The organism is Achromobacter sp. (assembly GCF_050285565.1).
Classification (GTDB): domain Bacteria; phylum Pseudomonadota; class Gammaproteobacteria; order Burkholderiales; family Burkholderiaceae_B; genus Achromobacter.
Genome location: NZ_JBLZXG010000010.1, coordinates 224823 through 270206 on the forward strand (window position 1 = coordinate 224823; position 45384 = coordinate 270206).

General features: G+C 67.0%; 46 protein-coding genes (1 of these 46 cut by a window edge). 30 read left to right on the forward strand and 16 right to left on the reverse strand.

Going from position 1 to position 45384, the window contains the following annotated elements; translation table 11 throughout:
• The 9 genes from bamA to rpsB all read right to left on the reverse strand — a co-directional run.
• A protein-coding gene (bamA, locus tag ACN6O8_RS21490) for an outer membrane protein assembly factor BamA (RefSeq protein ID WP_427993014.1) crosses the window boundary here: on the reverse strand, positions 1–1865 show its 5' portion. It extends 481 nt beyond the left edge of the window; the window shows 1865 of its 2346 coding nt (coding positions 1–1865); the start codon lies at positions 1863–1865; its stop codon lies beyond the left edge, outside the window.
• 53 nt (positions 1866–1918) lie between these two features.
• The gene (gene rseP / locus ACN6O8_RS21495) at positions 1919–3250 is read right to left on the reverse strand and encodes an RIP metalloprotease RseP (protein ID WP_427993015.1); all 1332 of its coding nucleotides are present in this window, start codon (positions 3248–3250) and stop codon (positions 1919–1921) included.
• A gap of 66 nt (positions 3251–3316) precedes the next feature.
• Complete coding sequence (locus tag ACN6O8_RS21500; protein ID WP_427993016.1) at positions 3317–4516, reverse strand: 1-deoxy-D-xylulose-5-phosphate reductoisomerase; 1200 nt, start codon at positions 4514–4516, stop codon at positions 3317–3319.
• Complete coding sequence (locus tag ACN6O8_RS21505; RefSeq protein WP_427993017.1) at positions 4513–5370, reverse strand: phosphatidate cytidylyltransferase; 858 nt, start codon at positions 5368–5370, stop codon at positions 4513–4515. The genes ACN6O8_RS21500 and ACN6O8_RS21505 overlap by 4 nt, the downstream gene beginning before the upstream one ends.
• A gap of 65 nt (positions 5371–5435) precedes the next feature.
• Complete coding sequence (uppS, locus tag ACN6O8_RS21510; RefSeq protein WP_427993018.1) at positions 5436–6200, reverse strand: polyprenyl diphosphate synthase; 765 nt, start codon at positions 6198–6200, stop codon at positions 5436–5438.
• A 167-nt stretch (positions 6201–6367) separates the two neighbouring features.
• Positions 6368–6928, reverse strand: coding sequence for a ribosome recycling factor (gene frr, locus ACN6O8_RS21515; RefSeq protein WP_427993019.1), 561 nt, complete (start codon positions 6926–6928; stop codon positions 6368–6370).
• 15 nt (positions 6929–6943) lie between these two features.
• Complete coding sequence (gene pyrH, locus ACN6O8_RS21520; RefSeq protein WP_427993020.1) at positions 6944–7660, reverse strand: UMP kinase; 717 nt, start codon at positions 7658–7660, stop codon at positions 6944–6946.
• Positions 7661–7757: 97 nt separating this feature from the next.
• On the reverse strand, positions 7758–8636 hold the full coding sequence (tsf, locus tag ACN6O8_RS21525) for a translation elongation factor Ts (RefSeq protein WP_427993021.1): 879 nt from the start codon (positions 8634–8636) through the stop codon (positions 7758–7760).
• Positions 8637–8817: 181 nt separating this feature from the next.
• On the reverse strand, positions 8818–9567 hold the full coding sequence (gene rpsB / locus ACN6O8_RS21530; protein WP_427993022.1) for a 30S ribosomal protein S2: 750 nt from the start codon (positions 9565–9567) through the stop codon (positions 8818–8820).
• Positions 9568–9791: 224 nt separating this feature from the next.
• Between rpsB and ACN6O8_RS21535 the strand changes: the two genes are divergently transcribed.
• From ACN6O8_RS21535 to ACN6O8_RS21560, 6 genes are all read left to right on the forward strand, one after another.
• A complete protein-coding gene (locus ACN6O8_RS21535; RefSeq protein WP_427993023.1) occupies positions 9792–10052 on the forward strand; it encodes a hypothetical protein in 261 nt (86 codons plus the stop codon).
• 361 nt (positions 10053–10413) lie between these two features.
• Positions 10414–11235 carry a type I methionyl aminopeptidase gene (map, locus tag ACN6O8_RS21540; RefSeq protein ID WP_427993024.1) on the forward strand — a complete coding sequence of 274 codons (822 nt, stop codon included), beginning with the start codon at positions 10414–10416 and terminating at the stop codon, positions 11233–11235.
• Positions 11236–11254: 19 nt separating this feature from the next.
• Positions 11255–13861 (forward strand): [protein-PII] uridylyltransferase, encoded by a 2607-nt coding sequence (locus tag ACN6O8_RS21545; protein ID WP_427993025.1) that lies wholly within the window; start codon positions 11255–11257, stop codon positions 13859–13861.
• A gap of 71 nt (positions 13862–13932) precedes the next feature.
• Complete coding sequence (locus ACN6O8_RS21550; protein ID WP_427993026.1) at positions 13933–14646, forward strand: MarC family protein; 714 nt, start codon at positions 13933–13935, stop codon at positions 14644–14646.
• A gap of 66 nt (positions 14647–14712) precedes the next feature.
• The gene (locus ACN6O8_RS21555) at positions 14713–15198 is read left to right on the forward strand and encodes a disulfide bond formation protein B (protein ID WP_427993027.1); all 486 of its coding nucleotides are present in this window, start codon (positions 14713–14715) and stop codon (positions 15196–15198) included.
• Positions 15199–15264: 66 nt separating this feature from the next.
• Complete coding sequence (locus ACN6O8_RS21560) at positions 15265–15765, forward strand: M48 metallopeptidase family protein (protein WP_427993028.1); 501 nt, start codon at positions 15265–15267, stop codon at positions 15763–15765.
• Between the two features lie 64 nt (positions 15766–15829).
• Here ACN6O8_RS21560 and purF read toward each other — a convergent pair whose 3' ends face one another.
• The 4 genes from purF to folC all read right to left on the reverse strand — a co-directional run bounded on the left by purF (position 15830) and on the right by folC (position 20111).
• Positions 15830–17350 carry an amidophosphoribosyltransferase gene (purF, locus tag ACN6O8_RS21565; protein ID WP_427993029.1) on the reverse strand — a complete coding sequence of 507 codons (1521 nt, stop codon included), beginning with the start codon at positions 17348–17350 and terminating at the stop codon, positions 15830–15832.
• 30 nt (positions 17351–17380) lie between these two features.
• Positions 17381–17869 carry a CvpA family protein gene (locus ACN6O8_RS21570; protein WP_427993030.1) on the reverse strand — a complete coding sequence of 163 codons (489 nt, stop codon included), beginning with the start codon at positions 17867–17869 and terminating at the stop codon, positions 17381–17383.
• Positions 17869–18702: an SPOR domain-containing protein gene (locus ACN6O8_RS21575; protein ID WP_427993031.1), complete on the reverse strand. Its 834-nt coding sequence runs from the start codon at positions 18700–18702 to the stop codon at positions 17869–17871. Before ACN6O8_RS21575 ends, ACN6O8_RS21570 begins: the two co-directional genes overlap by 1 nt.
• 98 nt (positions 18703–18800) lie before the next feature.
• A complete protein-coding gene (folC, locus tag ACN6O8_RS21580; RefSeq protein WP_427993032.1) occupies positions 18801–20111 on the reverse strand; it encodes a bifunctional tetrahydrofolate synthase/dihydrofolate synthase in 1311 nt (436 codons plus the stop codon).
• A gap of 162 nt (positions 20112–20273) precedes the next feature.
• Here folC and ACN6O8_RS21585 point away from each other — a divergent pair, with 162 nt between their 5' ends.
• From ACN6O8_RS21585 to ACN6O8_RS21600, 4 genes are all read left to right on the forward strand, one after another.
• Complete coding sequence (locus ACN6O8_RS21585; protein ID WP_427993033.1) at positions 20274–20690, forward strand: cupin domain-containing protein; 417 nt, start codon at positions 20274–20276, stop codon at positions 20688–20690.
• Between the two features lie 78 nt (positions 20691–20768).
• On the forward strand, positions 20769–21740 hold the full coding sequence (locus tag ACN6O8_RS21590; protein ID WP_427993034.1) for a Bug family tripartite tricarboxylate transporter substrate binding protein: 972 nt from the start codon (positions 20769–20771) through the stop codon (positions 21738–21740).
• Complete coding sequence (locus tag ACN6O8_RS21595) at positions 21737–22969, forward strand: CaiB/BaiF CoA transferase family protein (RefSeq protein ID WP_427993035.1); 1233 nt, start codon at positions 21737–21739, stop codon at positions 22967–22969. The genes ACN6O8_RS21590 and ACN6O8_RS21595 overlap by 4 nt, the downstream gene beginning before the upstream one ends.
• Positions 22969–24135, forward strand: coding sequence for an acyl-CoA dehydrogenase family protein (locus ACN6O8_RS21600; protein WP_427993036.1), 1167 nt, complete (start codon positions 22969–22971; stop codon positions 24133–24135). The genes ACN6O8_RS21595 and ACN6O8_RS21600 overlap by 1 nt, the downstream gene beginning before the upstream one ends.
• A 34-nt stretch (positions 24136–24169) precedes the next feature.
• Here the strand turns inward: ACN6O8_RS21600 and ACN6O8_RS21605 are convergent, their stop codons facing one another.
• Positions 24170–24907, reverse strand: a complete 738-nt coding sequence (locus ACN6O8_RS21605) for an IclR family transcriptional regulator (RefSeq protein ID WP_427993037.1) — start codon at positions 24905–24907, stop codon at positions 24170–24172.
• A gap of 143 nt (positions 24908–25050) precedes the next feature.
• Here ACN6O8_RS21605 and ACN6O8_RS21610 point away from each other — a divergent pair, with 143 nt between their 5' ends.
• From ACN6O8_RS21610 to ACN6O8_RS21640, 7 genes are all read left to right on the forward strand, one after another.
• Positions 25051–25428, forward strand: a complete 378-nt coding sequence (locus tag ACN6O8_RS21610; RefSeq protein ID WP_427993038.1) for a flagellar protein FlaG — start codon at positions 25051–25053, stop codon at positions 25426–25428.
• Positions 25429–25572: 144 nt separating this feature from the next.
• On the forward strand, positions 25573–26967 hold the full coding sequence (fliD, locus tag ACN6O8_RS21615) for a flagellar filament capping protein FliD (protein WP_427993039.1): 1395 nt from the start codon (positions 25573–25575) through the stop codon (positions 26965–26967).
• 18 nt (positions 26968–26985) lie between these two features.
• Complete coding sequence (gene fliS, locus ACN6O8_RS21620) at positions 26986–27414, forward strand: flagellar export chaperone FliS (RefSeq protein WP_427993040.1); 429 nt, start codon at positions 26986–26988, stop codon at positions 27412–27414.
• 48 nt (positions 27415–27462) lie between these two features.
• Positions 27463–27816 carry a flagellar protein FliT gene (locus tag ACN6O8_RS21625; RefSeq protein WP_006385218.1) on the forward strand — a complete coding sequence of 118 codons (354 nt, stop codon included), beginning with the start codon at positions 27463–27465 and terminating at the stop codon, positions 27814–27816.
• A complete protein-coding gene (locus ACN6O8_RS21630) occupies positions 27813–29165 on the forward strand; it encodes a flagellar hook-length control protein FliK (protein WP_427993041.1) in 1353 nt (450 codons plus the stop codon). The genes ACN6O8_RS21625 and ACN6O8_RS21630 overlap by 4 nt, the downstream gene beginning before the upstream one ends.
• Entirely contained in the window at positions 29165–29479 is a 315-nt protein-coding gene (locus ACN6O8_RS21635) for an EscU/YscU/HrcU family type III secretion system export apparatus switch protein (RefSeq protein WP_427993042.1), read from the forward strand. The genes ACN6O8_RS21630 and ACN6O8_RS21635 overlap by 1 nt, the downstream gene beginning before the upstream one ends.
• 24 nt (positions 29480–29503) lie before the next feature.
• A complete protein-coding gene (locus ACN6O8_RS21640; RefSeq protein ID WP_427993043.1) occupies positions 29504–30301 on the forward strand; it encodes a flagellar brake protein in 798 nt (265 codons plus the stop codon).
• Positions 30302–30379: 78 nt separating this feature from the next.
• Here the strand turns inward: ACN6O8_RS21640 and fliE are convergent, their stop codons facing one another.
• Positions 30380–30712, reverse strand: coding sequence for a flagellar hook-basal body complex protein FliE (gene fliE, locus ACN6O8_RS21645; protein WP_427993044.1), 333 nt, complete (start codon positions 30710–30712; stop codon positions 30380–30382).
• Between the two features lie 1275 nt (positions 30713–31987).
• Between fliE and fliF the strand changes: the two genes are divergently transcribed.
• The 13 genes from fliF to fliR all read left to right on the forward strand — a co-directional run bounded on the left by fliF (position 31988) and on the right by fliR (position 43283).
• Complete coding sequence (fliF, locus tag ACN6O8_RS21650) at positions 31988–33664, forward strand: flagellar basal-body MS-ring/collar protein FliF (protein WP_427993045.1); 1677 nt, start codon at positions 31988–31990, stop codon at positions 33662–33664.
• Positions 33654–34664, forward strand: a complete 1011-nt coding sequence (gene fliG, locus ACN6O8_RS21655; RefSeq protein WP_427993046.1) for a flagellar motor switch protein FliG — start codon at positions 33654–33656, stop codon at positions 34662–34664. The genes fliF and fliG overlap by 11 nt, the downstream gene beginning before the upstream one ends.
• Entirely contained in the window at positions 34657–35400 is a 744-nt protein-coding gene (gene fliH / locus ACN6O8_RS21660) for a flagellar assembly protein FliH (RefSeq protein WP_427993047.1), read from the forward strand. The genes fliG and fliH overlap by 8 nt, the downstream gene beginning before the upstream one ends.
• The gene (gene fliI / locus ACN6O8_RS21665) at positions 35397–36872 is read left to right on the forward strand and encodes a flagellar protein export ATPase FliI (RefSeq protein ID WP_427993048.1); all 1476 of its coding nucleotides are present in this window, start codon (positions 35397–35399) and stop codon (positions 36870–36872) included. The genes fliH and fliI overlap by 4 nt, the downstream gene beginning before the upstream one ends.
• Positions 36865–37314 (forward strand): flagellar export protein FliJ, encoded by a 450-nt coding sequence (gene fliJ, locus ACN6O8_RS21670; RefSeq protein WP_427993049.1) that lies wholly within the window; start codon positions 36865–36867, stop codon positions 37312–37314. The genes fliI and fliJ overlap by 8 nt, the downstream gene beginning before the upstream one ends.
• A gap of 20 nt (positions 37315–37334) precedes the next feature.
• Positions 37335–38705, forward strand: a complete 1371-nt coding sequence (locus ACN6O8_RS21675; protein WP_427993050.1) for a flagellar hook-length control protein FliK — start codon at positions 37335–37337, stop codon at positions 38703–38705.
• 170 nt (positions 38706–38875) lie between these two features.
• A complete protein-coding gene (locus tag ACN6O8_RS21680) occupies positions 38876–39484 on the forward strand; it encodes a flagellar basal body-associated FliL family protein (protein WP_427993051.1) in 609 nt (202 codons plus the stop codon).
• Between the two features lie 2 nt (positions 39485–39486).
• Entirely contained in the window at positions 39487–40494 is a 1008-nt protein-coding gene (gene fliM, locus ACN6O8_RS21685) for a flagellar motor switch protein FliM (RefSeq protein WP_427993052.1), read from the forward strand.
• Positions 40487–41041, forward strand: coding sequence for a flagellar motor switch protein FliN (gene fliN, locus ACN6O8_RS21690; protein WP_427993053.1), 555 nt, complete (start codon positions 40487–40489; stop codon positions 41039–41041). Before fliM ends, fliN begins: the two co-directional genes overlap by 8 nt.
• Positions 41042–41054: 13 nt before the next feature.
• Positions 41055–41378: a flagellar biosynthetic protein FliO gene (gene fliO / locus ACN6O8_RS21695; RefSeq protein ID WP_427993054.1), complete on the forward strand. Its 324-nt coding sequence runs from the start codon at positions 41055–41057 to the stop codon at positions 41376–41378.
• Positions 41379–41398: 20 nt separating this feature from the next.
• Complete coding sequence (gene fliP / locus ACN6O8_RS21700; protein WP_427993055.1) at positions 41399–42181, forward strand: flagellar type III secretion system pore protein FliP; 783 nt, start codon at positions 41399–41401, stop codon at positions 42179–42181.
• Between the two features lie 9 nt (positions 42182–42190).
• Complete coding sequence (gene fliQ / locus ACN6O8_RS21705) at positions 42191–42460, forward strand: flagellar biosynthesis protein FliQ (RefSeq protein WP_025138879.1); 270 nt, start codon at positions 42191–42193, stop codon at positions 42458–42460.
• Between the two features lie 34 nt (positions 42461–42494).
• A complete protein-coding gene (fliR, locus tag ACN6O8_RS21710; protein WP_427993056.1) occupies positions 42495–43283 on the forward strand; it encodes a flagellar biosynthetic protein FliR in 789 nt (262 codons plus the stop codon).
• Positions 43284–43345: 62 nt separating this feature from the next.
• Here fliR and ACN6O8_RS21715 read toward each other — a convergent pair whose 3' ends face one another.
• Entirely contained in the window at positions 43346–44941 is a 1596-nt protein-coding gene (locus ACN6O8_RS21715) for a methyl-accepting chemotaxis protein (RefSeq protein ID WP_427993057.1), read from the reverse strand.
• Positions 44942–45384: the final 443 nt, after the last annotated feature.

Sequence of the window (45384 nt, forward strand, 5' to 3'; positions counted from 1 at the left end):
AGCGGGATGAAGTACTGCTGCTGGCCGGTGAGCATGTAGTACTTCAGGTCAACCGTCGAGAAGTCGCTCTTGAGGCGGGTGTACGAACCTTTGGTCGGCGCCAGGGCGCTGTCGCGGGTATCGTTGGACCAGCCGGCGGTGAAGATCACCGAGTTGGTCGAATCGCCGTACTGATTGACGAAGTTGCGGTAGGCCAGCGGCGAATTCGAGAACAGGTCGATCTGGTTGCGCTCGAGGTTGGCGCCCAGGAAGATCCGGTCGTACTCGGAGATCGGCACCCCGAAGTTCATGCCCAGGCCCATGGACTTGACGCGGTAGTCGCCGTCGTTGTTGTTCCAGGGTTCGGTCACGCGATAGTAGGCCGACGTGGTGCGGCTGATGCCGTCCTTGGTCCAGTACGGGTCGGTATGCGACAGCACCACCGCGCGGTTGCTCTTGCTGGTGTTCAGCTGCAGCGTCAGGTTGGTGCCGCTGCCGAACACGTTGTCTTCGCTGATACCGGCCGACAGAATCGCTTTTTCAGACGAACCGTAGCCCACGCCCAGGTTGATCATGCCGGTGGGCTTTTCCTTCACGTCGACGTTGACGTCGACCTGGTCGGGCGAGCCCGGCACCGGATCGGTCTTGACGTTGACGTCGCTGAAATAGCCCAGGCGGTCGACGCGGTCGCGCGAGGTCTTGATGTCCTTGGCGTCGTACCAGGCGGCTTCCTGCTGGCGCATTTCGCGGCGCACGACTTCGTCGCGGGTGCGGGTATTGCCGCCGATCTGGATGCGGCGCACGTACACCCGGCGGCTCGGATCGACGTAGAACGTCAGGTCGGCCTCGTGCTTGGCGCGGTCGAGCTGCGGGTTCGGGTTGACGTTGGCGAACGCGTACCCCAACTCGCCCAGGTAGTCGGTGATGGCCTTGGCCGAGGCGTTGGCCTTGGCGGCCGAGAACGTCTCGTCCGGCTTGACCTGGACCAGGGCGTTGATTTCCTTGTCCAGGCCGAGCAGGTTACCGGCCAGCTTGACGCTGCGCACCTTGTACGGCTCGCCTTCGTGGACGGTGATGGTGATGCGGATGTCCTTGCGGTCCGGCGAGATCGTGACCTGGGGCGGCTCGACCGAGAACTCGAGGTAGCCGCGGTCGAGGTAGAAAGAGCGCAGGCGTTCGAGATCGCCCTCGAGCTTTTCACGCGAGTACTTGTCGGTATCGGTGTACCAGGTCAGCCAGCCGGGCGTGGTCAGCTTGAATTCGTCGAGCAGGTCGCTTTCCGAGAAGGCCTTGTTGCCGACGAAGCGGATTTCCTGGATGCGGGCGACCGAGCCTTCGAACACGTCGAAGCTGACGCCCACGCGGTTACGCGGCAGCGGCGTCACGGTGGAGGTCACTTCGACCCCGTACTTGCCCTTGGACAGATACTGCTGCTTGAGTTCGTATTCGGCGCGCTCGAGCATGGAGCGGTCGAAAATGCGGCCTTCGGCGAAGCCGACCTGCCCCAGCGATTTGGTGATGGCCTTGGAATCGAATTCGCGCATGCCGTTGAAATTCACGGATGCGATCGTCGGACGTTCCTGAACCACCACGACCACGACGTTATTGTCGGTCTGGATCTGCACGTCGGTGAAAAAGCCGGTGCCGTACAGGCGACGGATCGCCTCGGTGGCTTCTTCCTCGGTGAATTTCTCGCCCACCTTGACCGGCAGATAACCGAAGACGGTGCCCGCGTCGGTACGCTGGATCCCCTCTACGCGGATATCCCGCACGACAAAAGGGTCGAAGGCGTGAGCCATGCCTGGAAGCAGCAATGCGGCGATCAGACTCGGCAGTACGCCCGGCAGTACACCCTTTTTGTGATGAAACATCCGGCGAAAAGACATCCTTGAGTATCCTCGGTCGTGCAAATGGCGGGGGATTTTATGCTAATTGGCGCTTAAGTGAACAAGCGCGTGAAATCATTAAACAGCGCAAGCCCCATCAGGCTTGCCAATAAACCAATGCCTGCGCGCTGTCCGATATCGATCCACCGTGCGGGCGGCGGACTGCCCCGCACAATTTCGACGAGATAGTACAGCAGATGGCCCCCGTCCAGCATAGGAATGGGCAGCAAATTTAATACGCCGAGGCTGATACTGATCAACGCGATATAGGCGATATACGCAACAATGCCGATCCGGGCGGTCTGGCCGGCGTAATCGGCGATGGTGACCGGGCCGCTGACATTGCGCCAGGACACATCGCCCGTGACCATCCGGCCCATCATGCGCAGCGAGAACAAGGCGGTGTCCCAGGTGCGGACCGCGCCGCGCCAGAGGCTGTCGAACACGCCATAGCGCACCGTCACCATCGGCACGTCGCCGCCCAGTTGGACGCCCAAACGGCCGATGACCTGGCCATTGACCGTCTCGGCGCGCGGCGTGACATTCACGGAAACCTGGGCGCCCTCACGCGCCAGCGTCAGCGCCAGTGTCTTGCCGGCGCTTTCCTGGATCTGCCTGACCAGCGCGCCGGTATCCGGCGTGGGCTGGCCGTCGACGGCCAGGATCAGGTCACCCGGGCGCAGACCGGCCGCCTGCCCCTCGCCACCGTCGTTGACGACACGCACGGCGGGCTTGGGTTGGGCCAGGCGGATGCCGGCCGCCAACAGCGGATCGCCACCAGCCGGATCCATGGCGTTGGCCGGCAGGGTCAGCTCGCGCGGCTGCGGGGCGCCGCCGGGCGTAGCGACCTCGATCCGGCTGCGGCCGCCCGTAGCCATCACGTCCATCAGACGCCAGCGCGCATCGGACCACGAGGCGACTTCCTGGCCGTCGATGGCCAGGATGCGGTCGCCGGCGGCCAGGCCGGCGCGCGCGGCAGGCGTACCGGCGGCGGGCTGGGCAATGACAGCCACTGGCTCCTCGGTGCCCGCCATGTTCAGGCCGGCATACAGGAAGACCGCCAGGATGAGATTGAAAATGGGACCGGCGGCGACGATCGCGATGCGCTTGCCGACGGATTTGTTGTTGAACGCGCCCGCCGCTTCGGCGGCACTGGCGCCGGCCGGGGCGTCGTCCTGCATTTTGACGTAGCCGCCCAGCGGCAGGGCCGAAAGTGCCCATTCGGTGCCATGGCGGTCGGTACGGCGCAGGATCACCTTGCCGAATCCGACCGAGAATCGCAGCACTTTCACGCCGCAAAGGCGCGCCACCCAGTAATGCCCCAACTCATGGAAGATGATCAGGGAGCCAAGCGCGACGGCAAAGGCCAGCAGGGTGAAAAGCATCGGGGTCAGAAAATCCAGGAATCGGCGACGACGCGGGCCGGTGCGGTCATTGGCAGTCGCGCCCCGTCACGCCAGGCCCAGGTTGCCGGCGTAGGCGCGCGCGGCGGCATCCAGCGCCAGCACATCGTCAAGACTGTTGAGCGTAACAGATGATTGCCCCCCCTGCCACTCCAGGGTCGCCTCGATCACGCGCGCAATCCAGGTGTAACCCAGACGGCCCGCCAGGAATGCCTCCACCGCCACTTCGTTGGCGGCATTGAGCGCGATGCAGGCGCCCTGCCCGGCCCGCAGCGCGGCGAACGACAATGCCAGACAGGGAAAGCGCGCCAGATCCGGTTTCTCGAAGTCGAGCCGGCCCAGGCGCGTCAGATCGAGCGGCCCGACGCCGCTGGCCAGCCGCTCGGGAAATCCCAGGCCATAGGCGATCGGCGTGCGCATGTCGGGCTGACCCAGTTGCGCCAGGATCGAGCCGTCGTCGTATTCCACCATGGAGTGGATCACGCTCTGCGGGTGCACCACCACCTCGATGCGCTCGGGCGGCATGGCGAACAGCCAGTGCGCTTCGATCACCTCCAGGCCCTTGTTGAGCATGGTGGCCGAATCGACCGAGATCTTGCGGCCCATGCTCCAGTTGGGGTGGGCGCAAGCCTGAGCGGGCGTCACCTCGTGCAGATCCTCGACGTCGCGGCCACGGAACGGGCCGCCCGAGGCGGTCAGCAGCAACCGCCGCACGCCCGGCGCTGGCGCATCCGGCGCGCCGGCCCGGCCGCCGTGCGGCATACATTGGAAAATTGCATTGTGTTCGCTGTCGATTGGCAGCAGTTCGGCGCCGTTGTCGCGAATTGCCTGCATGAACAGCGAGCCGGCCGCCACCAGGGCTTCCTTATTGGCCAGCAGCACCCGCTTGCCCTGGCGCGCCGCTGCCAGCGCCGCCGGCAGTCCGGCCGCACCGACGATGGCGGCCATGACCGAATCGCACTGCGGGTCGGCCGCGGTGTCGGCCAAGGCCTGCGCCCCGACGCGGATCTCGGGCATGGCCTGGCCCGCCGGCCAGGCCGCGATGAACTGGCGGCGCGCCTCGGCATGGGGCACCACCACCACCGCCGCGCGGCTGGCCAGCGCCTGCTCGGCCAACCGCTGCATGCGGCTGTAGGCGGACAAGGCGTAGACGCCCAGCCGGTCGGGATGGCGGGCGATCACATCCAGCGTGCTTTCACCGATCGACCCGGTCGACCCCAGCACCACGACGCGTTGAAAAGCCGTCAAAACAACACTCCAGACAAAATTAGCGCGAATGGCGCGACCGGGAGGATCGCGTCGATACGGTCGTAGACGCCTCCATGGCCCGGCAGCAGCGCGCTGGAATCCTTGCGCCCGGCGCGGCGCTTGAGCAACGATTCGAACAGGTCGCCGACAATGGACAGCACGCCCAGCACGGCGGCTATCGGCAAGGCCAGCCAGAAGCTCCAGCGCGCCACCAGGGCGTGGCCATAGGTGCCTTCCCAGAGGCTCGACAAACCGATCCAGATGACCGCGCCAAGCACACCCGCCACGGCGCCGGCTACCGTCTTGCCCGGGCTCACCCGGGGGGCCAGTTTACGCTTGCCGAAAGCGCGGCCGGCAAAATAGGCGGCAATGTCGGCCACCCAGACCAGCGCCAGCAGCGACACCACGAAGACCGCGCCGCGCGCGATGTAGCCTTGCGCCAGCACGGCCCACGCAACAAACGCCGCCGGCAGCGAGAACAGCGACCAGCCCAGGCTGGCCGGGGCCGCGCCGGACTGGCCGCGCACCACGGCGGTGGTGGCGCCGAACAGCCATACCAGCGCCACCAGCGGGGTCGCGTAGCGCAGGATCCAGTCGGGATCGGCCAAACCGGCGCGGTGGCCCGCCAGCCAGGCGGACGCCAGGGCCAGCATGGCCGCGCACAACAGCACGGGAATGCCGATGGCGATCAGGGGCGACGGCGGTTGCGGCAGCGTCAGGCGCAGCCATTCCCAGTTGGCGCAGGCCGCCGCCAACGCCAGCAACGCCACGAACCACCAGGGATTGGCGCTCATCATCGTGGCCGCCAGGACGGCGAGCAGGATGACGGCGGTAACGATACGCTGGCCCAACATATGACGGTCTCCTCAGGGTCGACCCGGCGTTGCCCCGTGCGGCACGCGGCACGCGGAGCGCCGGGTTATTTTCCGCTACTCTCGTTGAGCTGGGCGCTGGTGCGGCCGAAACGGCGCTCGCGCGTCCGATACCATTCGAACGCCTGGCGCAGTTCATCGGCGCCGAAATCCGGCCAGAAGCGGTCGGTGAAATAGAACTCCGCGTACGCCATCTGCCAGATCAGGAAATTGGAAATGCGCTGCTCACCGCCGGTGCGGATGAACAGATCGGGCTCGGGCGCCCAGGACATGGACAGATGCCGCGCCAGGCGCTCTTCGTCGACCCGCTCCGGATGGGCCGCCAGGCTGGGTTCGGCCGCCAGCATCGCGCGGGTGGCCTGCAGGATGTCCCAGCGGCCACCGTAATTGGCGGCCACCGTCAGGTGCAGGCGGTCATTGTGGGCGGTGCGGGCCTGGGCCGCGGCGATCAATTCCTGCAAGCGTGGCTCGAAGGCCGACAGGTCGCCGATCACGTGCAGGCGCACGCCCTGCTCTTGCAGCTTGCCGACCTCGCGCTCGAGCGCCTGCACGAACAGGCGCATCAGCAACGACACTTCCTCGGCGGGCCGACGCCAGTTCTCCGAACTGAAGGCGAACAGGGTCAGATAGCGCACCCCGGCGCGGCCGCAGGCCTCGACCACGCGGCGCACCGCCTGCACACCCTTGGCATGCCCGGCCGTGCGCGGCAGCAGCCGCCGCGTCGCCCACCTGCCGTTGCCGTCCATGATGATGGCCACGTGCTCGGGGGTATCGCGGGTATCGGGAACCGCTTGGGTGGAACTGGTTGCCATGGATCGTGGAAGCGCCGTCGACCGGCGTAAAACAGGGAAATACGGGAAAAACCGGCGCCGTCGACCCACCGCCGCACAGGCATGCCGCGTAGCGATGGATAGGACGGCGCGAAAACAGGAATCCTGGCGCCAGGCGAGCCGCTGCGGCCCGCCCGGCACTGCAAGGATTATACGGTCATGATTTCCGCTTCTTTTTGCGTGACCATCTTGTCGATGTCGGCCACGTTGCGATCCGTCAGCTTCTGGACGTCGTCCTGGGCGCGACGCTCGTCGTCCTCGGAGATTTCCTTGTCCTTGACCAGCTTCTTCAAGGCGTCGTTGGCTTCGCGACGCAGGTTGCGCACGGCCACCTTGGCGTCTTCGCCTTCGCTGCGCACCACCTTGGTCAGGTCGCGGCGGCGCTCTTCGGTCAGGGCCGGCATCGGCACGCGAATGGTGTCGCCCATGGACATGGGGTTCAGGCCCAGGTCCGACTCACGGATGGCCTTCTCGATGGCGGCGGCCATGTGCTTTTCGTAGGGCTGGACGCTGATGGTGCGCGCGTCGATCAGGTTCACGTTGCCGACCTGGCTGATCGGCACGGGCGAACCGTAATACTCGACCTGCACATGGTCCAGGATGCCGGTGTGGGCGCGGCCCGTGCGGATCTTGGCCAGGTTGGTCTTGAGCGTGTCAAGCGACTTGGCCATCCTGGCTTCGGCGGATTTGCGGATTTCTGCGACGCTCATGGAATTTCCTTTTCTTTAAACGTGTACCAATGTGCCTTCGTCTTCGCCGCTGACGACACGCTTGAGCGCGCCCGACTTATTGATCGAAAACACCTTGATCGGCAGCTTCTGGTCGCGGCACAGGGCGAACGCCGTGGCGTCCATGACCTCCAGGCGGCGGACGATGGCCTCGTCGAAGCTGATGCGCGCATAGCGCGTGGCGGTGGGATCCTTGTTGGGATCCGCGCTGTAGATGCCGTCGACCTTGGTGGCCTTCAGCACGATCTCCGCGCCGATCTCGGCGCCACGCAGGGCGGCCGCGGTGTCGGTCGTGAAGAAAGGGTTGCCGGTGCCCGCGGCGAAGATGACGACCTTGCCTTCTTCGAGATAACGCAGGGCCTTGGGGCGGATGTACGGTTCGACGACCTGATCGATGTTCAGGGCCGATTGCACGCGGGTGTCGATACCCTTGTGCTTGAGCGCGTCCTGCAGGGCAAGCGCGTTCATGATGGTGGCCATCATGCCCATGTAGTCGGCGGTGGCGCGGTCCATGCCCTGCGCACCCGGGGCGACGCCACGGAAGATGTTGCCACCGCCGATGACGATGGCCAATTCGACGCCGGTGGCGGCGACTTCGGCGATCTCATCGGTCATGCGGACGATGGTGGCGCGATTGATGCCGAATGCATCGTCGCCCATCAGCGCCTCGCCGGAAAGTTTGAGAAGAACCCGTTTGTATGATCTGCTGCTCATAGGTGATATCCCGAAGAACATTCCGACGAAAGTGTAAGACAAGAAATAGGCCGGACTAGAAAATATCTAGCGCCGGCCTGTAAGCACTACCCTGAGATCAGGCGCGGCCGGCGGCGGCGGCGGCAACCTCAGCGGCGAAGTCGCTGGTCTTCTTCTCGATACCTTCGCCGACGACGAACAGCACGAACTTGCTGATCGAGGCGCCCTTGGCCTTGAGCATCTGTTCGACGGTGTTCTTGTCGTCCTTGACGAACGGTTGCGACAGCAGCGTCACTTCCTTCAGGAACTTCTGCACCGAGCCTTCGACCATCTTGGCGACGATTTCAGCCGGCTTGCCCGATTCGGCGGCCTTCTGCTCGGCGACCGAGCGTTCGGCGGCGATGTCGGCCGGGTTCACGCCGTCGGCGTTCAGGGCCTTGGGCTTGGTCGCGGCGATGTGCATCGCCAGGTCCTTGCCCACTTCCTCGGCGCCCGAGTACTCAACCAGCACGCCGATGCGGCCGCCGTGCACGTAGCTGGCCAGCGCGTTCGGGGTCTCGATGCGCTCGAAACGGCGGATCGCCATGTTTTCGCCGATCTTGCCGATCAGGGCGGTACGGGTGGATTCGACCGTGCCGTCGCCGTAGGGCAGCGCCGACAGCGCAGCCACGTCGGCCGGGTTCTGCGTGGCAACCAGCTCGGCCAGCTTGTTGACGAAGACGACGAAGTCGTCGTTCTTGGCGACGAAGTCGGTTTCGCAGTTCACTTCGATGACGGCGCCTTGCTTGGCATCGGCCGAAATGAACAGGCCGATCAGGCCCTCGGCGGTGACGCGGGCGGCGGCCTTGCTGGCCTTGTTGCCCAGCTTGACGCGCAGGATCTCTTCAGCGCGGGCCAGGTCGCCTTCGGCTTCCGTCAGGGCCTTCTTGCACTCCATCATGGGCGCATCGGTCTTCTCGCGCAGTTCCTTGACCAGGGCGGCGGTAATTTCAGCCATGTTAGCTCCAAATTTTGCTAAGACATGCCCCGGCGGGCCGGGGCAGTGGTGTGATTCGATGAGACGTCCGCAAGCTGCGGATGAGGAAGGTGGGAGCCCACCTTCGCACTGCCGGCGAGGTGGGGGTGCGCCGCATTGCGCGGCCGCCCCCAGACACTAACCGCCGGACATGACAGCAGGCTTAGGCCTGGTTGTCCTGCACTTCGACGAACTCTTCCTGGCCTTCGCCGATTTCCTCGACCAGACCGTTCAGGTTCTGTTCGCGGCCTTCCAGCACGGCGTCGGCGATGCCCTTGGCGTACAGCGCGATGGCCTTGGCCGAGTCGTCGTTGCCGGGGATGACGTAGTCGATGCCTTCGGGCGAGTGGTTGGTGTCAACCACGGCGACCACGGGGATGCCCAGGGTCTTGGCTTCGGCGATGGCGATCTTGTGGTAGCCGACGTCGATCACGAACATGGCATCGGGCAGACCGTTCATGTCCTTGATGCCGCCGATCGACTTGTTCAGCTTGTCCAGTTCGCGTTGGAACAGCAGGCCTTCCTTCTTGATCATGCGCTCGGCGCCGCCTTCGGCGACCACGGCTTCCATGTCCTTCAGGCGCTTGACCGAGGTCTTGACCGTCTTGAAGTTGGTCAGCATGCCGCCGAGCCAGCGGGCGTCGACGAAGGGCATGCCGCAACGGGCGGCTTCGGCGGCGACCAGCTCGCGAGCAGCGCGCTTGGTGCCGACGAACAGGATGTTGCCGCCGCGAGCAGCCAGCTGCTTCACGAACTTGGTGGCTTCCTGGTACTTATCAACCGTCTTTTCGAGGTTGATGATGTGAATCTTGTTGCGATGGCCGAAGATGTAGGGGGCCATCTTGGGGTTCCAGTAACGGGTCTGGTGACCGAAGTGGACACCCGCTTCCAGCATTTCGCGCATCAAAGACATAACTTTCTCCAAGGGTTGATTTCTTGCGCCGCACCTGCATCAGCCTGTGGCTGACACCCTGGGTGGTGTTGCGCGCGATTTCCCGCGACCTCGCGGGATGAATAACGATTTTAACCGGGCCGGCCGATCACTGCCGCAATACTCCGACGCTGCCGGGCATATGCCCCGCGCGCCTGCTGCTACGCTGCCGCGATAAACCCAGACGGCCGCCACGACAAAGCGCCTTGCACCACCTGCACGCATTGCGCCGTCCGACCCGCCAGGAAATTCCTGGCAGTTTCTTCCAGCGCACCCGGACCTGTTTTGTTGGCAGCGAAATCCAGTTCACTCGCGCCCTGGTTTTTCAACCACTGGTTTTGCAACCATCGCGCGCATCAGTCGCCGGGGGCGTCTCTTCAGGAAGAACGGGGTTTTTCAAGAACCGGGTTTTCCAAGAAATTAAGCCGGCAGCCGCCTTGAACCTGCATCGCTGCTCGAAAACATGACCGGGCTTGCGAGCACGCAGCGCCCCGACCTGTGTCGATGCCAACGCCCCAACCCGCCCTGGCCCGCCGCCCTCTTGCGCCCGCTGCGCCGCCGGCTTCCCGGAAACTCCGCGGCTGGCCCGACCTTCCACCACAACCTTCGCTTGCGATGAAACTCCGGAACCCGCCACCGATCTCACGAAAAGCGGTGCGGCCCAACATACGTAATGCAGACAACCAACCAGGTGACCTGAAGCATTCCATCCTCACCCGCCGGGATCGGCGCTTGCCGCTACCCAGATTGCTCCCCAAAATTTTAGGGAAGCCTATAATTCTACTATTCTTTCAAGCAGACATTCAAGCGAGATCCGCCAGTCATTCCATGGGCACCATTACCAATCCGGCCGACCTGGCCAAGATGCGCGCAGCCTGCCAGGACGCCGCCAAAGTCCTCGATTTCATCACCCCCTACGTCAAGCCTGGCGTCACCACCGGGGAACTGGACCGTCTCTGCCTGGAATACCTGACCGACGAACTCAAGGTGAAGTCCGCCACCGTCGGCTACGCCCCGCCCGGCTACCCGCCCTTCCCTGGCGCCATCTGCACGTCGGTCAACCACCAGGTGTGCCATGGCATCCCGGGCGACAAGGCGCTCAAGAACGGCGATTCGCTCAATATCGACGTCACCATCATCAAGGACGGCTGGTTCGGTGATACCAGCCGCATGTATGCCGTGGGCGAGCAGTCGATCCTGTCGCGCCGCCTGACCGACATCACCTTCGAGTGCATGTGGAAAGGCATCCAGCAGGTCAAAAACGGGGCCACATTGGGCGACATCGGCCACGCCATCCAGAAGCACGCCGAGGCCAATGGTTTCTCGGTGGTGCGCGAATTCTGCGGCCACGGCATCGGCCAGCGCTTCCACGAAGACCCGCAGGTGCTGCACTATGGCAAGCTGGGCACGGGCGTGAAATTAGTGACGGGGATGCTGTTCACCATCGAGCCGATGATCAATGCCGGCCGCCGCGAGATCCGCCAATTGTCCGACGGCTGGACGGTCGTGACGCGCGATCACAGCCTGTCGGCGCAATGGGAGCATGCTGTCTGCGTCACCGACACCGGCTACGAGGTTCTGACCCTGTCGCCCGGCATGCCCCAGCCGCCCGCCTTCATCACCGAACCGATCGTCATTCCCGCCGTCTGACCCCGGCCCGCCCGCCACCATGACCGCCGACATCCTCAGCACCCTGCGCGAACGCATCCAGGAATCCCGGCGCGCCGCGGTGGCTCAGTTCCGCGAGCACGAACGCCCCGACACCCTGCTGGGCGAATTACGCCGCATCGTCGACGCGGCGCTGCGGGACCTGGTCAAGCATTACCCGCTGCCGGCCGGCGCCACGCTGGCCGCGGTGGGCGGCTACGGCCGCGGCGAACTGTACCCGCATTCCGACGTCGACCTGCTGATCCTGCTGCCGCACGCGCCCAATGCCGAGGACGAAGCCGCCATCGAGCGCCTGGTGGCCTCGCTCTGGGATCTGGGCCTGGAGCCCGGCCACAGCGTGCGCACCATCGAGGACTGCGAGCGCGAGGCCGACGCCGACATCACCGTCGAAACGGCGCTGCTCGAATCGCGCTGGTTGGCCGGCAGCCGCGCGCTGATGAAGAAATTCGAGGCCGCCACCCGGTCGCGTCTGGACGCGCGCGCCTTCTTCCGCGCCAAGCGCGTCGAGATGCAGCAGCGCCACGCGCGCTATCACGACACGCCCTACGCGCTCGAACCGAACTGCAAGGAATCGCCCGGCGGCCTGCGCGATCTGCAGGTGATCCTGTGGATGGCGCGCGCGGCCGGCTTCGGCGAGAACTGGCGCGCTGTGGCGCAGGCCGGCCTGCTGACGCCATCCGAGGCGCGCGACCTGCGCAAGGCCGAACAGGCCTTCAAGCGCCTGCGCATCGAACTGCACCTGCTGGCCCGGCGCCGCGAAGACCGCGTGCTGTTCGACCTGCAACCGGCCCTGGCCGAGGTCTACGGCATCCACGCCACCGCCACGCGCCGCGGCAGCGAACTGCTGATGCAGCGCTATTACTGGGCCGCGCGCCTGGTGACGCAGCTCAACGGCATCCTGGTGCAGAACATCGAGGAGCGGCTGTTCCCGCGCCCCGACAGCGACGCGCGCGACATCGACGACGATTTCCGCAACCTGCGCGACCGCCTCGACATCATCCGCGACGACGGCTTCGAGCGTAATCCCACGCTGCTGTTGCGCGCCTTCCTGGTGATGCAGCAGCATCCCGAGCTGACCGGCATGTCGGCGCGCACGCTGCGCGCCATCTGGCACTCGCGCCACCGCATCGACGCGCAGTTCCGCCGCAATCCGGTCAATCGCAAACTGTTCCTGCAGATCCTGCAGCAGCCGCGCGGCATCGTGCACGAACTGCGCCGCATGACCATGCTGAACATCCTGCCGCGCTATCTGCCGGTGTTCCGCCGCATCGTCGGGCAGATGCAGCACGACCTGTTCCACGCCTACACGGTGGACCAGCACACGCTGGCGGTGGTGCGCAACCTGCGCCGCTTCACCATGCCCGAGCACGCCCAGGAGTATCCGCTGGCCAGCCAGCTGATCGCCGGCCTGGGGCGCCATTGGCTGCTGTACGTGGCGGCGCTGTTTCACGACATCGCCAAGGGCCGCGGCGGCGACCACTCCGAGCTGGGCGCGCGCGAGGTGCGCAAGTTCGCCCACGACCACGGCATGGAACCCGAAGACGCCAGGCTGGTGGAGTTCCTGGTGCGCCAGCACCTGTTGATGTCGGCCGTGGCGCAGAAGCGCGACCTGTCCGACCCCGCCGTGGTCCGGGAGTTCGCCGCCACGGTCAAGGACGAACGCCACCTGACGGCGCTCTACCTGTTGACGGTGGCCGATATCCGCGGCACCAGCCCCAAGGTCTGGAACGCCTGGAAGGGCAAGCTGCTCGAAGACCTGTACAAACTGACGCTGGCGGCGCTGGGCGGCGCCCATGCCGATGCCCACACGGTGCTGACCGAGCGCAAGGAAGAGGCGGCGCGCCTGACGCGCCTGGCCGGCCTGCGCGACGACGCCCGCGAGGCCTTCTGGAACCAGCTCGACGTGGCGTATTTCCTGCGCCATGACGCCTCCGACATCGCCTGGCACACGCGCCACCTGTACCATCAGGTGGCGCCGCCGCATGCGGTGGTGCGGGCGCGCCCCACCGAGCAGGGCGAAGGCCTGCAGATCATGGTCTACACCCGCGACGTGCCCGACCTGTTCGTGGCGATCTGCGGGTATTTCGACGCCAAATCGCTGTCGGTGCAGGACGCGCGCATCCACACCACCCGCCATGGCTGGGCGCTGGACAGCTTCATCGTGCTGCTGCCGGAGGGCGCCAACGACCTACGCGCACAGGCCACGCTGGTCGAACACGAACTGGCCGAGCGCCTCAAGGACACCAAGGCCGCGGCCCAGTTGCCGCCGGGCCGTGGCGGCTATTACGGCCGCGGGCGCCAGTCGCGCATGTCGCGCGTGTTCCCGATCATGCCCCAGGCCGAATTGCAGCCCGACGAACGCAGCACCTCGTGGCGCCTGTCGGTCACCGCGACCGACCGCCCCGGCCTGCTGCACGCCCTGGCGCGGGTTTTCGCCCAGCACGAGGTCAACTTGCTGATGGCCAAGATCATGACGCTGGGCGACCGGGTGGAAGACGTGTTCATCGTCGACGGCGCGGCGCTGGCGCGCCCGCGCAGCCAGATGCAGTTCGAACGCGACATCCTGGACGCGCTGGCCGGCGACGAGGCCCGCCAGCAGGCCGCCTGAAGCCGCGCGCGCCATCGCCAGACCGCCGCCGACCGCATACAATCCGGTTTTCGGCTTGGCGATACCTGGCGATGGAGCTAAACGAATACTTGCGGGTGCTGGGAACCAGCTTCTTCTTCGCGCTGGCCACGCTGCTGCCGTTCCTGAACCCACCGGCGATCGCCCCCATCTTCCTGTCGCTCACCGAAGGCGCCTCGTCGGCGACCCGCACGGTGCTGGCCAAGCGCGTGGCCATCAACGTCGGATTGATGCTGATCGTGGCGATGGTGGCGGGCAACGTGCTGCTGAGCTTCTTCGGCATCTCGCTGTCGATCGTGCGGGTGGGAGGCGGCATGCTGGTCATCGCCAGCGCCTGGCGCCTGGTGAACTCGCCCGACGCCGACACCGAGCGTGTCGCCCGCATGGCCGAATCGTTCACCCCCGAAATGGCCAAGGCGCGCGCGTTCTATCCGCTCACCTTCCCCATCAGTTGCGGCCCGGGCTCGATCGCCGCGGCCATCACCGTGGGCGTATCGCTGCGCGACCAGAACCACGTGCTGAGCCTGCTGCGGCTGGGCGGCTCGATCCCCGGCATCGTGGTCGTTTCGCTGACGTTGTACGTCTGCCTGCGCTTTGCCGCGCAGATGCTGCACCGGCTGGGCGATAATGGCACCGCCGTTTTCATGCGCATGTCGGCCTTCATCATGCTGTGCCTGGGGGTGCAGATCTTCTGGGAAGGCTCGCGCGAGCTGCTGCTGGGCGTCTTGCAGCAGGTCATGCAACCCATTCCGATTCCCAAGGCCTAACGCCTGGCGACCGGATCGGCCATCCCCGGGGCGCCTGCCCCCACGAACCCTTACCTTGCAACAACCATGACTTCTCGTTCAGAACGCCTGCTCCGCCTGATCGCCCTCTTCTGCTTCGGCGCCGTCGGCATCGCCCTGGTCTCCCAGTATGCCTTCGACATGCCCCCTTGCGCCTGGTGCGTGCTGCAGCGCCTGATCTACCTGGTGATCGGCGTCATCGCCCTGGTCGGCGGCTTCGGCGGCGGCCGCGCGCTGACGCGCATCTGCGCCGCGCTGGCCGCGCTGCTGTCGATCAGCGGCGTCGCCGCGGCCTGGTACCAGTACACCGTGGCCGCCAAGATGCTGTCGTGCGACCAGACCTTCGCCGACCGCTTCATGACCGGCATCGGCCTGGACGGCGGCGTGCCGTGGCTGTTCGGCATCTACGCCACCTGCATGGACGCGGTGGTGCCGGTGCTGGGCATCGAATATGCGCTGTGGAGCCTGGCGCTGTTCGTGATCCTGCTGCTCATGGCCCTGCCCGCCGTATTCGGCCGCGGCCGCGCCGCCTGAGCCGCGCCTGCCGCCTTGGGCATAACGCCGCGCCGCGCGCGCGGCCCTTGCCGTTTTCCCGACACCATGAAATACCTGACCGGTTATCCGGAATCGCTGCTGGCGCAGGCCCGCGCGCTGCTCGACCAGGGCCGGCTGGGGCCGGCGCTGCGGGCCCGCTATCCCGCCGGCGCGCACGGCGTGCGCACCGACAAGGCGCTGTACGACTACGTGGTGGACCTGAAGAACACCTACATCCGCAACGGCGCCCCGCTAAGCAAGATCACCTTCGACAGCAAGATCCACGTGATCCAGCACGCGCTCGGCCAGCACACCTTCATCTCGCGGGTCCAGGGCGGCAAGCTCAAGGCCAAGCACGAGATCCGCGTCGCCACGCTGTTCAAGACGGTGCCCGAGGAATTCCTGAAGATGATCACGGTGCACGAGCTGGCGCACCTGAAGGAAAAGGACCACAACAAGGCCTTCTACAACCTGTGCCGGCTGATGGAGCCGCAATACCACCAGTATGAATTCGACCTGCGGCTATACCTGACCCACCTGGAGGCCACGGGCGACAGCCTGTGGTGACAGGCGCCAGCCGATAAAAAAAGCCGCTCCCGGGAGAGCGGCTTGGTCAGCGGGCGTGCCGCCGTCAGGCGTCGTTGGCGGCGTAGCCCATATTGAACTGCAGGCCGCTGGCGCCTTCGCCATCGCCTGGCTCGGCGCGGGCCTGGCCCAGGCGCGTCAGGTATTCGGCGGTGATGTCGCCCGTGATGTACTCGCCGTCGAAGCACGAGGCTTCGAAGCGCGACAGCTTCGGGTTGAGGTCGCGCACGGCCTGCTGCATGTCGTGCAGGTCCTGGTAGACCAGGCTGTCGGCGCCGATCGCGCGGGCGATTTCCTCGTCGCTGCGGCCGGTGGCGATCAGTTCGCTCTGCGTCGGCATGTCGATGCCGTAGACGTTGGGGAAGCGCACCGGAGGCGCGGCCGAGGCGAAGTACACCTTGTTGGCGCCGGCGGCGCGCGCCATGTCGACGATCTCGCGGCTGGTGGTGCCGCGCACGATGGAGTCGTCCACCAGCAGCACGTTCTTGCCCTTGAACTCCATGCCGATGGCGTTGAGCTTCTGGCGCACCGATTTACGGCGCACGGCCTGGCCGGGCATGATGAAAGTGCGGCCGACGTAGCGGTTCTTGATCAGGCCTTCGCGGTAATCCAGATTCAGGCGCGCGGCCAGCTGCATGGCGGCCGGACGCGAGGAATCGGGAATCGGCATGACCACGTCGATGTCGCCCAGGCGCATGTTGCGCGCGACCTTGTCGGCCAGGTATTCACCCATGCGCAGGCGCGCGTCGTACACCGACACGCCGTCGATCAGCGAATCGGGGCGGGCGAAGTAGACGTATTCGAAAATGCAGGGCACCAACTGCGGATTGTCGGCGCACTGGCGGCTGACGAAACGGCCGTCCAGGTCGATGAACACCGCTTCTCCCGGCTCGACGTCGCGCACGAAGGCAAAGCCGCTGCCTTCCAGGGCCACGGATTCCGAGGCCACCATCCATTCGACGCCTTCGTCGGTTTCCTGGCGGCCGATGCACAGCGGGCGGATGCCGTTGGGATCGCGGAACGCCAGCAGGCCGTAACCGGAAATCTGCGCCACCACGGCGTAGGCGCCGCGCACGCGCTTGTGCACGGCGGCAACCGCGCGGAACATGGCGTCGTCGTCGAGCGAGACGCCGCTGGCGGCCGACTGCAGCTCGTGGGCCAGCACGTTCAGCAGCACTTCCGAGTCGGAATTGGTGTTGATGTGGCGACGGTCGACGCGGTAGAGCGATTCGCGCAGTTCGCGCCAGTTGGTCAGGTTGCCGTTGTGGGCGAACATGATGCCGAACGGGGCGTTGACGTAGAACGGCTGGGCCTCTTCCTCGCTGGCGCTGGAACCGGCGGTGGGATAACGCACCTGGCCCACGCCCGAGGTGCCCGGCAGGGCACGCATGTTGCGCGTGCGGAATACGTCGCGCACCAGGCCGTGCGCCTTGTACATATTGAACTGGTTGCCTTGCGACGTCGCGATGCCCGCGGCGTCCTGCCCGCGATGCTGCAACAGCAGCAAGCTGTCATAGAGCAGCTGGTTGACCGGCCCGCGCCCGATGACCCCTACGATTCCACACATGGTGAGATTTCCTGGTTGATGTGAAGCTAATCAATACGGCAGCCATGTCGCCAGGGACGGCGGCAGCCACGTCTTGATATGTTTGATGGCCTCGATGGCCGAATGCGAAAACATGGCGTCCCGCCACCACGGCTCCTGCGGCAGCGGCGTGTACCCGGCGGCGGCGACCAGCGCCAACACGATCAGCAACCCGCGCGCCAGGCCGAACATGCCGCCCAGGCCGTGATCGGCAGGGCTCAGCCCGGTGCTGCGGATCAAGGCGGCAAGCGTCATGTTGACCAACCCCACGCCGAGCAGCACGATAATGAAGACCGCCGCGTACGAGACACCCATGCGCAGCAGCGTTGTTTCGATATAGGGCTCCAGCCAGGCATAGACCGTGGGCCCCCACCAGATCGCGGCCACGAAGGCCAGCAGATACGCGACCAGCGACAGCACTTCCTTGAGCAGGCCGCGCACCAGGCCCAGCACACCCGATACCACCAGGATGGCCAGCACGACGAAGTCGAAGCCGGTCACTACTGGGCGGCAATGAAACCGTTGTCATAGCCCAGGGTGCGCAACCGCGCCTGGGCCGCCTGCGCCGCCTCGCGCGAGGGGAACGGCCCCACCCGCAGACGGTACTGCTGCTTGCCTCCGATGGAAGCCTGTTCGACGAACGCGTTGGTCACCCCGGCCTGATGCAGCTTGGCGCGACGCGACTGGGCATCCTCGGACGTGGTGTAGGCCGCGATCTGCAGCACGAAATTGCCCTTGGCGGCCTGCGGCTTGGGGGCCGCGGTGGCGGCGGGCGCCGAACGGCCTTCGAGCAACGCCAGGGCGCGCGCGCCGTCGTCCGAACGCTGCTCGGGCTTGGGCGCGGCCGGCTTGGGTTCGGGTTTGGGTTCCGGCTTGGGCGGCGTGGCCGGTTGCGTGCGCGGCGGCGTGGTGGCGGCGACCTGTGGCGGCGTGGCCGGCGGCGTCGCGGCCGATTGCGGCGGGGTAGCCGGCGGTGGCGTGGTCTGCGGCTGCGCCGAGGTGACCGGCGGCGGCGTCGGCACGGCCGCGGGATCGGTGGGCGCGGTGCCCGGCGCCGGGGTGGCGGGCGCCGCGACCTGCGGTTCGCTCACTTGCGGCTGGAACGGCGTGTTGCGCTCCGGCACCTTGATGGGAATGTTGTCAGCGACGGGCGTCGGCTGGGAATCCAGCACCATGGGCAGGATGATGACGGCGGCCAGCACCAGCGCGATGGCGCCGGCCAGCCGGCGCCGGGCACGCCCGCGCAACTCCGCAGCCTGGACCTCGCTGGGCACCGCCGCTCGCTTGGAGGGCGGCGCCTGGTCGGCAGGATCTTTGCGTTTGAAAAAACCCATGGGAGAGAATTCCTTGCGGCGCCGCGCGGCGGCGGGTATGCGGGTATGGCGGCGAACCGCCACGACGCTGCACCCGGTTTTGCCTATGCCGCCTTTGCCTACGCCTTGCGACCCAGAGACTGCAAAACCGAGGCCACGGTGAGAAATGATCCGAACACCACGATTCTATCATTCTCGCCCGCCCGTTCGCGCGCCGCGGCGAAGGCCTGGGCGGGATCCGCATAAGCGGTGACGCCCGGCGCCTCGGCCCCGGCGGGCGCCGCCGGCAACGCGGCGGCAACCCGTTCGGCCAGGCTTTCGCCGGTGCCGCCGCGCGGTCCCGGCAGGCCGGCGCAGAACCAGTGGTCGACGCGGGTGCCGAGCTTGACCAGCACGCCGGTCAGGTCCTTGTCGTTGAGCATGCCGAACACCGCGTAGGTGTAGGGGTGGAAACCCATGTTGTCCAGGTTCTGGGCCAGCACCGCGGCGGCATGCGGATTGTGGGCCACATCCAGGATCACGGTCGGCTGGCCCGGCAGGATCTGGAAGCGGCCGGGCAGCGAGGCCTGCAGCAATCCCTGGCGCACGGCCTGCTGCGGCACCGGCAGGCGGTCGCGCACCGATTCCAGCGCGGCCAGCGCGGCCGAGGCATTCAGCAGTTGATTGGCGCCGCGCAGCGCTGGATACGCCAGCGCGCTGCGGCGCTGTTCGCGCCCGCCATAGGCCCATTGCTGGCGATCGCCCGAATAGTTGTAGTCGCGGCCGAACAGCCACAGGTCGGCGCCGATTGTCTCCACGTAATCGAGCAGCGATTGCGGCGGCACCGGGTCGGCGCACACGGCCGGGCGGCCCGAGCGGTAGATATGGGCCTTCTCGAAGCCGATCTTTTCGCGCGTGTCGCCCAGGTAGTCGATATGGTCCAGGTCGACGCTGGTGACGACGGCACAGTCGGCATCGACGATATTGACCGCGTCCAGGCGGCCGCCCAGGCCCACTTCCAGCACCACCGCGTCCAGCCGCGATTGCGAGAACAGACGCAGGATCGCCAGCGTGGTGAATTCGAAGTACGTCAGGGAGGTGTCGCCGCGCGCGGCCTCGACCGCCGTGAACTGCGCGATCAGGGCTTCGTCCGAGGCGATCTGGCCATTGACGCGGGCGCGTTCGTTGAAATCGATGAGGTGCGGCGAGGTGTACAGGCCGACTTTGTAGCCGGCGGCCAGCAGAATGGCTTCGAGCATGGCGCAGGTCGAGCCCTTGCCGTTGGTGCCGCCCACCACGAACTTCACGCCAGGCAGTTCCAGGTTCATGCGCGCCGCCACTTCCCGCACGCGTTCCAGGCCCATGTCGATCGCGGTGGCGTGGATGGATTCCAGGTACTTCAGCCAATCGGACAGGGAGGCACCGGCGGCGGGCTTGAGGGCAGAGGGCATGACGGCAACGAAAAGGTGAACAACCCGGGATTTTAGCAGCGCGCGCCCGGTGTTTTCCCTAATCCCCAGGGCGCGGCAAGGGATCTTCGGGAAAAAAGGCTTGCCGATGTTTTTCTCATACGTAAAAATAAATTCACATATGAAAATTAAAAGGGAGACATCATGACGCAGCAAAAGACCCCGGCCTGGCTGGTCCGCGAAGCCGATGTGCCCGGCTACCACCCGGCCAACCACACCGGCACCCTGAACCGCCGCCTGATCGGCCCCGACACCGTCGGCGCGCGCGGCGTGGAGGTGCTGCTGGGGGTGATCGACAAGGGCAAAGGCGCGCTGCCGCATGCCCATCCCGGCATCGAGCAGGTCTGTTACCTGCTGTCCGGCACCGCCCGCGCCCAGGTCCAGGACGAATGGGCCGACATGGGACCGGGCGATTGCTGCTATTTCCCGCCTGACATCCCGCACGTGTTCACCGTCACCAGCGACGAGCCGGCCCGGCTGCTGGTGATCTACACGCCGCCCTACGAGGAATCGCCCGACCGCGTGATCCGCGGTTTCCCCGCGCCCGCCACCGACGCCTGAGGCGCCGGGGCCACCGGCATTCCCGGGCAGCGGCCGCAGAAGCCGCGCCCGGTTTCCCACCATCTGGAGAGACAAACCATGCAACTTGCACGCCTGTTGCGCGCCACCCTGATCGGCGCCGCCAGCCTGCTGGCCCTGCCCGCGGCCCAAGCCGCGGACTACCCGAACAAACCCATCACCCTGATCGTGCCGTTCCCGGCCGGCTCGGGCACCGACGCGGTCGGGCGCATCTTCGGCGCCGAACTGTCGACCGTCCTGGGCCAGCAGGTCGTGGTCGAGAACAAGCCCGGCGCCAACGCCACCATCGCCGCCAGCTATGTGGCGCGCGCCAAGCCGGACGGCTACACGCTGTTCGTCACCACCAACACCTCGCACTCGGCCGCGCCGTGGCTGATGAAGAACATCCCCTATGACCCGGTCAAGGACTTCACCCCCATCGCGCGTGGCGGCAACCTGCCCTTCATTCTGGTGGTCAACCCCAAGCGTCCCTGGAAGCGCGTGGCCGACCTGGTGGCCGATGCCCGCCAGCACCCCGGCCGCATCACCTACGCCAGCGGCAACAGCACCGGCATCGTGGCCGGCGCCACATTGGCCAACCGCGCCAGGATCGACATCCTGCACGTCCCCTACAAAGGCACGCCGCAGGGCCTGACGGATGTGGTCGGCGGCCAGGTCGACTTCATGTTCACCGACCTGGCCTCGGGCCTGCCGTTCGTGCAGTCGGGCCAGTTGCGGGCGCTGGCGGTGTCCACCGCCGCGCGCAGCGCCATCGTGCCGGATCTGCCGTCCATGGCCGAATCGGGCGTGCCGGACTTCGACCTGAATTCCTGGAACGGCTACTTCGGCCCGGCCGGCATGCCGCCCGAAGTGGTGGCCAGGCTCAACGCCGCCATCAAGCAGGTGGTGGCCAAGCCCGACGTGCGCAAGCGCCTGGCCGGCCTGGGCTTTGACGCCTTCTCCAGTTCGCCCGAGGCCTTCGCCCAGTTCGTCAGCGAACAGCGTGACCTGTGGGGCAAGCTGATCCGCGATGCCGGGATCGAGCAGCAATGACAACGTCTCCCGCAGCCACCCCGCAGGCCGCCGGCCCCCTGGCGGGCGTGCGCATCCTGGACCTTAGTTCGGTCGTGATGGGCCCCTACGCCACCCAGGTCCTGGCCGATCTGGGCGCGGATGTCATCAAAGTGGAGTCGCCGGCGGGCGACAACATGCGCGCCGTCGGCCCCATGCGCAATCCGGGCATGGGGCATCTCTACCTGCACCTGAACCGCAACAAACGATCCGTGGTGCTGGATCTGAAGACGCCCGAGGGCCGCGAGGCGTGTCTGCGGCTGGCCGAGGGCTGCGACGCCCTGCTCTACAACATCCGCCCCCAGGCGATGGCGCGGCTGGGCCTGTCGTACGAGACGGTGGCCGCGCGCAACCCGCGCATCGTCTACCTGGGCGCCTATGGCTTCGGCGAGGCCGGCCCCTACGCGGGCCGCCCCGCCTACGACGACCTGATCCAGGGCCAGACCGGCATCGCGGCGCTGGCGGCGCGCCAGAGCGGCGACGTGCCGCGCTACGCGCCGCTGACACTGGCCGACCGCGCCGTGGGCCTGCACGTCGGCATCGCCCTGGTGTCGGCGGTACTGCACGCCCGCGCCAGCGGCCAGGGCCAGCAGGTCGAAATCCCGATGTTCGAAGGCATGGCGCACCTGGTGCTGGGCGACCACCTGGGCGGGGCAACCTTCGAGCCGCCGCTCGGCCCCACCGGCTACGCCCGGCTGCTGGCGCCGCATCGCCGCCCCTATGCCACGGCCGACGGCTATATCTGCCTGCTGATCTACAACGACAAGCACTGGCGCAACTTCTTCGCGCTGATCGGCCAGCCCGAACTGGGGCAGGATCCACGCTTTCACAGCCACGGCGCGCGCGCCGCGCATATCGAGGAGGTCTACGCCTTCGTCGCCGACGTGATCCGCACCCGCCCCAGCCAGGACTGGCTGCGGACGCTGGCGCAGGCCGACATCCCGGCCTCGCAGCTTTACACGGTGGACGATCTGCTGGCGGACGAACACCTGGCGGCGACCGGCTTCGTGCAGGCCCATGATCACCCCACCGAAGGCCGCCTGCGCACCCCGGCCCCGCTCGGCCGCTACCAGGGCACGCCGACCGCCATCCGGCGCCCGGCGCCGACGCTAGGCCAGCACAGCCGCGAAGTGCTGGCCGAGGCCGGCTACGACGACGCGGCCATCGACGCCCTCTTCTCCCATCGCATCACCCAGGACGGAACCCGCTGATGGACTTCGAATTCACCCCCGACCAGTTGGCCCTGCGCGAGGCCGTGTCGCGCATCTGCGAACGCTATCCCGACGACTACTGGCTGGAGCGCGACCGCGCAGGCGGTTTCCCGGAACCGCTGCACGCGGACCTGGCGCGCGACGGCTGGCTGGGCATCGCCATGCCGCAGGAGCACGGCGGCGCCGGCCTGGGCATGACCGAGGCCGCCCTGATGATGCAGACCATCGCCGCCTCGGGCGCGGGCTTTACCGGGGCCTCGGCCGTGCACATGAACATCTTCGGCCTGAACCCGGTGGTGGTGTTCGGCAACGACGAACAGCGCGCGCGCTGGTTGCCGCCGCTGATCGCTGGACGCGAAAAAGCCTGCTTCGCCGTGACCGAACCCGACGCCGGCCTGGACACCACCAAGCTCGGCACCCGCGCCGTGCGCCAGGGCGACGAATACGTGGTGCATGGCCGCAAGATCTGGATCTCGACCGCCCAGGTGGCCGACAAGATGCTGCTGCTGGCCCGCACCACGCCGCTGTCCGAGGTGGCCAAGCCGACTCAGGGCCTGTCGCTGTTCTACACCGATCTGGACCGCGCCACGGTCGAGGTGCGCGAGATCGAGAAAATGGGCCGCAAGGCGGTGGACTCGAACATGCTGTTCATCGACGGGCTGCGGATTGCCGCCGCCGACCGTATCGGCGAGGAAGGCCGCGGCTTCGAGTACATCCTGCATGGCCTGAATCCGGAACGCATCCTGATCGCGGCCGAGGCGGTCGGCATCGGCCGCGCCGCCCTGGAACGGGCGGTGCGCTATGCCGGCGAGCGCAAGGTGTTCGGCCGGCCGATCGGTCAGAATCAGGGCATCCAGCATCCGCTGGCGCAGGCCTGGATGCAACTGGAGGCGGCGGATCTGATGGTGTTCAAGGCCGCCAGCCTGTATGACGCCGGCCAGCCCTGCGGCCCCGCCGCCAATGCCGCCAAGTACCTGGCGGCCGAGGCCGGCTACAACGCCTGCCAGACCGCGGTGATGACCTTGGGCGGGATGGGCTACGCCAAGGAATACCACGTGGAACGGCTGCTGCGGGAGAGCTTCATCCCGCGCATCGCGCCGGTCAGCCCGCAGCTGATCCTGTGCTTCATCGCCGAGAAGGTGCTGGGTCTGCCCAAGTCCTACTGAGCCCGGGGCCGGGCCTGCCGCTGGCGGGACGGCCTCAGGACTGCTGTTCCAGTCCGGTGCAGGCCGACCGCAGGATGCGAGCGTATTCCTCCTGGCGCGGCTCGATGCGGTAGATCGGCCCGCCGACCGAGATGGCGTAGTGCTCCCCCGACAGCGTCAGCGGCCAGGCGATGGCGCCGACATCGGGGATCGATTCGCCGCTGTTCATGAACCAGCCGCGCTGGCGCGAGCGCTCGATGTCCTGCAGCACCGCTTCGCGCGTGACCAGCGTGCGGTCGTTGTAGCGCGTCAGCGGCGTGGCCGCCAGGAGCGCGTCGCGGGCCGGCTCGTCCATCAGGGACATGAGCGCTTTTCCCAGCGAATTGGCATGTACGTCCTTGAACTCGCCGGCAACCGGCGCGTATCGGATCGTATGGGGCGAATCCAGCACATCCAGGTAGACCACCCGGCCATCCGGGGCCAGCTTGGCAAATACGACGGTTTCACGGGTTGCGTCCCGCAATTCGACCAGACTCGGGTAGACCCGGTCCAGCACCGGATCGGCGCGGGCGATGCGCTGCGCCATCGCCAGCAGGCGGCCGGTCGGGTAGTAGCCCTGGCGGCGGCCGGTTTCATAGAGATAGCCCAGGCCGGTCAGGGTGCGAATCAGCGCCAGGCAGCTCGACACCGGCACGTCCAGCAGCCGGGCCAGCTCCGACAGGGGCAATGCGCGCTTCTCCCGGGCGTAGGTTTCGATGATTTCTATGACTCGCAACGCCGTCTTGACACTCATTGCCCGATCCCAACTCGTTAGCACATGAAACAACCCTCCGCGCCGGGCCCTAAAGTTCGCCGCGAGACTGCCGTAATCGTAGCTGAGAATTCCCTGAAAACAGCGCGTTCCTCCGAGACGCCCTCATCGCCGCTGGAGTGATCATGGCCGTAACCCCCTTAGCCCCCGCTACGCTCGCGCCCCCGCCGGTCGCGCCCGTGCCGGCTGCCGCCGACCCGTCGGTCACCGTCGCGCCACCGGTCGCCAGCAGCCAGAGCGGCGGCGCCGATACCGCCACGTCAGAGCAGTCGACCTCGCAGAAACTGCCCCTGGAAAAGGCGCTCGATGAGATCAACGAGCAGATGAAGGCCTGGTCCACCCAGTTGCAATTCGAGGTCGATCCCGACGTGCACCAGGTGGTGGTGTCGGTGGTGGACGCCAAATCCGGGGACGTCATCCGCACCATCCCCAGTGAAGCCGTGCTGAAGATCGCCAAAATGATCGTCAACATGCAAGGCAACGGCATCAAAACCACGGCTTGACATGCCCGCCCATATTTTCCGCTGTGCCCGTTTTGGCGCCAATCGATGACGGAAGCATCGAATTAGGCCCGCCTTATGCCCTTACCCGGCCAATCGCCGGCACCCTATTTTTGACAGAATCGCATCGCTAGGAAGGAATTTCACATGGCCTCTATCACTAACCTCGGTTCGGTTTCCGGCTTGCCCCTGGAAAAGATCCTGTCGGACCTGCAAGCCGCCGAGGACAAGAAGCTCTCGATCTACACCGACCGCGCCACTGGCTACAAGATCCGCATCGACGCCTACGCGCAGTTGCAAAGCTCGTTGGAAGCCCTGCAGAAGTCGGTCGGCGTGCTGGGCAAGACCGAGACGATGGCTGCCATCAAGGGCAGCGTCACCGGCGGCACCGCCTTGACGGCCACCGTGGCCGCCGAGGGCGCCGTTGCGGGCCAGTACACCATTACCGTGAACAACCTGGCCCGGGCCCAGAGCCTGCAATCGGGCGCCGTGGCCGACCGCACCGCCAAGAACGGCGACACCGGTTCCTTTGAAGTCGAGCTGGCCGACGGCACCAAGCACACCGTCGACCTCAAGGGCGACACCTCGCTCAACGGCATCGTCAAGGCCATCAACGCCGACGACAAGTCCAGCCTGCGCGCCACCGTCATCAATGACGGCAACGGCAACAACTTCCTGATGCTGACCGCCAAGGACACCGGCGTCCAGGCTTCGGTCAAGAACATCACCGTCACCGGCGACCAGTCGCTCAAGGACATCCTGTCCTTCAGCACCGCCGCCGACGGCACCACCAGCGGCATGGCCAATACCAAGGCCGAAGACGCCGAAGTGGTCATCAACGGCATCACGGTCAAGAGCGGTTCGAACAACATTTCCAAGGCCATCGACGGCGTCACGCTGAACCTGACCGAAAAGACCGAGGCCGGCAAGCCGATCACCCTCAAGCTCGAAGCCGACACCTCGGTCGCCAGCAAGGCCGTGCAGGACTTCGTCAAGACCTACAACGCGCTGCAGACGACCATCAAGAACCTGACGTCCTTCGACGCCAAAGCGCAACCGGCCACCAGTCAGCCGCTGACCGGCGACGGCACCACGCGCTCGATCCAGTCGTCGGTGACTGGCGCGCTGCAGGCCGTGTTAGGCGAGGGCACCGTGCGCTCGCTGGCCGACCTGGGAATCACCACCGACCCGATGACGCGCCAGCTCAAGCTGGACCAGACCAAGCTCGACAAGGCGCTGAGCGAAAACCCGGGCGACGTCACCAAGCTGCTGACCGGCGACAAGGGCGTGGCCAAGAGTTTCGACGCCGCCTTCAAGGACGTGCTGGGCAGCACCGGCTCGCTCAAGACGCGCACCGACGGCCTGGCCAAGACGATGAGCGACCTGGACGCCCAGCAGAAGCGCGCCAAGGCCGCCAGCGACGCCGAACTCGACCAGATGCGTACGCGCTTCGTGGCGCTGGACAAGTTCTACATGCAAATGCAGACCACCGCCAACTACCTGACCCAACAATTTGCGGCGATGAACAAATCGAGCAAATAACCTGTAGAAGATGCATTAATGACTTACGCCGCACGCCGCCCCACAGGGTCTCAATCCGTCCGCTCCTACGCCGATATCGGCCTGGAAACTCAGGTCATGAGCGCGAGCCCCGAGCGGCTGATCACCCTGCTGTACCTGGGTGCCCGTGCGGCGATCGGACAGGCGCGCATCCACATGCAGGAAGGCCGGGTCGCCGAGCGCGGCGCGGCTATCTCGAAAGCGATCAAGATCGTCGATGAAGGCTTGAAGACCGGGTTGAACATGGAGGCCGGCGGCGACATTGCCGCCAACCTCGCCCGGCTCTACGATTACATCGTCCGCACCCTGCTGACGGCAAATCTGAAAGCGGACCCCGAGCAACTCGACATCGCCGACCGCCTGCTGGCGGACCTGGCCGAGGCTTGGCAGACTTCCATCGACCGACCGGCTGGCGTAGCGCAGCCCTGATGGCCCAGAAACACCAATCCAGCCAGCCATCGAACGCCCGAGATTTCCATGACGTCCCTTACCCAGTACTCCTCCCCCATCCTGGAACATTACCAGGAGATAGCCCTGATCACGGGCGAAATGCTGACGGCCGCGCAGGCCGGTGACTGGGATACGGCGATGGCCCATGGGCAGCAGTACTGCGAGCTGGTCGAGCGCCTGCGGATCGCCGAACCGACGGCGCCGCTGGACGAGGCCGGCCGCGCCATGAAGTACGACCTGCTGGTGCGCATCCTCGAAAACGACGCGATGACGCGCGACCTGGCGTTGCCGCAACTGGCCCGGCTGGGCGAACTGCTGGGCCGCATGAAGCGCCAGCAGACCTTGCTCTCGGCCTACGGCTATCAGGCGCCTGAAGCATGAGCGTAGGTCCCGCGGCACTCGGCAACGTCCTAGTGCAGCGGTTGGACGCCGTGCTTGGCACGACGATGTCCGCCGCCAGCGCCAACCAGGTGTCGGGCGCACGGCCGGATGCGGTCAGCCAGCCCGGTTCCCTGGACAAACCCGGCTCGGCGGACGGCTCGACCCGCGATCCCCGCCAAGGCATACAGACCGGTGGCGCCCGCGGCGATCGCCCAGCCACCGTCATCGATGCCAAGACCGCGGCGGCGCTGGCGCTGGCCGCGCGCGGCCTGGTCACCAGCAGCGACACCACCGCCTCGGCCCCCACCACCCTGGGCACCACCGCGCGCGCCATCCTGGCGCTGCTGGCGCAGTATCCTGAAACCGCCCCGCCGGTGCAGGGCCGCGCGCCGCTCTGGACGGCGCCAGCGCCCGCGCCGGCGGCCGGCACCCCGACGCCACCGGCCGCCGCTCAACCCAATCCACAGCCGGCAGCGGGCGCTCCCATGCCCGCCCCGGCCGGCGCCCCGGCTTCGGCCGCATCGGCCGCCAACAGCGCGGCGGCCATCGCCGCGGCCGCCGCCGCCGCGGCCGACACTCCCGCGGATGCGCCGGCCGCCAACAAGCCCGGGCGTCCCGCTGGCCCCGATGGCGCGACCGCCGGCGCCAAGGGCGCGGAGGGAACGGCCCACGCCACCCTGGCCGGCGCCGCGCCCTCGGCCCGCGCACTGGGCCAGGCCCTGCGTGTCGCGCTGCAGACCAGCGGGCTGTTCTACGAGTCGCACCTGACCGACATGGTGTTCGGCCGCAGCAACCCCGCCCAACTGCAACAGGAACCCCAGGCCCGCCTCACCCGTGGCGGCGCCACCGATGCCGAAAGCGCGCGCCCGCGCGCGGAAAGCGCCGCGCCGGCCGGCCGCGCCAGCGGCGAGGCATCCGCCCCCGCGGGCACCAACACCCCCACGCCGGGCACGCCGGTCAGCGGCATCCACCAGGATCTGACGCTGCTGGTGCGCCAGCAACTGGACGTCCTGGCCAACCAGGCGCTGACCTGGCAGGGCGAGGCCTGGCCCGGCACGCCGATGGAATGGGAGGTGGAACGCGACCCCTACGGCGGCGATCCGGATTCCGCCGTGTCCACCTGGGCCACCCGCCTGAAGCTCGATCTGCCGCGCCTGGGCCTGGTGGACGCGCGCCTGAATTTGGCGGGCGACCAGATCGTGCTGCAAGTGGTCGCGCCCCACAGCGCGGCCGAGATCAACGAATCCTCGGATCTGCTGCGCTCGCGCCTGCTCGCCGCCGGCCTCACGCTCAGCCACCTGGTGGTGAACGTGGTCGATCCCCGCCCCGTCGTCCCCACGGATTTCTGATGCGCACCGTCCCGCCGCCCGACCCGGGCCCGAACGCCAACCGCAACGCCGCGGTGGCCATTTCGTACGACGACCAGGACGCCGCGCCGCGGGTGGTCGCCAAGGGCTACGGCCAGTTGGCCGACACCATCGTGCGCGCGGCCGAGGAAAACGGCCTGTACGTGCACGAATCGCGCGAACTCGTCGGCCTGCTGATGCAGGTGGACCTGGATTCGCACATTCCCCCCCAACTTTACGTCGCGGTGGCAGAATTGCTGGCCTGGCTCTATCGCCTCGAATCGCGCGAGCCTCCCGCAGCCGCGCCGCCCGCCTGACCCCTCTCTCTAAGGACCACCACCGTGTTGGATGCCAGCGATCCGGAATTCCTGCTCACGCGGCCGGAAGACATGCGCGCCGCGCTCTTCGAGCTGACGCACCCCGATAGCCACATCCTGGTGCGCGACGCCGCGGACCGCGAAATGGCGGTGCTGGTGCTGGGCGCGGACAAACAGACCCGGCAGTTCTTCTGGCGTCCGCGCGACTATGCCGGGGCCGACTTCGAACAGTCGGACAGCATGGGGCTGCTCAGCGGCACCACCTTCCATTTCCACGCCACCGCCTACGGCGGCGTGCAGATCCGCTTTCGCGTCTCGCGCCCCGAAGTCATTTATTTCGATGACGGCAGCGCGGCGCTGATGTCGCCCTTCCCCGACCGCCTGGCCCGCGTCCAGCGCCGCAAGATGTTCCGGGCCTCGCTGGTCACCAACGCCAACCGCTGCCAGGCGTCGTGGCGCCCCACCCCGACCGACAAGCCGATCAGCTTCTCGGTGCGCGACATTTCGGTGGATGGAGTGGGATTGCGAGCCGAACTGGCGGTGCAGGCCCTGCCGCAGCGCGGCGAGGTGCTGGAGGACGTGCTGCTGGACTTTGGCGACCTGGGCAAGCTCAACGCGCACCTGGAAGTACGCAACGTGTACCCGATCTCGGGCCAGCCTATGACCCAGGCCGCCGGCCCCGACGAACCGGCGCCGACCCATGTGTCGCTGACGGGCGAGCCGCCGATGAGCCACCTGGGCGCAGTGTTCCTGAACCTGGACGCGCGCCAGGAAACGTGGCTGCAACAGGTGGTCTGGCGGCTGGAAAAGACGGCGCGGTAGGCCGGTCTACGCGGCACGCGCGGGCGCCGTGACCAACAGGGCCGGCGTGCTGCCGGCCCCTGTTTCGCGCGACTGGCCTTACACGGCCATCGACGAGATTTCCTTGTAGGCCGCGACCAGCTTGTTGCGCACCTGGACCGCCGTCTGGAAGCCGATGCTGGCTTTTTGCAGGTCGATCATGACGTCGTTGAGCGAGACATCGGGCGCGCCCAGTTCAAAGGCCTTGGCCTGGGTCGAGGCGGCGTTCTGCGCGGCCGTGACGCGGCGGATGGAACGGTGCAGCTCGGCGGCGAAGCCGTCGGGCTGGGCCACGCTTTCGCCAGCGGCGAGATTGCCGGTTTCGGCCTTGGTCACCGCCACGCGCATCTGCTGGAGCATGCTTTCGATGCCGGACAAGCCTGATACAGCCATTACGTTATTCCTTGCTGATGGAACGAGGGACGACGCCCAGGATGTAGCCAGCGTAACCCGGCATGGCGTCCGCCATAGCGGCTAAAAGCCGCCAAAACACCCGATATTTCCTTGGATGGGCCAACAACTTCCGACAGCGTTCAGGACCACCAGCCTCACCTTTCCAATTCGGCCAGGCATCACTTTCAGGATTCGTATGCAAGATCGCGATCTCTTGTCGCTGCTGCAACCACCGCACCAACATCGCCGTTGGTCTGCTTTCTGGCAAAAAACGATGAATAACGAAAATTCGAACCCTTCTTTCCTTGCTACTCGAACGCTCTACATATAAAACAAAACGTGTTGGTTCTATGTTGACTTCTCGATAGCTTCACGCAAGCCATAAACCACGATCTGAGCAGATGGCCAGCGGCTCAACATTGCGATAGACGTACTTGCGTAGGCTCGGTGAATCGATGGTTGTCATATCGCCAACCCATCCATGAAAACCGCAGGCCCAATGACTATGAAAGGAGCTTCATCATGATGCGTTTTGATGATTACTTCTGGCCCCTTTGAACAATGCACTGATTAGGTGGCTGCATTCCCCAATTAGGTCTTCCAACGATCCATTTTCGGGTGTCTATTCCAGGCATGTAAATCATCGAACGCCTCGATGCCATGCCGTTGCCCCTTGATCCACTCCTTCAGTGTTCCACTTCGGACGCTTTCTGACCCGATGGGTTGGGCAGCGTCCGCATGCATTCCCTCACTGCCCCTCCAGGCATACGCGAGCCGGCCCGAATCGCTCCAAGCATGGCGCGCTAACCACCCGCACATGCAAGACTTTCAAACATGCCGATGCCCAGCCTCTCTCTCACCAAAACCTGGTCACGAACCTATCCCTCCCCTCGCGCTCCGGATCTTGCCGTCTGCCGCCTGCGTAACGTCGCTAGATCGACCTAGATCGGACAACGCCCACTGTTGCTCGGAACCCATTGCCCTGCTCTGCAACTGCGTGAACGGGGGCCAATACTAGCCTCCCGATGAGGCCCCGATTATTGGGGACGCACTTAGCTCGACCGAGAAGTGCGGATCGCCCCCGCCCTGCCTCGCCCGCTTGTCGACATAGAGGACAAGTAACGCCAAAAAACCGCTGTTTTCAACGATTGGGTTTGCTAACGCAGCAGCAATAATCCAGGCTCTCCCCAGACCAGAAGCACGTTGCATGTGTAATCTGCCCTACCCGAACATGAAGTCATTTTCCCTGCTCCGCGAAGCCAGCGGGAGCCGCCAATGAATCAGCAGGCTACCCTTAGCGCGTCGCTTCTGGCGAAGTTTCCCGTGTTGGAAAAGGTCCGTGCCCTGCCCAAGCCGATCCTGCTCGGCGCGGCGGCGGCACTGGTCGCGCTGATCGTCGCCGTGGCGATGTGGAGCAGCGAGCCCAAATACAAGGTGCTGTTCTCGAACCTGGATGACCGCGACGGCGGCGCCATCGTGACCGCCCTGGGCACCATGAACGTGCCCTACAAGTACAACGACACCGGCACCGCCCTGCTGGTGCCGGCCGACCGCGTCTACGACGCCCGCCTGCAACTGGCCTCGCAAGGCCTGCCGCGCGGCGGCTCGGTCGGCTTCGAACTGATGGACAACGCCCGTTTCGGCGCCAGCCAGTTCGCCGAGCAGATCAATTACCAGCGCGGCCTGGAAGGCGAACTGGCGCGCTCGATCGAATCCATGCACACCGTGCAGCACGCCCGCGTGCACCTGGCCATGCCGCGCCAGTCGCTGTTCGTGCGCGAGCGCCAGGCACCGACCGCCTCGGTGCTGCTGAACGTCTACCCCGGCCGCAGCCTGAGCGATGCCCAGGTCTCGGCCATTTCCTGGCTGGTCGCCTCCAGCGTGCCCGAGCTGACCGCCGAAAACGTCTCCATCGTCGACCAGAACGGCCGCCTGCTGTCCGCCCCGACCGGCGAAGGCCGTGGCATGGACGCCGACCAGATGCGCATGGTTCGGGAAACCGAACAACGCACCGTCGAGCGCATCCTCACCATCCTCAATCCGCTGGTCGGCCCCGGCAACGTGCACGCCCAGGCCAGCGCCGAGATGGACTTCTCGCGCCGCGAGGAAACCTCCGAGGTCTACCGCCCCAATCAGGAACCCGGCCAGGCCGCCATCCGCAGCCAGCAGACCAGCGAATCGAATCAGCGCGGCATCAACCCCGCCCAGGGCGTGCCCGGCGCGCTGTCGAACCAGCCGCCGGCCAACGCCCAGGCGCCGATCGCCAACCCGCCGCAGACCCAGCCGCCGCGCCCGGGCCAGCCGCAGCAGCAGGGCCAGCAGCAGCAACAACAGACCACCACCGGCGCAGGCGGCCAGGCCGCCGGCGGTACCGTCAGCGACCGCCGCGACGCCACCACCAACTACGAAGTCGACCGCACCATCAGCCACATCAAGCAGCCGGTCGGCATGCTCAAGCGCCTGTCGGTCGCCGTGGTGGTCAATTACGTGCGCGACAAGGACGGCGAACTGGTCGCCCTGCCGCCCGAGGAACTGAGCAAACTGACCAACCTGGTGCGCGAGGCCATGGGCTATTCCGAAAGCCGCGGCGACTCGCTGAACCTGGTCAACAGCCAGTTCAATGACGGCCCGCCGCCCGTGCCGATGTGGCGCGATCCGGAAATGATCTCGCTGTTCAAGACCATCCTGGCGTGGCTGGTCGGTGGCGTGCTGGCCCTGTGGCTGTACCGCAAGGTCCGCCGCTCGGTGAGCGACTACCTGTACCCGCCGGTCGATCCGGAAGTGGCCGAGGCCGAGCGCATCGAAGCCCAGCGCGAGGCCCAGGACCTGGCCCGCGCCAAGGAAACCGACCGTTACCAGGACAACCTGGAACGCGCCCGCACGATGGCGAACAAGGATCCGCGCGCCGTCGCGATGGTCCTGCGCACCTGGATGACCAAAGATGAAAAATGATGCCAAACCCATGGACGGCATGACGCGCAGCGCCGTCCTGATGATGTCGCTGGGCGAAGACGCCGCGGCCGAGGTCTTCAAGTACCTCAGCGCGCGCGAAGTCCAGCAGGTCGGCGCCGCCATGGCCAGCCTCAAGCAGGTCACCCGCAACGACGTGGCCGTGGTGCTGGAGGAATTCCGCCAGGAAGCCGACCAGTTCATGGCCGTCACGCTGGGCTCGGACGACTACATCCGCACCGTGCTGACCAAGGCGCTGGGCAGCGACCGCGCCGCCGGCCTGATCGAAGACATCCTGGAGGCCGGCGAAGGCGGCAGCGGCATCGACGCCCTGAACTGGCTCGACCCGCACACCGTGGCCGAGCTGATCGGCGACGAACACCCGCAGATCATCGCCACCATCCTGGTGCACCTGGAGCGCGACCGCGCCGCCGGCGTGCTGGCGCTGCTGACCGACCGCCTGCGCAACGACGTCATGCTGCGCATCGCCACCTTCGGCGGCGTGCAGCCGGCCGCGCTGTCCGAGCTGACCGAAGTGCTGAATTCCGTGCTGGCCGGCCAGGGCGCCAAGCGCAGCAAGATGGGCGGCGTGCGCACCGCGGCCGAGATCCTGAACATGATGAATTCGGCCGAAGAGGAAACCGTGGTCGCCAGCCTGCGCGAACGCGACAGCGACCTGGCGCAGAAGATCATCGACGAAATGTTCGTGTTCGACAACCTGCTCGATGTCGAAGACCGCGCGATCCAGCTCATCCTCAAGGAAATCGACAACGACACGCTCATGGTCGCGCTCAAGGGCGCCCAGGAAGAGCTGCGCGCCAAGTTCCTGCGCAACATGTCCAGCCGCGCCGCCGAAATGCTGCGCGAGGACCTGGAAGCGCAAGGGCCGATCCGCATGTCGAAGGTCGAGGGCGAGCAGAAGAAGATCCTGCAGATCGCCCGCCGCCTGGCCGAAAGCGGCCAGATCGTGCTGGGCAACTCCGGAGACGACGCGTATGTCTGAAGCGGATACCGGTCAGTCGACGCGCATTTCGCGCAGCGCCGCCTGGCGGCGCTGGCAGATGCTGTCGTTCGACGAGCCGCCGCCTGTCGAAGTCGAACCCGAACCGCAACCCGATCCGGGCCCCGACCCCGAAGTGGTGATGGCGCAACTGCGCGCCCAGGCCATCGCCGAGGGCCGCGAGGAAGGTTACGCGCAAGGCCACGCCGCCGGCCTCGAAGCCGGCCGCGCCGAAGGCCATGAAGCGGGCCTGGCCGCCGGCCGCGAAGCCGGCTACGCCGAAGGGCTGGCGCAGGCCCGCGAACAAGGCGCCGAAGAAGCCCGGCACCTGCATGCGCTGATGCAGGCCTGCGCCGAATCGGTCGGCGCGCTGGAAGAAAAGATGGGCCAGAGCCTGCTGACGCTGGCCCTGGACATTGCCCAGCAGGTGGTGCGCACCACCCTGGCCGAACAGCCCGAAACCGTCGCCAGCGCCGTGCGCGAAGTGCTGCACATCAACCCCACCGCCGGCGGCCAGATGCGGCTGTGGGCCAATCCGGCCGATATCGAACTGATCCGCCTGCACCTGGCCGACGAGCTCAAGGAAGGCCACTGGCGCGTGCTGGCCGACGAATCGATTGCCCGCGGCGGCTGCCGCGCCGAGACGCCGTTCGGCGACATCGACGCCACCTTGCAGACCCGCTGGCGCCGCGTGGCGGCCTCGCTCGGTCGCAACGTCCACTGGGAGGAACCGGTGTGAGCGCCCATCCGGCCCCCGCGCAGCCCGGCCAACCGGCCGTGCCGGTGATCGACCGCTGGCAGACCCAACTGCAGATCGGCTCGATCCGCGCCGCCTCGACCGACCCCTGGCTGGTCAGCGGCAAGATCACGCGCGCCACCGGCCTGGTGCTGCACGCCACCGGCCTGCGCCTGCCCGTGGGCGCGGCGGCCCGCATCGAGATCGCGCGCGGCCACGACCACTGGGCCGACGCCGAAGTGGTCGGTTTCGACGGCCACACCTTGTACCTGATGCCGCAGGCCGACATTTCCGGCCTGCCGCCCGGCGCCCGCGTGGTACCCGGCGAGCCGCCGGTGCAGCGCCAGATTCCGCTGCCGCGCAAGGCCGAACTGAATGGCAACGCCAAGCCGCAACTGGGCCGCCACCTGCCGGTGGGCAACGCCCTGCTCGGCCGCGTGCTCGACGGCGCCGGCCGGCCGCTGGACGGCCTGGGCCCGCTGACCGGCGCCGAACTGGCGCCGCTGTCGGCCCAGCCCATCAACCCGCTGTCGCGCGCGCCGATCGACACCGTGCTCGATACCGGCGTGCGCGCCATCAACGGCCTGCTCACCGTCGGCCGCGGCCAGCGCATGGGCCTGTTCGCCGGCTCCGGCGTCGGCAAGAGCGTGCTGCTGGGCATGATGGCCCGCTACACCAAGGCCGACGTCATCGTGGTCGGCCTGATCGGCGAGCGCGGCCGCGAAGTCAAGGAATTCATCGAGCACAACCTGGGTCCCGAAGGCCTGGCGCGCTCGGTGGTGGTGGCCGCGCCGGCCGACGTCTCGGCATTGCTGCGCCTGCAGGGCGCGGCCTACGCCACGCGCCTGGCGGAACACTTCCGCGACCAGGGCCTGGACGTGCTGCTGATCATGGACTCGCTGACCCGATACGCCATGGCGCAACGGGAAATCGCGCTGGCCATCGGCGAGCCGCCGGCCACCAAGGGCTATCCGCCGTCGGTGTTCGCCAAGCTGCCGACCCTGGTCGAGCGCGCCGGCATGGGCGCGCCCGGCCCCAGCGGCAAGGCCGGCTCGATCACCGCCTTCTATACCGTGCTGGCCGAGGGTGACGACCAGCAGGATCCGATCGCCGATTCGGCCCGCGCCATCCTGGACGGCCACGTGGTGCTGTCGCGCCACCTGGCCGAATCCGGCCACTACCCCGCCATCGACATCGAGGCCTCGATCTCGCGCGCCATGACCTCGCTGATCACACCGCAGCAGTTCGCCGTGGTGCGCCGTTTCAAGCAGACGCTGTCGCGCTACCAGCGCAACCGCGACCTGATCGCCGTGGGCGCCTACGCCGCCGGCAATGACCCGCAGCTGGACGATGCCATCGCCCGCTACCCGCGCCTGGAAGCCTTCCTGCAACAGGATATCGGCGAGAACGTCGGTTACGAGGATGCGGTGGAACAACTGCGCGCCAGCTTCGAATTGAGAGACACCTATGCCTAGCCAATTGCCCCTGGACATGCTGATCAACCTGGCCAAGGAGAGCACGGACGAGGCCGCCCGCCTGCTCGGCCGGCTCAGCACCGAGCGCACCAACGCCGAGCGCCAGCTCGGCATGCTGCAGGACTATCGCCAGGACTACCTGGAGCGCCTGCAGCAAGCCATGACCACCGGCATGTCCGCCAGCGACTGCCACAACTACCAGCGCTTCATCGGCACCCTGGACGACGCCATCGGCCAGCAGCAGAACGTGCTGCGCCAGGCCGACGAGAACCTGGCCAAGGGCCGGCTCTACTGGCAGCAGGAAAAGCGCAAGCTCAATTCCTACGACGCCCTGGCGCAACGCGAATTGCGCGCGCAGGCCGTGGTGGAATCCCGCCGCGAGCAGCGCGCCAACGACGAATACTCCGCCCGCCTGGTCCAGCGCCGGGCTGGAATGCACTAATTGCCCACAGGAAGCCCGAGATGACCGCTCCCCTGCCCATGCCCGCCATCGCGCCCGCCGCGCCGGCCTCGATCGCCGATACGCTCGGCGCCAAGGCCGCGTCCGCCACGTCCAAGAAGGGCCCCTCCTTCTCCGACGTGCTGGCCCAGCAACGTCCCAACCCGTCCGCCGACGCGCGGCCGGCCAACAACAACGGCACCAAGACGCCGACCAACGGCGGCAAGACCTCGAGCGATGCCGCCGCCAACGCCGAAGACGCCGCCGCCACCGCGATCGACAACGCGGTGCAGACCGCCACCCAGGCCGAGGCCGGGGCGCTCGCCGTGGCCGCCACGCAGCAGCCCGCCACGCCGGTCATTCTGCCGGAGCAGGCGCTGGAGATCGCCGCCCAGGCCGCCGAGCAAGTCCAACTGGCGCGCGGCAGCGCTCAGGCCGCCGCCACCGCCATCAGCAGCGGCGCCGCCGTGGTGCAGGCCGCGCTGACCGCCAACGACGCCATCGCTACCCCGCGCGCGCCGGTGCCGGCCACGGCGCAGCAGGCCGAGGCCGCCGCCGCGCTGGCCAGCCGCGATGCGCAGATTGCCCAGCCCGTGGTTACCGCGGCCGTCAAGCCCGGCTCGACGCCTGTCGTCGAAGCGGCAGCCGCCAAGACCGCGCCCGCCGCCGAACTTGCGCGCCCCGCCATCGAAGCCGCCGCGCCGCGCGCCGCCAATGCGCGCGTGGCTCCGGCCGACCCCGCGCCCGCCCTGCCACACCACGCCCGCGCCGAAGAAGACCCGGCCGCGCCGGTGCTCAGCACGGCGCAACAGTTCCAGGTGCCGCAGCACGCCGCCAATGCCCAGGATCACCTGGCACAGGCGATCGCCGCCGCCACGCAGCGCCAGCAGCCCGCTCCCATCGCCAACCCCGCCAGCATTGCCGTGCCCAATGTACCGGTGGTGCTGCAGGTCGCCACCCCCGTGGGCGGCACCCACTGGGGCACCGAGCTCGGCCAGCAAATGGTGGTCATGAGCAACAACCTGCGCCAGGGCACCCAGACCGCCGAACTGCGCCTGGATCCGCCCGACCTCGGCCCGCTGCGCGTCAGCATCAACCTGGCCGACGGTGTCGCCAGCGCCTCCTTCGTGTCGGCTCACGCCTCGGTGCGCCAGGCCATCGAAACCGCGATTCCGCAATTGCAGCAGGCGCTGGCCCAGGCCGGCATCTCGCTGGGCCAGACCAGTGTCGGCGAACAGGCCGCGCAGCAGGAATTCGCCCAGCAGAACGGCGGCGGTTCGCAACGCCAGGGCGGCGGCAATGGCGCCGCGGTGGCCGACGGCGCGATCGATGGCCAGCCGGCCACCGTGACGGCTTCGCGCAACGCCAATGCGCTGGTCGACACCTTCGCGTAACAATCACGCGGCCCGCGGCCGGCAACGGTTGCGGGCGGTGCAGCAATAGCTTGAGATACGCGGCTTTCGCCCTGTTTTTCGCCTCCAAGCGGGGGCGTGATTTCGGGCAGAATGCTTTCATCCACTAAGAATCCGTTTTCATCAGCGGCAAAACACGCATCGACACCGAGATGGCGACTTCCAAACCCACAACCATGCCGCCGCGCGGCCCGCTTCCGACACGCTCCGGCGGCATTGGCCGCATCCTTCGTCCGTTGCTCATGATATTGGTGCTGCTGTTGGTGGCCGCCGCCAGCGCCGGCGCGACCTGGTTCATCGCCCAGCGCATGCAGCCGCAAGGCGGCGCGCCGGTGCAACTGGGCGTGGGCCAGACCGGCAACCAGCCGGGCCAGCCCGGCGCCGCCGGCCCGCAGGCCACGCCGACCACCTTCGTCGCCCCGCCCGCCACCCCGGCGGCGGTGCCCGCCCCGATCTTCGTGCCGATCGAGGCCTTCACGGTCACGCTGCAAAATGCCGACACCGAACGCATCATGCACGTCGGCCTGACGCTGCGCGTCAGCGACGAGCAGACCCGCATCCGCCTGGAAAAATACATGCCGGAAGTGCGCAGCCGCATCCTCATGGTGCTGTCCGCGCAATCGCCCATTGCCGTGCAGACGCAGCAGGGCAAGACCGACATGGCCAACGCCATCAAGCAAGCCGTCAACCGCCCGTTCGCGCCCCTGCCGGACGGCCAGTATGTCACCGACGTACTGTATACGGCGTTCGTGGTGCAATAAGCATGGCCTACGAGGCGTTTCTTTCGCAGGACGAAGTCGACGCGCTGCTGGCCGGCGTCACGGGCGAGAGCGACAGCAAAAAGGAATCGGCGGGCCCCAACGACGGCGCCCGCGCCTATGACCTGAGCTCGCCCGACCGCGTGGTGCGCCGGCGCATGCAGACGCTGGAGCTCATCAACGAGCGTTTCGCGCGCCAGATGCGCAGCGTGCTGTTGAACTTCATGCGCCGCAGCGCCGACATCACCGTCGGCTCGATCAAGATCCAGAAGTACGCGGACTTCGAGCGCAACCTGCCGGTTCCCAGCAATCTGAACATGATTCAGATGAAGCCGCTGCGCGGCACGGCGCTCTTCACCTACGACCCGAATCTGGTGTTCCTGGTCATCGACAGCCTGTTCGGCGGCGATGGCCGCTACCACACGCGGGTCGAGGGCCGGGACTTCACCACCACCGAACAGCGCATCATCCGGCGCCTGCTCAACCTGACCCTGGAAAGCTACGGCAAGTCCTGGGATCCCGTCTATCCGATCGAATTCGACTACGTCCGCTCGGAGATGCACACCAAGTTCGCCAGTATCACCGGCAACAATGAAGTGGTGGTCGTCACCTCGTTCCACATCGAATTCGGCGCGACCGGCGGCGACCTCAACATCTGCCTGCCCTACTCCATGATCGAGCCGGTGCGCGACCTGCTCACGCGGCCGCTGCAGGAAACCACGCTCGAGGAAGTCGACCAGCGCTGGTCGCAGCAGCTTTCGCGCCAGGTGCGCAGCGCCGACATCGACGTGGTCGCCGAATTCGCGCGCATTCCGTCCAGCATCCGCGAACTGATGCGCATGAAGGTCGGCGACATCCTGCCCGTGGATGTGCCGCAGACCGTCATCGCCCATGTCGACGGCGTGCCGCTGATGGAATGCGGCTACGGCGTCTTTAACGGCCAGTACGCCCTGCGCGTGCAAAACATGTTTACCCACGATACCGAATCAAACGAGGCCCCCGACCATGACTGACAAGAACGAGCCCGGCTCCGGCTCGTCCCCGGCCGACGACTGGGCCGACGCGCTCGCCGAACAATCCCGCGCCAATCCGCCCACGCAGGCGGACGGCCTGAAGCCCGCCCAGGACGACTGGGCCGCCGCCATGGCCGAGCAGACCGCGGCCACGCCGCCCGCGGCCGCCGCGCCGGCGCCCGCTGCCGCGCCGGCCGCGCCCGCCCCCGCCGCGCCCGCCGCCCAGTCGGCGGCGCAATCGGTGTTCAAGCCGCTGGCCGGCTCGGCCGCCGGCACCGGCACCGACATCGACCTGATCATGGACGTTCCCGTCCAGTTGACCGTCGAACTGGGCCGCACCCGGCTGACCATCAAGAACCTGCTGCAACTCGGTCAGGGCTCGGTGGTGGAACTGGACGGCCTGGCCGGCGAGCCGATGGATATCTTCGTCAACGGCTACCTGATCGCCCAGGGCGAAGTGGTGGTGGTGGAAGACAAGTACGGCATCCGCCTGACCGACATCATCACCCCGTCCGAACGCATCAACCGCCTCAACAACCGCCGTTGACGCCGCGCCCGTGATGAACGAGTCCGCCCTGCTGCGCGTCGTCATCGGCCTGGTGCTGGTGCTGGCGGCCATCCTGGCCGCGGCCTGGCTGGCGCGCCGCGCCGGCCTGACGCAGCGCGGCGGCGGCAACCTGCTCAAGCAGGTTGCCAGCCTGCCGATCGGCGCGCGGCAGAGCATCGTCGTCGTCGAGATCGAGAACACCTGGGTGGTCGTGGGCGTCAGCCCCGGCCAGCTCAACACCCTGCATACCCTGCCCGCCGGCGAACTGCCGCAGGCCGCGCCGATGCCCACCGCCGCCTTCGCGGCAAAACTGGGCCAGGCGCTCAAGCGCCGCTAGGCGGCGCGCGTTTCCACACCATGAGCTTGCCCTCTTCCCTTCGCGCCCGTCGCCGCGCGCTGCCCCTGCTGGGCGCCGCCGCATTGCTGGGCCTGGCGTTTTTCCCCGGCGGCGTGATCGCCCAGGCCACCCTGCCCGCCCTGACCGCGACGCCCGGCCCCGGGGGCTCGGAAACCTATTCGCTCAGCATGCAGACGCTGCTGCTGATGACGTCGCTGTCGTTCCTGCCAGCGGCATTGCTCATGATGACCGGCTTCACCCGCATCATCATCGTGCTCGGCCTGCTGCGCAGCGCCATGGGCACCGCGATGTCGCCGCCCAACCACGTGCTGATCGGCCTGGCGCTGTTCCTGACCTTCTATACGATGTCGCCGGTGTTCGACAAGATCTACACCGACGCCTACAAGCCGCTGTCCGAGGGCTCCATCCAGTTCGAGGCCGCGGTCGAGCGCGCCGCCGGCCCGCTGCGCACCTTCATGCTGCACCAGACGCGCGAGAACGATCTGGCGCTGTTCGCCAACCTGGCCAAGCAACCCGCGTTGGAAGACCCGTCGCAGGTGCCGCTGCGCATCCTGGTGCCGGCCTTCATTACCAGCGAACTCAAGACCGCGTTCCAGATCGGTTTCACCATCTTCATTCCGTTCCTGATCATCGACCTGGTGGTCGCCAGCGTGCTGATGGCGCTTGGCATGATGATGGTGCCCCCCGTGACCGTGGCGCTGCCGTTCAAGCTGATGCTGTTCGTGCTGGCCGACGGCTGGAACCTGCTGATGGGCTCGCTGGCCCAGAGCTTCTACCAATAGGGAATCGCCATGACCGCCGAAACCGTCATGACCATGACCTACCAGGCGATGAAGGTCGCGCTGGCGATGGCCGGCCCGCTGCTGATCATCACCCTGATCGTGGGCCTGGTGATCAGCATCTTCCAGGCCGCCACGCAGATCAACGAAATGACCCTGTCGTTCATCCCGAAGCTGCTGGCCATGTGCGGCGTGCTGGTGCTGCTGGGCCCGTGGCTGATCGGCATCATGGTCGACTACATCCGCCAGTTGATCGGCCAGATTCCCGGCCTGGTGTCGTAGCGGCGCGCGCCGCCGGCCCCCGCGACGCGTCTCCATGTTTTCGTTCACCCTCGAACAGCTCAATGGCTGGATCGGCCAGTTCCTCTGGCCGTTCGTGCGCATCCTGGCGCTGGTGGGCACCGCGCCCCTCTTTTCCGAATCGACCGTGCCGGTCAAGGTCAAGATCGGCCTGGCCTTCGTGCTGGCCGTCGCCGTCAGCCCCGCGCTCGATCCCGCGCCGCCAATCGCCCCGGGTTCCTTTGCCGGCCTGTGGATGGTGATGCAACAGGTGCTGATCGGCATCGCCATGGGCTTCACCATGCGGCTGGTGTTCGCGGCGGTGCAGACTGCCGGTGAATTCGTCGGCCTGCAGATGGGTCTGTCGTTCGCCTCGTTCTTCGACCCTGGCACCGGGGCCAACACCGCCGTGCTGTCGCGCCTGTTCAACATCGTGGCGATGCTGACCTTCCTCGCGCTGGACGGCCACCTGCTGGTGCTGGCGGCCCTGGTGCGCTCGTTCGACACCCTGCCGGTGGCCGCGCTGCAATTGCACCAGAATGGCTGGGGCGTGGTGGTGGAATGGGGCAAGACCGTGTTCGTATCCGGCCTGCTGCTGGCCCTGCCGCTGATCTGCGCGCTGCTGACGATCAACCTGGCCATGGGTATCCTGAACCGCGCCGCGCCGCAACTGTCGGTGTTTTCCGTCGGCTTTCCGGTCAGCCTGATCGTCGGCGTGGTGCTGCTGGCCGTGGTGCTGCCGAACGCCGGCCCCTTCCTCGAAGCGTTGTTCGAGTCCGGCCTGTCGGCCATGAGCCGCGTGACCGACGCGCTGGCCGGCAGGTAGGCCGCGCGCCCCATGAAAAAAGCCGGCCCGAAGGCCGGCTTTGCAGCGGATGCCGCGCGAAACTACTGCTGTCCGGTCAGCCGGAACACCCGGATGGTCTCGCGCAACGCGCCCGACTGGTTGCCCAACTGCATCACCGCGCCGCCCAGTTCCTGCACCAGCGCGGTATTCTGCACCGTCATCACATCCATCTGCGATACCGCGCTGTCGACCTGCTCGATACCGCTGGACTGTTCCTGCGAGGCCTGCGAGATCTCGCCGATGATGTCGGTGACGCGATGCACGGCGGCGACGATCTCCTCCATCGTCGCGCCCGCCTGCTCGGCCTGGGCCGAACCTTCCGACACGCGCTCGACCGAGTCTTCGATCAGGCCCTTGATTTCCTTGGCCGCCTGCGCGCTCTTTTGCGCCAGGCTGCGCACTTCGCCCGCCACCACCGCGAAGCCCTTGCCGGATTCGCCGGCGCGGGCCGCTTCCACCGCCGCATTCAGCGCCAGGATGTTGGTCTGGAAGGCGATGCCCTCGATGATGCTGACGATATCGACGATCTTGCGCGAACTCTCGGAGATGCCATGCATGGAGTTCACGACCTGTCCCACCGCCACGCCGCCGCGGCGCGCCACGTCCATGCTGCTGGCGGCCAGTTGATTGGCCTGGCGCGCGTTGTCGGCGTTCTGGCGCACCGTGGAAGTCAGTTGCTCCATGCTGGCCGCCGTCTGCTGCAGCGAGGCGGCCTGGCCTTCGGTGCGGCCGGCCAGCTCCTGGTTGCCGCGCGCGATGTGCACCGCCGCCTGGGTGGTGCCTTCGATGCCGCGATACACGTCCTGGGCAATGCCGACCAGGCTCCTGCGCATGACTTCCAGCGAGAAATTCAGGCTGCCGATCTCGTCGTCCGATTCGGCCACGATGTGCGTGGTCAGGTTGCCGGCGGCGACCTGGCGCGCCATGTTGGCCGCCTCGACCATGGGATCCAGTACCGCGTGGCTCAGGCGCCAGCCAAGCGCGAAAATGCCGGCCACGCCCAATCCCAGCAGGCCGCAAGCCAGGCCGGCGCCGGTCGCGTCCAGCGCGTCCCAGTTGGCGCGCAGGCCGTAGACCCCCGCGGCCACCACGATGCCCGAGGACAACAACGCATGGCGGAACATGCGCCCGCGCACATTGCGCCGGAACGGAAACGCCAGCACGTCCAGGCCACGCCGCCAGCCCGCCCGCACCGCGCGGCCGCGCACGATGCGCAGGCCGCGGGCGCGGCCTTCACGGATGCGCGCGTAGAGTTCCTCGGCCATCTCGACTTGGGCCTCGCTGGGGCGCACCCGCACCGACGAATACGCCACCACTTCGCCGTCTTCGACGATCGGCGTGGCGTTGGCCAGCACCCAGTAGTAGCCGCCGTCCTTGCGGCGGTTCTTGACCAGGCCCAGCCACGATTCACCCGCCTGCAGGGTGCGCCACAGATCCTCGTAGGCCTCGGGCGGCATGTCGGGATGGCGGACGATGTTGTGGGCCTTGCCGATCAGCTCCTCGCGCGAGAATCCGCTGACTTCGATAAAGGCCGGGTTCGCGTAGAGGATGCGGCCCTTGGTATCAGTGCGCGAGATCAGGTATTGATCCTCGCGCAGCTTAGTTTCCACATCATTGACTGGAAGGTTTACGCGCACAGCTTGTCTCCGGTTGCATCATATGTCGCGGCGAACGATTGATAGCGGTCTGTCCGGACCTGGCGCCCCGCAGCAGCCTGTCCCCCCGCCCGGTGCTCGCAGGGCGCGCGCAGGATGCGCGGCGCCACCGGAACCGGTTCGCCCCGATGTGGGGCGTTACGCCCAATAACGGTAGTATTTTCGAAAACTTAACTCGTTCACTAATTGAAATCGCCGATGGCATTCTACCCGGCGGCCCCGAAGGGGCGCCGGGTCGGCCGGAGCCGCGGCCAGCGATGGGCCGCGCTCCGCTTGGCGACGGGGGATCAGCCCCGTGCCGATCAGTCGTGCGTCAGCGTCGGTGCCTGATAGCCACCCAGTTGCTGGGCCGGCACCTCGATCACTTCGCCGGCATTGATCTTGAACACCGCCACCGCTTCGGCCAGGCGCTGCGCCTGTTCCTG

Bases quoted from the DNA above. Each gene is read 5' to 3' on its own strand.
- fliN (WP_427993053.1), top strand. From the start codon at position 40,487: ATGACTGACAAGAACGAGCCCGGCTCCGGCTCGTCCCCGGCCGACGAC.
- rpsB (WP_427993022.1), bottom strand. From the start codon at position 9,567: ATGTCTTTGATGCGCGAAATGCTGGAAGCGGGTGTCCACTTCGGTCAC.
- ACN6O8_RS21630 (WP_427993041.1), top strand. From the start codon at position 27,813: ATGAGCGTAGGTCCCGCGGCACTCGGCAACGTCCTAGTGCAGCGGTTG.
- fliP (WP_427993055.1), top strand. From the start codon at position 41,399: ATGAGCTTGCCCTCTTCCCTTCGCGCCCGTCGCCGCGCGCTGCCCCTG.
- tsf (WP_427993021.1), bottom strand. From the start codon at position 8,636: ATGGCTGAAATTACCGCCGCCCTGGTCAAGGAACTGCGCGAGAAGACC.
- fliF (WP_427993045.1), top strand. From the start codon at position 31,988: ATGAATCAGCAGGCTACCCTTAGCGCGTCGCTTCTGGCGAAGTTTCCC.
- ACN6O8_RS21545 (WP_427993025.1), top strand. From the start codon at position 11,255: ATGACCGCCGACATCCTCAGCACCCTGCGCGAACGCATCCAGGAATCC.
- ACN6O8_RS21675 (WP_427993050.1), top strand. From the start codon at position 37,335: ATGACCGCTCCCCTGCCCATGCCCGCCATCGCGCCCGCCGCGCCGGCC.
- ACN6O8_RS21585 (WP_427993033.1), top strand. From the start codon at position 20,274: ATGACGCAGCAAAAGACCCCGGCCTGGCTGGTCCGCGAAGCCGATGTG.
- ACN6O8_RS21550 (WP_427993026.1), top strand. From the start codon at position 13,933: ATGGAGCTAAACGAATACTTGCGGGTGCTGGGAACCAGCTTCTTCTTC.
- ACN6O8_RS21625 (WP_006385218.1), top strand. From the start codon at position 27,463: ATGACGTCCCTTACCCAGTACTCCTCCCCCATCCTGGAACATTACCAG.
- fliS (WP_427993040.1), top strand. From the start codon at position 26,986: ATGACTTACGCCGCACGCCGCCCCACAGGGTCTCAATCCGTCCGCTCC.
- ACN6O8_RS21600 (WP_427993036.1), top strand. From the start codon at position 22,969: ATGGACTTCGAATTCACCCCCGACCAGTTGGCCCTGCGCGAGGCCGTG.
- ACN6O8_RS21680 (WP_427993051.1), top strand. From the start codon at position 38,876: ATGGCGACTTCCAAACCCACAACCATGCCGCCGCGCGGCCCGCTTCCG.
- fliH (WP_427993047.1), top strand. From the start codon at position 34,657: ATGTCTGAAGCGGATACCGGTCAGTCGACGCGCATTTCGCGCAGCGCC.
- fliE (WP_427993044.1), bottom strand. From the start codon at position 30,712: ATGGCTGTATCAGGCTTGTCCGGCATCGAAAGCATGCTCCAGCAGATG.
- fliR (WP_427993056.1), top strand. From the start codon at position 42,495: ATGTTTTCGTTCACCCTCGAACAGCTCAATGGCTGGATCGGCCAGTTC.
- fliM (WP_427993052.1), top strand. From the start codon at position 39,487: ATGGCCTACGAGGCGTTTCTTTCGCAGGACGAAGTCGACGCGCTGCTG.
- ACN6O8_RS21560 (WP_427993028.1), top strand. From the start codon at position 15,265: ATGAAATACCTGACCGGTTATCCGGAATCGCTGCTGGCGCAGGCCCGC.
- ACN6O8_RS21605 (WP_427993037.1), bottom strand. From the start codon at position 24,907: ATGAGTGTCAAGACGGCGTTGCGAGTCATAGAAATCATCGAAACCTAC.
- fliD (WP_427993039.1), top strand. From the start codon at position 25,573: ATGGCCTCTATCACTAACCTCGGTTCGGTTTCCGGCTTGCCCCTGGAA.
- uppS (WP_427993018.1), bottom strand. From the start codon at position 6,200: ATGGCAACCAGTTCCACCCAAGCGGTTCCCGATACCCGCGATACCCCC.
- frr (WP_427993019.1), bottom strand. From the start codon at position 6,928: ATGAGCGTCGCAGAAATCCGCAAATCCGCCGAAGCCAGGATGGCCAAG.
- ACN6O8_RS21505 (WP_427993017.1), bottom strand. From the start codon at position 5,370: ATGTTGGGCCAGCGTATCGTTACCGCCGTCATCCTGCTCGCCGTCCTG.
- ACN6O8_RS21595 (WP_427993035.1), top strand. From the start codon at position 21,737: ATGACAACGTCTCCCGCAGCCACCCCGCAGGCCGCCGGCCCCCTGGCG.
- fliJ (WP_427993049.1), top strand. From the start codon at position 36,865: ATGCCTAGCCAATTGCCCCTGGACATGCTGATCAACCTGGCCAAGGAG.
- map (WP_427993024.1), top strand. From the start codon at position 10,414: ATGGGCACCATTACCAATCCGGCCGACCTGGCCAAGATGCGCGCAGCC.
- ACN6O8_RS21610 (WP_427993038.1), top strand. From the start codon at position 25,051: ATGGCCGTAACCCCCTTAGCCCCCGCTACGCTCGCGCCCCCGCCGGTC.
- rseP (WP_427993015.1), bottom strand. From the start codon at position 3,250: ATGCTTTTCACCCTGCTGGCCTTTGCCGTCGCGCTTGGCTCCCTGATC.
- fliQ (WP_025138879.1), top strand. From the start codon at position 42,191: ATGACCGCCGAAACCGTCATGACCATGACCTACCAGGCGATGAAGGTC.
- ACN6O8_RS21635 (WP_427993042.1), top strand. From the start codon at position 29,165: ATGCGCACCGTCCCGCCGCCCGACCCGGGCCCGAACGCCAACCGCAAC.
- fliG (WP_427993046.1), top strand. From the start codon at position 33,654: ATGAAAAATGATGCCAAACCCATGGACGGCATGACGCGCAGCGCCGTC.
- ACN6O8_RS21590 (WP_427993034.1), top strand. From the start codon at position 20,769: ATGCAACTTGCACGCCTGTTGCGCGCCACCCTGATCGGCGCCGCCAGC.
- folC (WP_427993032.1), bottom strand. From the start codon at position 20,111: ATGCCCTCTGCCCTCAAGCCCGCCGCCGGTGCCTCCCTGTCCGATTGG.
- ACN6O8_RS21555 (WP_427993027.1), top strand. From the start codon at position 14,713: ATGACTTCTCGTTCAGAACGCCTGCTCCGCCTGATCGCCCTCTTCTGC.
- purF (WP_427993029.1), bottom strand. From the start codon at position 17,350: ATGTGTGGAATCGTAGGGGTCATCGGGCGCGGGCCGGTCAACCAGCTG.
- ACN6O8_RS21575 (WP_427993031.1), bottom strand. From the start codon at position 18,702: ATGGGTTTTTTCAAACGCAAAGATCCTGCCGACCAGGCGCCGCCCTCC.
- fliO (WP_427993054.1), top strand. From the start codon at position 41,055: ATGAACGAGTCCGCCCTGCTGCGCGTCGTCATCGGCCTGGTGCTGGTG.
- pyrH (WP_427993020.1), bottom strand. From the start codon at position 7,660: ATGAGCAGCAGATCATACAAACGGGTTCTTCTCAAACTTTCCGGCGAG.